At 45.6% G+C, this 53,916-nt stretch carries 42 protein-coding genes (1 of these 42 cut by a window edge); 26 read left to right on the top strand and 16 right to left on the bottom strand.

Annotation, left to right across the window (positions count from 1 at the left end):
* The first annotated feature begins 725 nt into the window (after window positions 1–725).
* Window positions 726–1,607 (top strand): MBL fold metallo-hydrolase, encoded by an 882-nt coding sequence (locus K0O23_RS15310; RefSeq protein ID WP_219878315.1) that lies wholly within the window; start codon window positions 726–728, stop codon window positions 1,605–1,607.
* Between the two features lie 79 nt (window positions 1,608–1,686).
* Here the strand turns inward: K0O23_RS15310 and K0O23_RS15305 are convergent, their stop codons facing one another.
* Window positions 1,687–2,727 (bottom strand): SDR family oxidoreductase, encoded by a 1,041-nt coding sequence (locus K0O23_RS15305; RefSeq protein ID WP_219878314.1) that lies wholly within the window; start codon window positions 2,725–2,727, stop codon window positions 1,687–1,689.
* Window positions 2,728–2,935: 208 nt separating this feature from the next.
* Complete coding sequence (gene hemH / locus K0O23_RS15300) at window positions 2,936–3,991, bottom strand: ferrochelatase (RefSeq protein ID WP_219878313.1); 1,056 nt, start codon at window positions 3,989–3,991, stop codon at window positions 2,936–2,938.
* A 164-nt stretch (window positions 3,992–4,155) separates the two neighbouring features.
* Here hemH and hemN point away from each other — a divergent pair, with 164 nt between their 5' ends.
* The 10 genes from hemN (at window position 4,156) to K0O23_RS15250 (ending at window position 16,995) form a co-directional block, all read left to right on the top strand.
* Complete coding sequence (gene hemN / locus K0O23_RS15295; RefSeq protein ID WP_317195701.1) at window positions 4,156–5,535, top strand: oxygen-independent coproporphyrinogen III oxidase; 1,380 nt, start codon at window positions 4,156–4,158, stop codon at window positions 5,533–5,535.
* Between the two features lie 440 nt (window positions 5,536–5,975).
* On the top strand, window positions 5,976–8,381 hold the full coding sequence (locus K0O23_RS15290) for a heavy metal translocating P-type ATPase (RefSeq protein WP_219878312.1): 2,406 nt from the start codon (window positions 5,976–5,978) through the stop codon (window positions 8,379–8,381).
* A 42-nt stretch (window positions 8,382–8,423) separates the two neighbouring features.
* Complete coding sequence (gene ccoS / locus K0O23_RS15285; RefSeq protein ID WP_219878311.1) at window positions 8,424–8,612, top strand: cbb3-type cytochrome oxidase assembly protein CcoS; 189 nt, start codon at window positions 8,424–8,426, stop codon at window positions 8,610–8,612.
* Between the two features lie 772 nt (window positions 8,613–9,384).
* Window positions 9,385–11,514 (top strand): cytochrome-c oxidase, cbb3-type subunit I, encoded by a 2,130-nt coding sequence (gene ccoN, locus K0O23_RS15280; RefSeq protein ID WP_219878321.1) that lies wholly within the window; start codon window positions 9,385–9,387, stop codon window positions 11,512–11,514.
* A 107-nt stretch (window positions 11,515–11,621) separates the two neighbouring features.
* Entirely contained in the window at window positions 11,622–11,816 is a 195-nt protein-coding gene (locus tag K0O23_RS15275) for a hypothetical protein (RefSeq protein ID WP_219878310.1), read from the top strand.
* Window positions 11,813–13,018 carry a c-type cytochrome gene (locus K0O23_RS15270; protein WP_219878309.1) on the top strand — a complete coding sequence of 402 codons (1,206 nt, stop codon included), beginning with the start codon at window positions 11,813–11,815 and terminating at the stop codon, window positions 13,016–13,018. The genes K0O23_RS15275 and K0O23_RS15270 overlap by 4 nt, the downstream gene beginning before the upstream one ends.
* Window positions 13,019–13,313: 295 nt before the next feature.
* On the top strand, window positions 13,314–14,720 hold the full coding sequence (ccoG, locus tag K0O23_RS15265) for a cytochrome c oxidase accessory protein CcoG (RefSeq protein ID WP_219878308.1): 1,407 nt from the start codon (window positions 13,314–13,316) through the stop codon (window positions 14,718–14,720).
* Between the two features lie 97 nt (window positions 14,721–14,817).
* A complete protein-coding gene (locus tag K0O23_RS15260; RefSeq protein WP_219878307.1) occupies window positions 14,818–15,288 on the top strand; it encodes a FixH family protein in 471 nt (156 codons plus the stop codon).
* A gap of 2 nt (window positions 15,289–15,290) precedes the next feature.
* The gene (locus K0O23_RS15255; RefSeq protein WP_219878306.1) at window positions 15,291–16,022 is read left to right on the top strand and encodes a sulfite exporter TauE/SafE family protein; all 732 of its coding nucleotides are present in this window, start codon (window positions 15,291–15,293) and stop codon (window positions 16,020–16,022) included.
* A 52-nt stretch (window positions 16,023–16,074) separates the two neighbouring features.
* Window positions 16,075–16,995: a universal stress protein gene (locus tag K0O23_RS15250; protein ID WP_219878305.1), complete on the top strand. Its 921-nt coding sequence runs from the start codon at window positions 16,075–16,077 to the stop codon at window positions 16,993–16,995.
* Window positions 16,996–17,232: 237 nt separating this feature from the next.
* Here the strand turns inward: K0O23_RS15250 and K0O23_RS15245 are convergent, their stop codons facing one another.
* Window positions 17,233–17,712: a universal stress protein gene (locus K0O23_RS15245; RefSeq protein ID WP_219878304.1), complete on the bottom strand. Its 480-nt coding sequence runs from the start codon at window positions 17,710–17,712 to the stop codon at window positions 17,233–17,235.
* A gap of 224 nt (window positions 17,713–17,936) precedes the next feature.
* On the opposite strand from K0O23_RS15245, the gene K0O23_RS15240 reads away from it, so the two are divergent.
* The 5 genes from K0O23_RS15240 (at window position 17,937) to hemA (ending at window position 24,129) form a co-directional block, all read left to right on the top strand.
* A complete protein-coding gene (locus tag K0O23_RS15240) occupies window positions 17,937–19,481 on the top strand; it encodes a PAS domain-containing sensor histidine kinase (RefSeq protein ID WP_219878303.1) in 1,545 nt (514 codons plus the stop codon).
* A 10-nt stretch (window positions 19,482–19,491) separates the two neighbouring features.
* Window positions 19,492–19,941 carry a response regulator gene (locus tag K0O23_RS15235; protein ID WP_219878302.1) on the top strand — a complete coding sequence of 150 codons (450 nt, stop codon included), beginning with the start codon at window positions 19,492–19,494 and terminating at the stop codon, window positions 19,939–19,941.
* 13 nt (window positions 19,942–19,954) lie between these two features.
* A complete protein-coding gene (locus tag K0O23_RS15230; protein WP_219878301.1) occupies window positions 19,955–21,184 on the top strand; it encodes a hybrid sensor histidine kinase/response regulator in 1,230 nt (409 codons plus the stop codon).
* Window positions 21,185–21,262: 78 nt separating this feature from the next.
* The gene (locus tag K0O23_RS15225; RefSeq protein ID WP_219878300.1) at window positions 21,263–22,327 is read left to right on the top strand and encodes a response regulator; all 1,065 of its coding nucleotides are present in this window, start codon (window positions 21,263–21,265) and stop codon (window positions 22,325–22,327) included.
* A gap of 509 nt (window positions 22,328–22,836) precedes the next feature.
* A complete protein-coding gene (gene hemA / locus K0O23_RS15220; protein ID WP_246597143.1) occupies window positions 22,837–24,129 on the top strand; it encodes a glutamyl-tRNA reductase in 1,293 nt (430 codons plus the stop codon).
* Between the two features lie 606 nt (window positions 24,130–24,735).
* Here hemA and K0O23_RS15215 read toward each other — a convergent pair.
* The 4 genes from K0O23_RS15215 to K0O23_RS15200 form a co-directional block, all read right to left on the bottom strand.
* Window positions 24,736–25,266 (bottom strand): GreA/GreB family elongation factor, encoded by a 531-nt coding sequence (locus K0O23_RS15215; RefSeq protein ID WP_219878299.1) that lies wholly within the window; start codon window positions 25,264–25,266, stop codon window positions 24,736–24,738.
* A 76-nt stretch (window positions 25,267–25,342) separates the two neighbouring features.
* Window positions 25,343–26,491: a putative sensor domain DACNV-containing protein gene (locus K0O23_RS15210; protein WP_219878298.1), complete on the bottom strand. Its 1,149-nt coding sequence runs from the start codon at window positions 26,489–26,491 to the stop codon at window positions 25,343–25,345.
* 161 nt (window positions 26,492–26,652) lie between these two features.
* Window positions 26,653–29,376, bottom strand: a complete 2,724-nt coding sequence (locus tag K0O23_RS15205) for a T9SS type A sorting domain-containing protein (RefSeq protein WP_219878297.1) — start codon at window positions 29,374–29,376, stop codon at window positions 26,653–26,655.
* 284 nt (window positions 29,377–29,660) lie between these two features.
* On the bottom strand, window positions 29,661–30,170 hold the full coding sequence (locus K0O23_RS15200) for a DUF2721 domain-containing protein (RefSeq protein WP_219878296.1): 510 nt from the start codon (window positions 30,168–30,170) through the stop codon (window positions 29,661–29,663).
* 288 nt (window positions 30,171–30,458) lie between these two features.
* Here K0O23_RS15200 and K0O23_RS15195 point away from each other — a divergent pair, with 288 nt between their 5' ends.
* The 5 genes from K0O23_RS15195 (at window position 30,459) to K0O23_RS15175 (ending at window position 34,179) form a co-directional block, all read left to right on the top strand.
* Window positions 30,459–30,794 (top strand): hypothetical protein, encoded by a 336-nt coding sequence (locus tag K0O23_RS15195; RefSeq protein WP_219878295.1) that lies wholly within the window; start codon window positions 30,459–30,461, stop codon window positions 30,792–30,794.
* Between the two features lie 311 nt (window positions 30,795–31,105).
* Complete coding sequence (locus K0O23_RS15190) at window positions 31,106–32,239, top strand: DmpA family aminopeptidase (RefSeq protein ID WP_219878294.1); 1,134 nt, start codon at window positions 31,106–31,108, stop codon at window positions 32,237–32,239.
* 569 nt (window positions 32,240–32,808) lie between these two features.
* The gene (locus tag K0O23_RS15185) at window positions 32,809–33,000 is read left to right on the top strand and encodes a hypothetical protein (protein WP_219878293.1); all 192 of its coding nucleotides are present in this window, start codon (window positions 32,809–32,811) and stop codon (window positions 32,998–33,000) included.
* A gap of 168 nt (window positions 33,001–33,168) precedes the next feature.
* Complete coding sequence (locus tag K0O23_RS15180; RefSeq protein WP_219878292.1) at window positions 33,169–33,525, top strand: hypothetical protein; 357 nt, start codon at window positions 33,169–33,171, stop codon at window positions 33,523–33,525.
* A 132-nt stretch (window positions 33,526–33,657) separates the two neighbouring features.
* The gene (locus K0O23_RS15175) at window positions 33,658–34,179 is read left to right on the top strand and encodes a hypothetical protein (RefSeq protein WP_219878291.1); all 522 of its coding nucleotides are present in this window, start codon (window positions 33,658–33,660) and stop codon (window positions 34,177–34,179) included.
* A 426-nt stretch (window positions 34,180–34,605) separates the two neighbouring features.
* Here K0O23_RS15175 and K0O23_RS15170 read toward each other — a convergent pair whose 3' ends face one another.
* Window positions 34,606–38,076 (bottom strand): class I SAM-dependent DNA methyltransferase, encoded by a 3,471-nt coding sequence (locus K0O23_RS15170; RefSeq protein ID WP_219878290.1) that lies wholly within the window; start codon window positions 38,074–38,076, stop codon window positions 34,606–34,608.
* A gap of 485 nt (window positions 38,077–38,561) precedes the next feature.
* On the opposite strand from K0O23_RS15170, the gene K0O23_RS15165 reads away from it, so the two are divergent.
* Window positions 38,562–40,910 (top strand): T9SS type A sorting domain-containing protein, encoded by a 2,349-nt coding sequence (locus tag K0O23_RS15165; protein ID WP_219878289.1) that lies wholly within the window; start codon window positions 38,562–38,564, stop codon window positions 40,908–40,910.
* A 641-nt stretch (window positions 40,911–41,551) separates the two neighbouring features.
* Here the strand turns inward: K0O23_RS15165 and K0O23_RS15160 are convergent.
* Window positions 41,552–41,734, bottom strand: coding sequence for a hypothetical protein (locus K0O23_RS15160; RefSeq protein ID WP_246597142.1), 183 nt, complete (start codon window positions 41,732–41,734; stop codon window positions 41,552–41,554).
* 20 nt (window positions 41,735–41,754) lie between these two features.
* Complete coding sequence (locus tag K0O23_RS15155; RefSeq protein WP_219878288.1) at window positions 41,755–42,081, bottom strand: hypothetical protein; 327 nt, start codon at window positions 42,079–42,081, stop codon at window positions 41,755–41,757.
* Window positions 42,082–42,550: 469 nt separating this feature from the next.
* On the opposite strand from K0O23_RS15155, the gene K0O23_RS15150 reads away from it, so the two are divergent.
* Both K0O23_RS15150 and K0O23_RS15145 read left to right on the top strand, forming a co-directional pair.
* Complete coding sequence (locus K0O23_RS15150; RefSeq protein WP_219878287.1) at window positions 42,551–42,979, top strand: hypothetical protein; 429 nt, start codon at window positions 42,551–42,553, stop codon at window positions 42,977–42,979.
* 10 nt (window positions 42,980–42,989) lie between these two features.
* Window positions 42,990–43,346, top strand: coding sequence for a hypothetical protein (locus K0O23_RS15145; protein ID WP_219878286.1), 357 nt, complete (start codon window positions 42,990–42,992; stop codon window positions 43,344–43,346).
* Between the two features lie 161 nt (window positions 43,347–43,507).
* Here the strand turns inward: K0O23_RS15145 and K0O23_RS15140 are convergent, their stop codons facing one another.
* Together K0O23_RS15140 and K0O23_RS15135 are read right to left on the bottom strand one after the other, a co-directional pair.
* Window positions 43,508–43,732, bottom strand: a complete 225-nt coding sequence (locus K0O23_RS15140) for a hypothetical protein (RefSeq protein WP_219878285.1) — start codon at window positions 43,730–43,732, stop codon at window positions 43,508–43,510.
* A 268-nt stretch (window positions 43,733–44,000) separates the two neighbouring features.
* Window positions 44,001–46,112, bottom strand: coding sequence for a sensor histidine kinase (locus tag K0O23_RS15135; protein WP_246597141.1), 2,112 nt, complete (start codon window positions 46,110–46,112; stop codon window positions 44,001–44,003).
* Window positions 46,113–46,543: 431 nt separating this feature from the next.
* Here K0O23_RS15135 and K0O23_RS15130 point away from each other — a divergent pair, with 431 nt between their 5' ends.
* A complete protein-coding gene (locus tag K0O23_RS15130; RefSeq protein ID WP_219878284.1) occupies window positions 46,544–47,947 on the top strand; it encodes a S8 family peptidase in 1,404 nt (467 codons plus the stop codon).
* Window positions 47,948–48,375: 428 nt separating this feature from the next.
* Here the strand turns inward: K0O23_RS15130 and K0O23_RS15125 are convergent, their stop codons facing one another.
* The 4 genes from K0O23_RS15125 to K0O23_RS15110 form a co-directional block, all read right to left on the bottom strand.
* On the bottom strand, window positions 48,376–49,692 hold the full coding sequence (locus K0O23_RS15125; RefSeq protein WP_219878283.1) for a sensor histidine kinase: 1,317 nt from the start codon (window positions 49,690–49,692) through the stop codon (window positions 48,376–48,378).
* Between the two features lies 1 nt (window position 49,693).
* Window positions 49,694–50,368 carry a response regulator transcription factor gene (locus tag K0O23_RS15120; RefSeq protein WP_219878282.1) on the bottom strand — a complete coding sequence of 225 codons (675 nt, stop codon included), beginning with the start codon at window positions 50,366–50,368 and terminating at the stop codon, window positions 49,694–49,696.
* Between the two features lie 35 nt (window positions 50,369–50,403).
* The gene (locus K0O23_RS15115) at window positions 50,404–51,336 is read right to left on the bottom strand and encodes a hypothetical protein (protein ID WP_219878281.1); all 933 of its coding nucleotides are present in this window, start codon (window positions 51,334–51,336) and stop codon (window positions 50,404–50,406) included.
* A gap of 73 nt (window positions 51,337–51,409) precedes the next feature.
* Window positions 51,410–52,498 carry a hypothetical protein gene (locus K0O23_RS15110; RefSeq protein ID WP_219878280.1) on the bottom strand — a complete coding sequence of 363 codons (1,089 nt, stop codon included), beginning with the start codon at window positions 52,496–52,498 and terminating at the stop codon, window positions 51,410–51,412.
* Window positions 52,499–53,012: 514 nt separating this feature from the next.
* Here K0O23_RS15110 and K0O23_RS15105 point away from each other — a divergent pair.
* Window positions 53,013–53,916 carry the 5' portion of a GAF domain-containing protein gene (locus K0O23_RS15105; RefSeq protein ID WP_219878279.1) on the top strand. Its footprint extends 647 nt past the window's final position, so only the first 904 of its 1,551 coding nucleotides appear in the window; it begins with the start codon at window positions 53,013–53,015; its stop codon lies beyond the right edge, outside the window.

Below are 53,916 nucleotides of genomic sequence, written 5' to 3'. Positions count from 1 at the left end.
CTCTTGCTGAGCTCAACGGCCATCAGCTTGAACTCCTTGTCAAATCTTCTTCTCTCTTGTGACATAGCGTTAAGGTATTAAATTTTCGCTTAACTTAATGTCCGGATAAAGGTAGCAACTCCATCCCGATCCTTTCAAAGGAGGACTTTTTAGCAACTACCAATTCATTTGTCATCCTGAAAGGATCTTGGTTAAAGGGAGGTTAAGCAGTAGCTACCAAGTATAAACTTAAGTTAGCGTAGCGGCGAAATGACCCCTTGAGGCAGGCCGTATCATTTCTTCTTTTTTTCCTTTCCTTGACTCAAGCATTCACGTCCCGAAGTAAGTCCTGGACCTTTGACTCGTGACCGGTTATTGCCTGGTCCTCCGGGCCAGTTGAGTCATAGACTTAACATTACTGCTTAATCACGAATCTGAAGATTCACGCCAGAAATTTTAGAATGAAACGACACTACCTTCTAACGGTAACGAAGTTTTATTTTGAATTGCTTTGACTCTCAATGTTTTAATTGCAAATCCCTTAACCAGTCCATAGTTTCTTCAACTCTTCAGGAATCAAAAGCGACTATAGCCTGTTCAAAATCGGGGTTTATACTTTTAATTATACCACAGCCCGGCGCAAAGTATAATTTTAGGAAATTTTTTCTGATAAAGTATAAATTTAGCCCTCCAGAACAGGTTTTTAAGCTTGATGAATAGCTTGGAATCAGCTTACTTTGTACTACATGCACTTACATATAACATCCCTTAACTCTGGCAGCAACGGCAACTGCTATTATATTGGTAACGAGCACGAAGCTGTACTGGTGGATGCCGGAATATCATGCCGCGAAACAGAAAGACGTATGGCACGATTGGGGCTTTCTATGAGCAAAGTGAAAGCCATCTTTGTGTCGCACGAGCACTCAGACCATATAAAAGGCATACCAGTGCTGGCCAAAAAGTATAAGCTGCCGGTTTACATCACACCCCATACGTTGCGCAGGGCCAGGTTTGAAGAAGTGGCTTTCCCGGTGCACACGTTTAATGCCCAGGAGCCGGTTAAAATAGGGAATCTGGAAATCATTGGCTTCCCAAAGCTGCACGATGCTATTGACCCATACAGTTTTATCATCTCTTACCAGGGCACCAAGGTAGGTGTGTTTACGGATATTGGGGCACCCTGTGAGCAATTGATCCATTACTTCAGCCAATGCCATGCGGCTATTTTGGAGGCAAATTATGATGAGGTGATGCTGGCTGAGGGCTATTACCCATATCATCTTAAGAGAAGAATAAGCGGCGGCAAAGGGCATTTGTCTAACCGGCAGGCGCTAAACCTGTTTACGGCTTACAAGCCAGCATACATGAGCCACCTGTTGCTGGGGCACCTCTCCAAAAATAACAACTGTCCCAAATTGGTGGATGATTTGTTTAACGAGCATGCGGCAGGAACTAACATAATGGTAGCCTCACGCTACGAAGAAACGCCGGTGTTCAGGATTTCCAGCAGCGACGATGTTGGCGTAGACCCGGCTGTTCCGTTTATAGCGAAGCCAGTTGTTAGAGCCAGAAGTAAACCAATGAAAGGCAAAGCAGTTCCGGATAACCAGTTACAGTTATTTTAAAAAGTAATGCCTTAAAAAACAAGAGGCGCCATACTTCAAAGTATGGCGCCTCTTGTTTTTTTAAGCTTTCTATAGTTTATTATTTCTTTTTATTTACAAGATCCCGGTCTAACTTCTTCAGGCTGTTTTTACCTAACAAGGCAAGCGCAGCAGCACTGGCTGTGGCAATGGCAACGCCTGTAATCACCGGATTTATCTTCGCCCTGGTGTACACGCTCTTTTGCACATGGCCATCGTAGTTGCCGTAAATTTCGCCGTCCTGGCCAGGATGGTGCAATGAGCCTTCATGATGGTGGGCTGGCTCATTCTTTTTCTGCTGTTTGATCATCATGTTCTCGCCTACCCAGTCCATTACCCCTGGAGCATACTTGTTCATGCTGCTCATTATTTTACCACCGCTACCTATAAACAAATCACGTTGCGGATGTGTAGCAGCGTAAAGTATGGCATCGGCCACTTCTTCGGGCTGGTAAACTGGAGGCGGTAGCGTAGGCTCCTCGTCCATGTAGTTGCGGGCATGTTCGGTATAAGGCGTGTTAATGGCAGCCGGTTTTATAAGTGTAACTGATATCGGTGCATTATCATCTTCCAGTTCCATGCGCAGGGCATCTGTAAAGCCTTTTACGGCATGCTTGCTGGCACTGTACATGCCCTGTATAGGAATGGCTACATCAGAAAGCACACTGCCTAAGTTAATAATAGCGCCGCCGTTGCGTGATTTCAGGTGTTGTGCGGCTGCAAGCGAGCCGTAAACCAGCCCCCAGAAATTGGTGTCGAAAAGGCGGCGGTTGTCTTCATCGCTTACCTCTTCCAGCCGTCCATAAATAGACACTCCTGCATCGTTTACCCAAGTGTCGAAACCCCCGAAACGACCAATAGCGGCATCTGCTATCTTATGTATATCTTCCTGGCGTCCGACATCTGCCACAACGTAAATTGCTTGTCCGCCTTCGTTTTTAATTTGCTGTTCTATTTTAGCCAGCGCATCGCCGTTGCGTGAAGCCAGCACTACTTTGGCTCCTTTCTTAGCTGCTTTGAGAGCCGTTGAAAGTCCGATGCCGCTGGATGCTCCTGTGATCACGATCACCTGATCGTGCAATGGTTTAAGTGATAAAGCCATAGGTATTAAGTTTATTTTAGGTTATAAAATGTTTAAGGGTTAACCCTGGAGTCAACCCTGTAAGTTATGAGTGCATACGCAGTTTGGACCTATTACAGCTAATACGCTCCTAATTAATACCTTGCTTTGGCTAATTTATAGAAATTGGTTTGGTGCAATTATACACTTGAGTAAATGGCAAGTATAGATACTTATTCAGCAAGTATAACTAAGCTACTTTAAGTGCCTGGCTATGCTTTACTGCTGTTTCAGTTACCAGTTCGTGCAGGCAATCTATCCATAGTGGAATGGTATTCAGGCTTTCTGCCAGTTGCCAATGCGCGCCGCCATGCGCTTCGAAAAGCTCTTTATACTCTCTGCCAACTTCTACTGTGGTTTCCAAGCAGTCAGCGATAAAAGAGGGTGCGAAAGCGAGTACTTTCTTTATTCCTGTGTTTGCCAGTTGCTTTATTACATCGTCGGTATAAGGCTGTATCCAGGGAGAGTTGCCCAAACGCGATTGAAAGGCCACCGTGTAGTTGTCCGGTGAAATGCCCAGCTCCTGCGCCATTAAGCGCGTGGTTTCGTAGCATTGTGCCCGGTAGCAGTATTTGTTTCCTGCATGGTAGTGCGTGGCACATCTTCCTTCTTCACAGCTGCTGTAGGTATCATCTTTATGTAGCTGTCGTTCAGGCAAGCCATGGTACGTAAATACATAATGCTCATACTTTTCGGCTTCCATGTACTTTCTGCCAACTGCGGCAAACGCTTCTATGAATTTTGGGTGATCTGTAAAGTTGTTGATAAACTTAAGCTCCGGCATTATTTGCCAGCCCTGCATCAGCTCCATCACTTTTTGATACACTGAGCCTGTTGTGGCAGAGGCATACTGCGGATAAAGCGGCAGCACGATCAGCTTTGAAACACCAGCTTGTTTAAACGATTTAAGTGCCTCCTGAATAGACGGGTTCTGATACCGCATGCCCAATTTTACAAGGTAATTTTCTCGTAAAGACTGCTGTAAAAGATCTACCACCTGGTTGCCGTATACTTTAAGCGGAGATCCCTCTGGTGTCCAGAGTTCCTGGTATACTTTAGCAGACTTTGGTGTACGGGTAGGGGCAATGATCAGGTTTACAAGCGGCCAGCGCTGCAGATATGGAATATCGATCACCCGTTCATCCATCAGGAATTCGCGCAGGTACTTACGCACATCTGCTACCTCAAAAGAGTCGGGGGTGCCTTGGTTTACCAATAATACGCCTGTTATATCCGAATTAATCATGGTCTTTTTATTAGATTATTCCTGCAAAATTAAGCTTGGGTTACTTTTGCAGGTATGAGCCTTATCAATGCAAAAGATGACAAATATCACCATCTGGCCTGTTTACAGTCATTTATGTGCTGGCTGCTTTCTGAGAAATTTGCAGTAGTAAATAATCGCTTTTGATGATGAACGTAAACGAACAGCAGGAATACCTGATACAGAAGTATAATGTACCGGCACCACGTTACACCAGTTACCCCACGGTACCTTACTGGGACAAGGAGATACCGGCTGCGGCACAGTGGATGGATGTAGTAAAGTATACTTTTGCGGAGTCTAATGCTGCCAAAGGAATCAGCCTTTATATACACCTGCCATTTTGCGAAGTGCTTTGTACCTACTGTGGCTGCAACACGCGCATCACCAAAAATCATAGCGTAGAGGAGGGTTACATACAGGCCATACTTGCTGAGTGGGGTTTATACTTGCAGCAGTTTTCAGAGAAACCGATTATCCGGGAGTTGCACTTGGGTGGAGGCACGCCAACATTTTTTAAACCGGAAAACCTGCGCAAGCTGCTGGAGGGAATTTACGAGGGAGCCATACTTCATCCTGAGAAAGAATTCAGCTTTGAAGGACATCCGAACAATACGACTACAGCGCACCTGGAAACGCTTTATGACTTAGGCTTTAGAAGAGTAAGTTTTGGCATTCAGGACTTTGATCCGAAAGTGCAAATTACCATTAACCGCATTCAGCCTTACGAAAACGTAAAACACGTAACCGATGAGGCTCGCAGGATTGGTTATGACTCAGTGAATTTTGATTTGATCTACGGCCTGCCTTACCAAACGCTTCAAAGCGTAAGCGAAACAATAGACAAGGTGGCTGAACTGATGCCGGACCGTATTGCTTTTTACTCTTATGCGCACGTGCCGTGGGTAAAGCCGGGCCAGCGCAGCTACTCTGATAAAGACCTTCCTGATAATGCAGAGAAACGCGCGCTTTATGAACTGGGGCTAGAGAAATTTAAAGCCTTAGGTTACACTGATATCGGCATGGATCATTTTGCCTTGCCACAGGATGCCCTTTATAAAGCCTGGGAGCAGAAAGAGTTGCATCGGAATTTTATGGGCTATACTACCTTTCAAACTGATCTGTTAATTGGCCTGGGTACCTCATCGATCAGCGATGCAAAGTATGGCTATATGCAAAACCTGAAGAAAGTAGAAACCTACAAAGAAGCTGTGCTTAACGGTGAGCTGGCAATACTTAAAGGCCACTTTTTAACACAAGAAGACCTAAGGCTGAAAGAGGCTATACTTGAAATTGCCTGTAGGAGTGAGCTTTATCTGGATTTAGGTCTGTTAAGTATGCTCAATGATGAGGCCATTGACCAGCTGAAAGAGATGCAGAAAGAAGGCATTATTGAACTGGAAAACCACAGGTTAACTGTAACTCCTGTTGGTAAGGCTTTTACCCGTAACATATGCATGGTTTTCGATCTGAGGCTAAGGCAAGCAGCGCCGTACGAACAACAGGTGTTCAGCAAGGCCATTTAAGACAACAAAGTTAGACATAGTGTTTTGATAGGAATGCCCCGGTGCTTTATGTGCTGGGGTGTTTTGTTTTGCTAAGTATGTAATCTGCAGCACCTAGTCCAACCACCCCTGCCCCTCCTTATCCAAAAACACTTAAAATGGAAAAGCAGGCCACAAAGTAGCCTGCTTTTAAAACGGCCAGGGAGGCCGAATGTATACCATATACTAAACTAAACTCTATATAAAATGCTGCTTTATACTTTCAGGCCAACCAGCGCTAGGGCAGGTTTATACTTTCAAGTCTCAAGTAAAGCTCCCGTAAATCTTTTAATACAACACTACAAAAGTATACGATTGTCAGGTAGGTGCCATTGACATAAATCAACACCATAACTGACACTTATCATCATTTAAGGAAGTGCGCCTAAGTACTTTTGTATCAGACTAAAAAGACAATTGAGATGGAAGCCGCACTCCAAACCAATATTCAGACTTGCTACCATTGCGGGGATGCTTGCGTGGATGAAGTGATCGTAGCACACGACAAAGCTTTTTGCTGCGCCGGGTGCAAAACCGTTTACGAATTACTCGAGGAAAATAACCTCTGCACTTACTATAACCTGGAGCAGAATCCGGGCATATCAGGTAAAGCGCAGGCATCTGATGCCCGTTTTGCTTACCTTGACGATGCCGGGGTAGAAGCACAGCTTGTCAATTTCAAGAACGACGACATCTGCAAGCTAACGTTCTATGTTCCGCAGATGCATTGCAGCTCCTGTATCTGGCTGCTGGAGAACCTGTTCAAACTAAATTCGGGTATCTCGGAGTCTACGGTAAACTTCCTCCGCAAAGAGATCTCGCTAACATACTTCCATCAGAAAACCACCCTGCGCGAAGTGGTAACTTTACTGGCCCGATTAGGCTACGAACCGGAGATTACCCTGGCCGATACCGATGGCAAAAAAGTTAAGAAGCAGAGCCACACTATAATCTATAAATTGGGTATTGCAGGCTTTTGCTTTGGTAACGTTATGTTGATGGCATTCCCGGATTACCTGGCGGTTGCCGATGATCTGCAGCGCACCTTCGGCTCTTTCTTTGGCTACCTGAGCCTTATACTTTCTATTCCTGTGCTGTTCTATAGTGCCCGTGGCTTTTATACCTCGGCTTGGGAGGGTCTGAAGCAGCGTTTCGTGAACATAGACTTCCCGATCGCACTTGGCCTGACGGCGCTTTTCTTTGTGAGCTTGTATGAGATCACAACAGGGACTGGCCCGGGTTATTACGATTCGTTTACGGGCCTTGTGTTTTTTATGCTGATCGGTAAATATTTCCAGCAGAGAACTTACGATTCCCTTTCTTTCGACAGAGATTATACTTCTTACTTTCCGGTGTCGGTTACGGTGCTGAAAGACGGGGAGGAAACTTCTATGGCAGTCAGAAACTTAAAGATCGGGGATAGAATACGGATCCGTAACCAGGAGCTAGTGCCAGCCGATGCCATACTTCTGAGAGGTACTGCCATGATTGACTACAGCTTTGTGACCGGTGAGTCTGAACCAGAGGAAAAAGTAGCCGGTGAGATCATTTATGCCGGTGGCCGACAGGTAGGAGAGAGCATTGAGGTAGAGGTGGTAAAAGAAGTATCGCAGGGCTACCTGACACAGCTCTGGAACGATAGCGCCTTCTCTAAAGAGGAGAAGCACTCTTCTGTTGCAACTTACGCAAATAAAGCCGGTCAATGGTTTGTGATCGTCACCGTGATTGTCGCCATCGGAACCCTCTGGTATTGGGTACCGCGCGATACGGATATGGCCATGCGTGCCTTTACGTCTGTGCTGATCATTGCCTGCCCATGCGCCTTATCGCTGGCTACGCCTTTTGTGCACGGCCATACTATGTGTGTGTTCGGCAGGAATAAATTCTACCTTAAAAACACCTCTGTAGTAGAGAGTCTTGCTAAAATAGACACTGTAGTGTTCGACAAAACCGGTACGCTTACCGAGCCAAGTGCAGCCGAGGTAACCTACACAGGCAAAGCTTTAACAGCAGAGCAGGAGCGAAGTATACTTTCGGTACTGCGCCACTCTACGCACCCGCTAAGCCAGCGCATCAGTGAGAATCTAAAAGAGGCTCCTTTGAATGTGGAGCATTTTCAGGAGTTTGCCGGTAAGGGTTTGAGAGGTGAAGTAAACGGCCATTTGATAAGAGTTGGTTCTGCAGCCTATTTAGGTGTGCCTTCAGATAAAACCACAGATACGCTTAAGACTACTGTTTATGTGTCGTGGAATGGCATGTTGCTGGGTTATTATACTTTTTACAACGTGTACCGCGATGGATTGAAAAGTATATTACATGACCTAGGTGACAAAAAAATAGCCGTACTATCCGGCGATAATAACCACGAAGAGGCAAGGCTGCGCGAACTGCTAGGGCCAGAGGCAGAGCTGGTATTTAACCAGTCACCGGTACAGAAGCTGGAAAGTATACAGGCGTTTCAGGCCATGCATCATAAAGTGCTGATGGTGGGCGATGGACTGAATGATGCCGGAGCCCTAAAGCAAAGCGATGCAGGTATTGCGCTGACCAACAGCGTTACCAACTTTTCACCGTCCTGCGATGCCATTTTGGACGCAACAGCCTTTGATAAGCTAAGCAAGTTTCTGGCCTTCTCTAAAAAGACCATGAGCCTTATACTTGCCACTTTTGCTGTGTCGCTGGTTTATAACGTGATAGGTCTAACGCTGGCCGTACAGGGGCTTTTCTCCCCAATCGCCTCTGCCATACTTATGCCGATCAGTTCGCTTAGTGTGATTGTTTTTGCAACGCTTTCTGTGAAGTTTGCCGCTAAGAGAGCAGGGCTTTGATCTAATTACTAATTCATAATTATTAATTAATAATTAAATAAAATGTACATCATCTTTTTAATGATAGCCATAAGCGTAACAGTAGCGGCAGCTTTTCTGGGAGCTTTCCTATGGGCAGTTCGCTCCGGCCAGTACGACGACGATTACACGCCATCCGTGCGCATGCTGTTCGATAATGAGGTAGCTCCAACTGGTAAAGGTAAGGATGCCAATAAACCGCAGGGAGCTTAAGTTTATACATTAGAAGTACTGGTTTACCCCACCCTGGCCTCCCCTAGAAATAGGGAAGGGTAGTTTGAATGGATTCCATTTTTCCTGTCATCCTGAAAGGATCTTGGTAGAAGGGAGGTTAAGCCTTTGCTATAACACACCCCTGCCCCTCTCAAGAGGGGAATTGTGCTATTGATTTAGCCAAAGTATAAGCTTCTTAGTTGTGGCCATTCCTCGGACAGGTCGCGACCTGTCCCTACGAATCAGAATTTATACTTTCTTTCCTTCTCATTAGCCGCTTGCAAAGAAGTGTCAATCTCAGTCCTTGGGTTGAGCGCCTTCTAGGTTTCCGGTGACGAGCGCAAGTGAGGCATTGCGACGTAGGAGCAAAGGAAAGATAGACAGCGCGATGCCCGAGGACGAGGCCTCCCGGCTTGAGGGCACCAAAGCCAAAGGTGAAACCATGAGCTAGTAAGACTGAGGAGCAGCAGGAGCTCGATAGAAAGGCGGAAAGCCACTCACCAAGGCTTAATAACCAACGCTATAAACCTTATTCCAATACCCTACTCCCCCTGCTGATATCAATCAATCCCTATACTGACATTCATCATCTTTTCCGAACTCATACTTACCGAATTTTGAACCGTCGATAATTGCTTTTTTTCATCGACCTCCTTCACAGGAAAAACATCAAAACAAATACAACACTTAAACAAAACGGAGGACACCGCACATGTCAACTAATGTAGCTGAAGTCTTAGAGAATGCGCCCGATCGGGTTGTGCCGAAGGGTATGGACCGGGGCGTGACCGACACGTTCTTTTATGATAATAAAATCGTTCGGGATTTTGGTATAGCCACCGTGTTCTGGGGCATTGCCGGTATGCTGATAGGCGTGATCATCGCCTTCCAGCTGGCAAACCCGGACGTGAACATGGGTAACCAGTACACCACGTTTGGCCGTGTAAGGCCGCTGCACACCAATGCAGTGATTTTTGCCTTTGTGGGTAACGCCATCTTTATGGGTGTTTACTACTCGTTGCAGCGCCTTTGCAAAACCCGCATGTATTCAGACCTCCTCAGCAAGATAAATTTCTGGGGCTGGCAGCTGATCATTGTTTCTGCGGTTATCACGCTTCCGTTAGGTATCACAACATCAAAAGAATACGCTGAACTGGAGTGGCCAATCGATATTGCCATTACCCTGATCTGGGTGGTATTTGGCTGGAACATGTTCGGTACGATTGCAAAGCGCCGTGAGAAGCACATGTATGTTGCTATTTGGTTCTACATCGCCACGTTCTTAACGGTAGCAGTACTGCACATTGTAAACTCTTACGAGATGCCGGTTAACTTCTTAAAGAGCTACTCTGGTTATGCAGGTGTGCAGGATGCGCTGGTGCAGTGGTGGTATGGCCACAATGCGGTTGCGTTCTTCTTAACAACGCCGTTCCTGGGCCTGATGTACTATTTCCTGCCTAAGGCTGCAAATCGTCCGGTTTACTCCTACAGATTGTCTATCATACACTTCTGGTCGCTGATCTTCATATACATTTGGGCTGGTCCGCACCACTTACTTTATACTTCATTGCCAGACTGGGCACAGTCGCTGGGTGTAGTATTCTCTATCATGCTGATTGCTCCAAGCTGGGGTGGTATGATCAACGGCTTGCTAACACTGCGTGGTGCCTGGGATAAGGTGCGCGAAGAGCCAGTACTTAAGTTCATGGTGGTTGCTATTACGGCTTACGGTATGGCTACGTTCGAAGGTCCGATGCTGTCGCTTAAGAATGTGAATGCCATCGCGCACTTCACCGACTGGATCGTAGCGCACGTGCACGTGGGTGCCCTTGGTTGGAACGGCTTCCTGACTTTTGCCATGCTATACTGGTTGTTCCCACGCCTTTATAAAACTGAGCTATTCTCTAAGAAGCTTGCTAATACACACTTCTGGTTAGGTACGCTGGGTATACTTTTCTATGCCATTCCAATGTACTGGGCTGGTTTTACACAAGGTTTAATGTGGAAACAGTTTACAGCAGAAGGTACTCTGCAGTATTCTAACTTCCTGGAGACTGTGTTGCAGATCGTGCCGATGTATTACCTGCGTGGTATCGGTGGTATATTATACTTAGGCGGTGTGTTCCTGATGGTATACAACCTGTATAAAACTGCCAAGTCTGGTAGCTTGGTTGCTAACGAGAAAACTGAAGCTCCGGTAATTGTACCTACAGTATCTAACAATGCCGGTCACTGGCACAGATGGATTGAGAAACGCCCTACGCAAATGGCTATCTGGGCAACTGTTGCGATTCTGATAGGTGGTCTGGTAGAGTTTATACCTGCCTTCGTGATCAAATCTAACGTGCCGACCATTGCCAGCGTGAAGCCTTATACTTCGCTGGAGCTGCATGGCCGCGACCTGTACATTAAAGAGGGTTGCGTTAACTGCCATACGCAAATGGTTCGTCCGTTCAGATCAGAAACAGAACGCTACGGCGAGTACTCTAAAGCAGGTGAGTTTGTGTACGACCACAACTTCCTGTGGGGCTCTAAGCGTACCGGTCCGGATCTTCACAGAGTGGGAGGTAAGTATCCGCACAGCTGGCACTACCACCACATGATGGACCCAACCTCTATGTCGCCGGGCTCTATTATGCCGGCTTACCCATGGTTGTTTGAACAGGAAGTAGACCTGAGCACGACACAGGATAAATTGAAAGTGCTGAAAAAGCTGGGTGTGCCTTACGAGGAGGAATACATCGCCAATGCCAATGAAGAGCTGATGAAACAGGCAAACGGCATCGCGGCTGATCTGAAAAAAGAAGGCATCGAGGTAAAGGCTGAGTCTGAGATTGTGGCCATGATTGCCTACCTGCAGCGCCTGGGTACAGATATCAAAGTGAAGGAAACGCAGGAGTAATTAAATCAACACAAGTATCACGTATCACTACACACGACTTACCCAAAGTATAAAGTCGTGATACATGGTTCGATATACGTGATACGAGTGTCCAAATTCAAGAAGCTATGTATAAAAATGTTTTGCAAGCCATAGACGGCATCGAAATATATCCGCTGATCTCATTCACCATCTTCTTTGTGTTCTTTCTGGGGTTGATCGTGTATGTGATACTGATGGATAAAAAGTATGTGAAGGCAATGAGTGCCATCGCATGCGAAAATGAAACCGAAGACACCACTTTTGAAGGTTTAAGACAATGATCTCTCTAAAGAAAGTATTAGGTAAAAGCAGCCTGGCCCTGGTAGCTGGTCTGCTATTGGCAGGCACGCCAGCAGTACAGGCGCAGGATGCCGTTGCCGGGAAGGCCGTATTTGAAGGTAACTGTACTGTATGCCACAGCATGGATGCAGATATTGTTGGGCCTGCTTTAAAAGACGTGCACAAGCGCCGCGGTGATGAGTGGCTGGCCAAGTTCATTAAAAACTCCCAGCAGCTGGTTCAGTCTGGTGATAAAGATGCCGTTGCAGTATTCGAGAAGTTTAACAAAGTGCCAATGCCGGCCTTCAGCAGTTCACTTTCTGAAGACGATGTGGCGAACGTAATTGCCTATATTAAAGCAGAAAGCGAGAAGCCTGCCGAGGTGGCAGTGGTTCCGGAAACAACAACTGCCGACCCAAATGCAACAGTAGAGGCAGAGCCAGCCGAGGTAGCTTTCATGGATCTTCCGCCGGTGCTGCTGTTCACGTTTGCCCTGGCTGCAGTTATTATCCTGCTAACGGTCATGGTGCTGGTAATGCTGTTCCGCCTGTTCGTGCCCATGCTCGGCGACTCTATTTACGATGAGGATTTCAAAAGCTCACTGGCTGGTCGTGTGCTGTTTTTAATGCATGGTGATTCTACACTGGTTACAGGCGAGGCAAAAGACCACATTCACTCCGATCACGATTTCGATGGTATTCAGGAATATGATAACGACCTGCCACCATGGTGGAAAGCTATGTTCTATGTTACCATCGTGTTTGGTATCGGCTATATGTTGCACTACCACGTGTTCAGAACAGGTACCTTGCAGGGTGAAGAATACGCCATGGAGATGGAGCAGGCTGCAATACTTGCCGCTAAAAATGCCGATGATCCGAATGCGGTAACTAACTACGAAGTATTGACGGATGCTGCTGCCATTGAGTCTGGCAAGGCGCTTTACAACACAAACTGTGCTGCCTGCCACGGTACCGAAGGACAGGGTACAGTTGGCCCTAACCTGACGGATGAGTACTGGCTGCACGGTGGTGATGTGAACGATATCTTCAAGACCATTAAGTATGGCGTACCGGCTAATGGCATGGTGCCTTGGCAGGGTAAACTTACCAAAGACCAGATTCTGGAAGTATCCAGCTACATCATAAGCATACAAGGTTCTAACCCAGCCAATGCAAAAGAGCCGCAAGGCGAAAAAATGTAACTACCTTTTTATAAAGTGTTTTTGAAAAGCTGCAGGTGCTGATGAGTGCCTGCAGCTTTTTTGCTTTTTACTTTTATGTGATGTGTGAGGCGCATTCTAAAGCCGCTGATGACTACAATCACCACAGATGGTGACATTGGTCATCTTTTAAAAGGTTGTGTTTACTGAATTTTGTAACAGAAATTTTGAGAAATGAAGATGAGCAGGTGAAGCTACTCGCTCTACTCACTCATTCAAAATTCAGTCATTCATAACTATAACAGGCAGGATTAATATCCGCACAAATTAAACTGCCATGGCAAGCAAAGTACAAACGGCTCCAGATGAGTTCCGTGACCACATCTCTACAGTAGATGAAGAGGGTAAACGCGTCTGGGTGTACCCTAAAAAGCCGAAAGGCAAACTGTACAATTACCGCAAATATGTAAGCTACTTACTGCTGGTTTTACTCTTTGCCGGACCCTTCACCAAGATAAACGGCTTACCGTTGCTCATGCTTAATGTGGTGGAGCGTAAGTTCGTGATCTTTGGCGTGCTGTTCTGGCCGCAGGATTTCTTTATAATGGTAGTGGCATTCCTGACGATGGTAGTTTTCATCATCCTTTTTACGGTGGTTTACGGGCGTATCTTCTGTGGGTGGGTCTGTCCCCAGACGATCTTTATGGAGATGGTTTTCCGCCGCATAGAGTATGCCATTGAAGGTGATTATACTAAGCAGCGCGCTTTGGATAAAATGCCTTGGAACGCTGAAAAGATAGGGAAGAAGAGCGCTAAGATCACTATTTTCCTGCTGATCTCCTTCCTGATCTCTAACCTGTTTCTGGCTTACATCATCGGGATAGACGAACTACAGAAGATAATTACAGATGGGCCGCTGGAGCATAAAGCTGGTTTTGGTGCGCTGCTGCTTTTCACAGGTGCTTTCTTCTGGGTTTTTGCCTGGTTTCGTGAGCAGGTTTGCACCATTGTGTGCCCTTATGGCCGCTTACAAGGTGTAATGCAGGATAAGAAAACAGTAGTCGTTGCTTACGACTACGGCCGTGGTGAACCGCGCGGCAAACTGCGCAAAAACCAGGAACGCACCGAAGGCGACTGCATCGACTGCCACCAGTGCGTACAGGTTTGCCCGACTGGTATCGATATACGCAATGGAGCACAGCAGCTGGAGTGTATTAACTGCACTGCCTGTGTCGACGCCTGCAACGACATTATGCGCATAATCGAAAAGCCGGAAGGCCTGATTCGTTACGAATCTGAGCAAGCACTTGAAACTGGTAAAAAGTGGACTTTCTTTACGCCGCGTGTAATGGGTTATACTGCTGTGCTAGCCATACTTTTAACGGCGCTCACCACACTGCTTCTAACCCGCGACGATGCTGAGGCAACTATACTTCGCACACCGGGCCAGCTGTACCAGAAAACAGAGCAGGGGCACATCAAGAACCTTTACAACATCTCTGTGATCAACAAAACAAACCACGAGATGCCGCTCACCCTGAAGCTGATCGATAAGGAAGGTACTATAAAAGTGATTGGTAACGAGCTTATACTTCCGGCACAGGGCATCGCAGAAGGTGTGTTCTTTACCGAGATAGCCAAAGCAGACCTGACCGGCATGAACTCCGAAATTGAGATAGGAGTGTACCACGGCGATGAACTGATCACTACTACTGACACAAAGTTCTTAGGCCCGGCAAATTAGATCTTAGACATAGGACAAAAAGACAAAAGACTTATTGTAAGCCAAGTCATCTCAATAGTTCGATCAACGAACAACGATTGACGAAAAACGAAACAACATGAAAACCGCACAAAATAATAAAAGCTTTACCCTCTGGCCTTACGCCATTGTAGTTTGTATGGTCTTGTTTATGGCCTACATCGCCATGTTCGTTTACAAAGCCATGAAGCTGGATGTAGACCTGGTAAGCAAAGACTACTACCAGCAGGAGATTCAGTATCAGGACCGCATTGAAAGTGTAAAACGTACACAGGCTTTGGGTGATGTGATGCTGGACTACACTGCAGAGAATAAGTCTATACTGCTACAAATGCCTGCTACTTACAAGGATAAAAACCTGAGTGGCACTATCACGTTTTTCCGCCCATCCGATGATAAAATGGACAAGGAGATTCCTTTACAGCTGGGCCGCGACCATAGTCAGCTGGTAGAGACAAGTGATCTGGGAAGTGGCCTTTGGAAAGTGCGTGTGAATTTCACGGACGGTGAGGATACATATTACACAGAGAAAACGATACAGGTAAAATAGCTATGATCTGGGCTGGTTTTATTTTCGGATTAGTAGGTAGCTTTCATTGTGTCGGGATGTGCGGCCCTATCGCAATGTCACTACCCTTTGTCGGGAGTACCGGCTGGCGCTACTATGCCGGCCGGCTCCTGTACAATAGCGGCAGAATTGTAACCTACGCCTCATTGGGTGCATTGGCAGGTGCCTTCGGCGAGTCGCTGCAGATGGCTGGCTTACAGCAAACAGTGTCTATACTTTCCGGTATACTTATATTGCTGCTATTGGTGCTTCCGGCCATGCTTAAGGGCAAGTCGGCGGGTATACCTGGTACAGATATGATAATGACCTGGGTGAGGAAAAAGCTGGGATACTACTTTCAGAAAAACTCACTTGGATCGCTGTTCATGGTGGGCCTGCTAAACGGACTGTTGCCTTGCGGCTTTGTATACATTGCCCTGGCAGGTGCCATAAGTGCACCTAGTATAACCGGAGCCATGCTCTATATGACGCTGTTTGGCCTGGGTACATTTCCGCTGATGTTCCTGGTGTCGCTGTCTGGCAAACTGATAAGCCTGAGAATGCGCAGCATGTTTAACAGAACGGTACCTTATGTGGGCATGACGCTGGCTATACTTTTTATAGTGCGCGGCCTTGGTTTAGGCATACCTTACCTGAGCCCGAAAGTGGAGGAAACAACTGCCCATAAAACAGAGATGAGCTGCTGCACAAAACCAGAGGTTGCAAAAGCAGAATAAAGTATAAAACCTGATACGAGACCTATAACCTATACTTCATCATTACTAAACCATGTGTAAGAATAAGAATTTTAAACGTGTGCTGGTGCCTGTGCAGTTAGACAAAGCAAGCAAGAAGCTGCTGCGTTATGCCTGGCACCTTGCCGACAAACTGGGCGCAGAGTTGTTGCTGTTGCATACCAGCCAGACCAAAGACCTTACCTTTACCCAGCAGAGCCGCAACATCCACCAGTTAAGAACTTTTAGCGAGCGCATTCTCAGCGAGGAGCAGAAGCCAAGTGCAAAGCAAGTGCCATACGAGTGTGTGGTGCGCCCTGGCTACCTGCGCGATTGCATCGCCAGCATTGTGTTTGACTATAAAGTAGATATGGTGCTGATGGAAACCTGTGTGCTGCACCAGGAAGAAGAGCAGAACGACCCAAACAACGCAGCCGCCATGATGGAGCTTGTAAACTGCCCGGTTATGGTAATGCCCTGCTCTGTTACCTATAAAAAGCTGGAGAACCTCGTGTTTGCCACCGACTTTACCGACCAGGAAGACCATGTACTGAAACAGATCGTTGACTTTGCAGAACAGACGGATGCAAAATTAACGCTGGTACAAATCTATTCTAAAGCAGAACGCAATCAGTTAAGCACTTACAAAACTGCCATGCAGGCGTTGCAAGTTAAACTACAGGGGAAAAATGTAAGCTTTAATTTCCTGGAAGAAGAGGATGTGCTGGAAGGGATAAGCGACTATGCCGAGATTTCTGCCGCCAGTATGCTTATACTTGCAACCCAGGATAGCTATTTACTTAAGCGCCTGTTCAGCAGCAACTATATTAAAACGATGGCTTATCACACACGCTTCCCTATACTTACTTTCAGGCAGCTAAAGAAAAAACCATGCTCAGGACAGTGCGCCAATTGCCAGATCAAGAAAGCTGAGCAGCGAAGTATAGCCGGATCATCGTTAACAATTGTAAGCTAATACCAGTAGAGCAGGGCTGCTTCATTCTGATAAAATTGAAAAAACATTTGTCATCCTGAAAGGATCTTTGTTGCTGGAAGGTTAAGCTATCCTCCCAGCAACAAAGATCCTTTCAGGATGACAGAAAAAAAGAGAATGAAACGGCCCTGCTCTTGGGAGGGCTTAGGGGTGGGTTAATCGCAAGTTGAGTTATACTTTTATATTAAGGCACAGCCGGTACCAGGTACTCTTTGTGATTTAAATTGCTTCCAGTAAAGGAGCAGGGGAGCATCCAAGGGAGTTTAACTGCGCAGAAAGGTGTTGCTTAAAGTTATCCGAATCCAGCGTGAAAGCTGTAGCAGCTGTAATTACAGGCAGGTTGTGATAGTTATAAATTAGAATGTCCTTGCTTTGCAGAGAGTGGTCGCATACTACGGCAATGTCAGCTTTTACAAGTTTAGCAATTTCCATGGCTTCATTAGCCACAGTAGCCGGTTTCATAAGTCGGGTAATGGAAACACCGGTTTTACTGTGTAGCTGGCGGGCCAGCTTGTCTAATTGCGCCTGTACAAAACGCTCGCTGGTGGTATCTGTTTCTCCTTCGGTTTCTGCTGCCTCAGCCTGGTATACATGAAAAAGTATAAGCCTTGCCCCGGCAGCCTGTGCCAGCTCTGCTGTGCATAGCGCAACCATCCGGGCACACGATGAGAAGTCTATCGAAACAAGTATGTTTTTCATGCTTTATTCCTTTTTTTGCCAATTTCCATCACCACAGAACCGATTGAGAGGCAAATGTATTAGTATAGCAGTGTAATTAATGATGTAAAATTAGCATAGCCAACAGTCGAACGTTATGACGATGAGCAGCTATACAGGTGATATTTGTCATGAAGCAACATTATATACCCGTTCTGTAGTAATTTTTTGCCGAAGTAGCTATTTTTAGAAAAATAACCCGATCCTTGGAAGAACCAACAGATAAATACGACCAGAGCCTCGACAACAGCACCAGGTTAAAGGCCATCATCGACACAGCCATCGACGGCATTATTACCATCGATAGCAAAGGTATCATCGAAACCGTAAACCCTGCAGCCGCACGCATTTTTGGTTATGTACCCGAGGAGGTCATCGGTAACAACATAAAGATGCTGATGCCGGAGCCTGACCACAGCCTGCATGACCAGTACATTGAGAACTACCACCGCACTGGTGTAGGAAAAATAATCGGAATAGGCCGCGAAGTGTTAGGCAAGAAAAAGGACGGTACTGTATTTCCGTTTCTGCTTAGTATAAGCGAGGTAAACCTGAAGGATAAACAGATCTTCACGGGCATTGTGCACGATATTACAGAGCTTAAAAAAGCTGAAGCTGCCCTGCGCGAGAGCGAGAACAAGATAAATTCTATTATTCAGGGTGCCGTAGACGGAATTATCACGATCAACAAGCGGGGTATCATCGAAATGGTAAACCCTGCGGCCGCAAAGCAATTTGGATATGAAGCGGAAGAGTTGCTGGGTCAAAGTATAAATATACTGATGCCAGAGCCGGACCAAAGCTTGCACGACAGCTATATGCACCACTACCACGTTACCGGCGAAAAACGCATTATAGGTATTGGCAGAGAGGTAACAGGCATGCGAAAGGACGGTACCATTTTTCCGTTTTACTTAAGCATAAGCGAAGTGCAGCTGGCCGACCGTAAAGTATACACCGGCTTTGTGCACGACATTACGAGGCAAAAACTGACAGAAGAACGCCTGCGCCGCTATACCGCCGAACTGGAACGAAGTAACCGTGAACTGCAGGATTTTGCATACGTTTCTTCCCACGATTTGCAGGAGCCGCTGCGCAAGATTCAGGCTTTCGGCGACAGGCTTTTAATCAAGGAGTACGATAACCTGAGTGAGCAGGGCAAAGATTACGTTGACCGCATGCTGAACGCAGCGTCGCGTATGCAGAACCTGATAAACGACCTGCTGGGCTTCTCAAGGGTTACTACCAAATCAAAGCCGTTTGTAAAGGTGAAGTTGGATGATATTCTGACTGAGGTAATCTCAGACCTGGAGGTTACAATAGAGCAGACCAACACACAGATTATACGTTCTCCGTTGCCCGAAATAGAAGCCGAGCCTACGCAAATACGACAGGTGTTTCAGAACCTGCTGAGCAATGCCATTAAGTTTAGGAAAGACAACGAAAGCCCGATCATCAATATCTACGCAAAAAACCTGCAGCGTAAGGCGCATCTTACTGCCACTCCCGGCGACGAGGTAACAGAGATCTATGTAGAGGATAACGGCATCGGCTTTGATGAAAAATACCTGGACCGTATCTTCAATATATTTCAGCGCCTAGAGGGGCAGAAGTACGAAGGATCAGGCATTGGCCTGGCCGTTTGCCGCAAAATAGCCATACGCCACGGCGGCGACATAACCGCGCAAAGCCAGCCGGGTATTGGTACCCGCTTTATCATTACACTTGCATTAACACATCCGGAGGAATAACCTTAAGATTATGTCAACTAAAAAAAACTCGATTGTGATTCTTATTGCCGACGATGATGCAGAAGACCGGATGCTGGTGAAGGACGCGCTGGAAGAAAGCCGCCTGAAAAACAGCATCAACTTTGTAGAAAACGGGGAAGAACTGATGGATTATCTGCACCATCGTGGCAAGTACGCTGATACAAACGAGTATCCGACGCCGGGTCTTATACTCCTGGACCTGAACATGCCGAAGAAGGACGGACGTGAGGCTTTGAAGGAAATTAAAGCTGATGAGCGCCTTAAGCTGATTCCGGTGGTGGTGCTAACAACTTCTAAGGCAGAGGAAGACATTTTAAGAACATACGACCTGGGCGTAAGCTCCTTTATTACCAAGCCTGTGACGTTTACATCGTTGGTAGATGTGATGAAAACCCTGAGCAAGTACTGGTTTGAGATTGTTGAACTGCCCAAACTATAGCAAAGTATAAAGCATGCCTGATAGAACCCGCATACTGCTGGTAGACGACGATGAGGATGATTTTATCATCACCAGGGATATAATTGACGATATACCCGGCCGTAATTATGTGTTGGACTGGACCGGCTCTTTTAACGAGGCGTTAGATATTATTGCAGAACGGAAGCATGATATTTACCTGGTAGACTACCGCCTTGGAGCACATGATGGCCTGGAGCTGATAAAGGAAGCGTTAAAGCATAGTTATGCGGCACCGTTTATACTTTTAACCGGCCAAAGCGACCGCGAAACCGACGAAAAAGCAATGCGTGCTGGGGCCATGGACTATCTGGTAAAGGGCACCATCAGTCCGAATGAGCTGGAACGATCCATACGCTATAGTATAGAGCATGCGAAAAGCCTTGCCGTTATTCAGCGCCTGAATTCTGAGTTGGAGCAGCGCGTGAAAGAGCGCACCCAGGAGCTGGGAACAGCCATTAAAAAGCTGGAGCAAACCAACCGCAGCCTCTACGAGGCAGAGCAGGAAGTGCGTAAGGCTTTGCAGAAAGAGAAAGAACTGCACGAACTAAAATCCAGGTTTGTGACGATTGCCTCCCATGAGTTTCGCACGCCACTAAGTACGGTGCTGTCGTCGGTATCGCTTATAGCAAAGTATAAAACCACCGAAGACGACGACAAGCGCATGAAGCACGTGGACAGGATAAAGTCGGCGGTAAGCAATCTGACCGGCATTTTAAACGACTTCCTTTCTATCAGCCGCATTGAAGAGGGGAAGATATACAACGTACCGACTACGTTTGATCTGAAAGCTTTTGCAGAACAGGTAGCAGACGAAGCACAGGGTGTTTTAAAGCTGGGCCAGAAAATTAACTACCGGCACCAAAGTAGCGATACAACGGCTGTGCTGGATAAGCAGTTGCTAAAGAATATCCTTTTTAACTTGCTATCAAATGCCAGTAAATATTCCGGTGAGCACAAAGAGGTTAATTTTACAACCGAAATTAAAGACGGTACCATTAAAATCAAGGTGCAGGACCAGGGCATTGGTATTCCCGAAGCTGATAAAACGCACCTGTTTACTCCGTTTTTCAGGGCACAGAATGTAACCAACATACAAGGTACTGGTCTTGGGCTAAATATTGTGAAGCGATACGTAGACATAATGGGAGGCGAAATGGATTACCAGAGTGAATTAGATGAGGGCACTACCTTTTTTGTATCGTTACCCCAGGCACAGGAATAAAGCTAAATTCATACTTTACAAAGTATACTAAGACGGAGAAGCATAACCTGCCGTCTTCCGAAACCAAATCATACTTAGATGAAAAAGATTCTGCTGATCGAGGATAACAATGAAATCCGAGAAAACATCGCCGAAATTTTAACGCTGGCAAACTACGAAATACTGGAGGCCGAAAATGGTAAAGGAGGTGTAGAACTTGCCAAGCATAAGCTTCCCGACCTGATCATCTGTGATATCATGATGCCCCAGCTTGATGGCTACGGCGTACTGCGCATGCTTAGTGGCAACACCTCTACGGCAAGTATCCCATTCATCTTCCTGACAGCAAAATCAGAGAAAGAGGATTTTAGAAAAGGCATGAACCTGGGCGCTGACGACTACCTGATCAAACCATTCGACGACCTGGAACTGCTGGATGCTGTGGAAATGCGCCTGAAAAAGAACGAGAATCTTAAGTCGGGTTTCCAGAAGAATGCCGAAGGACTAAACGATTTTTTACAGGAGGCAAAAGGGCAGGAGAACCTGGAAAAACTAACCTCTGATAAACAGAAACTGCAGCACTTTAAAAAGAAGCAGATACTGTTTTTAGAAGGTAATTACCCGAACGCATTATATTTTTTGAACAAAGGCAAATTAAAAACTTACAAGTCCAACGAAGAGGGCCGCGAGTACATCACCAACCTCTACAAAGCCGGTGACTTTATTGGTTACCTCGACCTGATCGAGGACAAAACGTACCGTGAGTCGGCGGTAGTGATGGAAGATTCTGAGGTCTACGTCATCTCTAAAGAAGACTTTTTCCTGTTGCTGCACAACAACCGTTTGGTGGCTAATCAGTTCATTAAGATCTTATCTGATAACCTGGCTGATAGGGAGGAACGCTTACTTAAACTGGCGTATAACTCCGTCAGAAAAAGAGTGGCCGAGGCTTTGTTGTTTGTAGAGAAGCAATATGCCAACAACCCAGACCATAAAGAAACGCAGGTAACTATCTCGCGCGAAGATTTAGCAAGTATCGTAGGCGCCTCTAAAGAAACCGTTATCCGTACGTTAGCTGATTTCAAAGACGAAAACCTGATCAAAAGCCAGGGCAGCAAGATCACGATCATCAATAATGAAAAGCTAAGAAGAATGCGCAACTAGGACCACAGATTAATGTGGATTAGGTTGATTTGATTGTTTTTTTCTGAAGATTTTAAATGGCAGCTGGTTCTTATGGGCCGGCTGTTGTTGTTTTATAGTTACTGCTGTCTAACCACCCCTGCCCCTCCTTGTCCAAGGAGGGGAGCTTTTACTTACTTCTTCAACTGCCATCTCATTAGTACAAGCCATTTCTCTTTGTCATCCTGTAGGATCTTGGTGGAAGGGAGGTTAAACCTTAAATACAAAGTATGGATTGCGAATTGCTAGCCCGATAACCGCTGCAATGAAACTTATACTTAAGCTAAAGTAACAGCAGAATTCCCCTCCTTGGACAAGGAGGGGCAGGGGTGGTTTGACCCAGTACTGCTAAAACAAAGAAGTCTGGGTCTTAACTCTCTAACTCCCAGACCCTCTAACTTCCAAACTCCAATCCTTCTCCTGCTTAAGATCACCCTGTTATGTGATAAAAGTCATCAATTTAGTCTGTGATTTTGCTGAAATTTGTCCTGTTGAAAACGAGAAACATGATGCAAGGCAAGTTTAAAGTACTTACGCTATCCTATAAAAACGCACCCATAGCAGTTCGTGAGGCGGTATCGCTGAACGAGATCGGCTGCCGTAACCTGCTGGATAAGGTGAAAGAGTTTACTAACTGTACGGAGGCAATGGTATTATCTACCTGCAACCGCACTGAAGTATACTATACCGCGGATGAGGGGTATGCTAACGAACTTGTAAAGCTGATCGCGCTGGAGAAAGGCTTTATCGCTACCAAGAAGATTCAGCCATACTTTGAAAGTATAACCGACCATGAAGCTGCCATGACACACCTTTTCCGGGTGGCATTGGGGTTGGAGTCGCAGGTGGTAGGCGATATGCAGATCATGAACCAGGTGAAAAATGCTTACCAATGGGCTATTGAGGCTGATGCGGTTGGCCCGTTCATGCACCGTTTGCTGCACACCGTTTTCAACGCAAACAAACTTGCCGTTAACAATACCAACTTCCGCGATGGCGCTGCTTCTGTGTCGTATGCCACAGTGGAGATGGTGGAGGAACTGACAGCTAACCTTGTGGAGCCACGTGTGCTGCTGATCGGGGTGGGAGATATAGGCCGTGACGTTTGCCTTAACTTTCAGAAGTCGTGCATCAACCACCTGACCATTTTAAACAGAACTCACCATAAAGCAGTTGAGCTTGCCCAAAGAGTAGGTGCCACCACAGCTTACTGGGAAAACGTTTGGGTCGAGATTGAAAAGGCAGATGTAGTGATCAGCAGCGTTCCCGGCGACTGCTTCTTTATCTCTGAAGACAAGCTTGGCCAATTCCCTAACGTTGGTAAACCTAAGCTGTTCCTCGACCTGTCGATGCCAAGAAGTATAGACGTAGCACTGGAGAATATTCCGGGTGTTTCTGTTTACAACATCGATGCTATCAAAAACCGCACGACAGAGGCACTGGAACTTCGCCTGGCTTCCATTCCGGCTGTGGAGCAAATTATTGCAGATTCTGTATCGGAGTTTCAGGTTTGGGCTAACGAGAATGCCTTTACACCGGTTATACAACAGTTTAAGAGCCACCTGGAGCAGATCAGGCAGCAGGAAATTGCCCGTTACCTTAAAAAGCTGAGTGCAGAAGAGGCCCAGTTGGTGGAGGCGATCACGCAAAGTATGCTGAACAAAATTGTAAAGTTGCCAGCCATTGAACTGAAAGCGGCCTGCCAGCGCGGTAACGTGTCGGAGCTAAGCGAAAGCCTGAGTGCACTTTTTAACCTGGAAAAGGAAACCTGCCCGAACAGGTAAGCAAAGACCGAATATGCCGCAAGTTTAACGAAGTGCAACTTGTGGCTATACATGGTGCCAGTTTGCAACTGGCTTTCTGCGCGAGCAGAAAAGTATACTTTATGAGATTCCCCTCTTGAGAGGGGCAGGGGTGTGTTAATCGGCAATTGAGAAGTGTTAAGTATATCATCGGCCATCGTCCGGACAGGTCGCGACCCAATGCCGTCAACTTAAGAAAAAGCTGTCATCTCGACATGCCTGAGACGAGAGTCGAAAGGGACCAGCGTAGCTGTGAGAGATCTTTATAAAATTCCTTCTGCACTAATTCTGGATAGATTTCTCACGCTGTTCGAAATGACAACATACATACTTAAATGCTTAAGTTGACGGCATTGGGTCGCGACCTGTCCCTACAAATCCGCACCGGCCTTAACAGATATTATACTTTAGCTGGTTTATACTTTATAGCTATTTGCCAAAGTATAAAGTATAGCAAGTCCTTTGCTATACTTGCTTTTTCAAAGCGCAGCAGTTGCAAACTGCTGCCATACTCAGCCACAAGTTATGCTCCGCTAAACTTGCGGTATGGATTAATTGTGAAAATGGTTTTCTTTAACGTAACCATAGCTATTCCTTTCCGTGATCATAAGAAACTTCCTCTACTTCAATTACTTCTTCGCCGCGGCCCATGGGCAGGTTTGTTTGCTCTCCTTTTTTCAAACCTTGTATAGCCTTAACAATGGGAGCCACAAAAGCGATCAGGCCTTTTTCTACAGAGGCTTCATCAACACCAACTATGGTAAACTTGCGCTTAAAACCTTTCTTGCCGCCGCTAATAGTGCGTAGGGTAACAGTAGCGCCAAACCGTACTTCATCTGCAGGCTGCTCTTTGGGCTCTATTACTTTGGCGCTGGATATTCTGCTGGTAAGGGCGCTGATGCGACCGTTAAGTATAACCAGCTGTCGGCTGCGCTCTGCTTCATCTTCGCGATTTGCTTCGGTTTTGGCTCTTTCTGCTTCCAGATCGCTAAGCTCGGTGCGTAGCTGCTCCAGCCCTGGCGGTGTAACGTAATTGGCTACTCCAGACGGTAAGGCGGCCCGTGGCGGTATAATTGGGGCCTGACCCGCATCATCTTCTTTTACAAATGCTCTGCTCATACTGCCAGAAACGTGGTATAAACTTACGAGGTTATATGCCGCTGCATTTGCCCCGTTCAACAGTTGGTCCTTTCCCCTACAATAGCAAGATATCAATACTGTGCGCCTGCACTACCTCTTCGCATACAGACCACGAAAAAATGGTGAAGCGTCCATCCTGTGAGGCTACCAAGGCAATGGCATCCCGCTGGTCGTGCACAAACTGCGCAGCAGCCAGGTGGCGGGTGCCACCATTAAGTGATGGATGTACAGTTTTAGCCACGCCACCAACTACAGGTTCTGTCAACACTATCTCATGCACAGACTCATTACCTTGCAAACGGCCAATTTTAGCTCCGAAAGCCAGTAATTCATACTTGTCATTGATGATAGTAGCGCCATCTATAGCAGTAAGTCCGGCAATTAAATCAACCTCTCTCCGGATCGCATCCTGTACATTTAATCTGTTTTCCTCTTTTTCGGCTTTGCGCACTAATTCTGCCAGTACAGAAAATGCAGGTTGCACAGCATAGGCCAATGGCTGAACCATAGAGTACGTCCAGGTATCAGAGTCAGAAGGGGTTACCAAAAGAATACCACCTCGCTTATGTGCCCGCATCGAAACCGCCAGCTGCACCAGTATATTATAGCTGTTGTCCCAGTTGTAAGCACCGTTAAACTTTAACAGCGATGTAACAACAGAAGGACAGTCGGGGATATGCGCCGCCTGCTCATCCACTATCTTTACTTCATCGCCTTTTAGTATGGCAACGTTCGCAAACTTTCCAAATCCATCTGTGCGCCGGTGTTTAACCACCAGCAAACCCGGCTCCGAGACATCTACTACCATGCACAGGCTGGGAATGGTGCTGGTAGTTCCCCAGATATAAAGCTCATTATTCTCATGCCATACCCCAAGGTGGATGCCCGGACGCTCGACACCGGGCGATATTTTAGTAAGCAAGGCCGAACTAAGAGGCATCCGCTTTTCGAAGAGCAATGGGTGTGGCACATGTTCGGGAGAGATATAGGCTAACGATATTCTAGGCGACAAACCTTCTTCATGGCGTAAACTTACCCAGAAAGCAGTATCAAGTATAAGCTCAATATGGTCTGCAACGGGTTCCGGGGCCAGGTCTGTTGCCTGCTTTTCCATCTCCAACTGAAGCATGCTGGCAAAATGAGCCTCTATAGTGCCTGCTATTGCTTGTGCTGCCTGGTATGTGGTTGTAAAAAGCGATTGCATATGGTGCTGTGTTTAGCCTTTGGGTTAAACAGGCCTCTCCCTTGTTAATTAATATCCTTACGAATTCTTTTTAGGACGGGCTAAGGCAGCATTTTCTACGTTGCGCGAAACAGGCGCAGCAGTAGCACAAAATATACTGCTGCTGCGCATCTGGTTTATACTTATTGTAGCACGATACGGCGCTGAATCACTCCTTCAGATGTGGTTATTTGTAACAAGTAAACACCTCTTGGCTGTTTGTCTAATTGCAGTGTCTCTTCTAGTTTAAGCTGTTGCTGATAAGCTTTGCTGTAGATAACGCGTCCGCTTACATCAGTTATCCGCACCTCTACTGCCGACTTCGACGGCATTTCCATCTGGATGTATACTTTGCCGGTTGTCGGGTTAGGGTAAACGCTTACCGGCTGCTTTAGCTCATCTTCGTCAATACTTGTAACCGAGCAACTGGCTACTACAACAGTCTGTGTCGTGCTTGCCTGGCAACCTTCCGGTGAAGTATACGTGTAGGTGACAGTATGTGTGCCTGCGCCGGCAACAGATGGGTTAAACATGCCATTGCTTATTCCTTTTCCGCTATAGCTGCCTCCTGCAGGCGAGCCACCAGTTAGTGCGAAAGGTGTAGCTGTCTGGCAGGTTTCGGCAAAGGCATTGAGCGTTACGGTTGGTAAGGGGTTAACCGTTATCTTCACAGGCTGGCTTATGGATGTACAAGCTCCGGTTACTACAACTCTCCTGAACCATGTAGTTGACTGCAGTGCACCCGGTTCAAAATTCTTACTGGTTGCACCAGCTGCATTACTGAAATCGGTACCGTTGGTACTGCGCTGCCACTGGTACGTATACGTGCCGTTGCCGCCCGTTGGTGTTTCTCCAACAAGAGCCTGTGCGTTTGTGCCTGTGCAAATAGACTGGTTTTGTAAGATGATATTATTGGTAATAGCAGGCGTTACAGTAACCTCAGTAGGAGCGGAGACCTGACTACAGTTGCCATTGGAAGTCCGCACGGTATAAGCGCCGGATGCACTTGCCGTATAGTTGTTTCCGGTAGCCCCATTTATTTCTGTACCGTTTCGGAACCATTGGTAACCTGTTATGCCACCTTCTGTATTTGCTTTCAGCACTAAACTACTACCTTGGCAAATGGTAGTACCACCTTCAGTGGTTATACTTGCAGCAGGTAATGGGTTTACAGTAACTGTAACCTGTGTGGTGGCAGTACAGCCATCGGCGTTGGTTGTAGTAAGCGTGTAGGTAGTTGTTTGGGCAGGAGAGGCTATTGGGTTGGCTACGGTTGTGCTCGATAATCCTGTTGCCGGCGACCAGGAATACGTAGCCGCTGCTGTTGCCTCCAGCCTTACCTCACCGCCCTGGCATATTGTTTTGTCCTGGCCGGCACTCACTGTAAAGTCACCGCAACTGTTATACTTTGCCGCTACCAGTTCACTGTTCTCAACGAGCCTGCCTGCCAGGTAAAAGCTGCTGGCCGATATAAAGTCCAGAGCCAGGCCGTTTGATCGTGCATCTGTATCATCGCCACTTGTCTCTTTCCAGGTTTCTTCTCCAATTGTATTGTAAACGATTATTGTTTCGCGTGGAGGTTCGATAAAAGTCGGGTTCATGTACCATGCTGGCGGTTTTTCAATATAATCTCTTGAGCCAATCAGGGCTACATTTCCGTTAGCAGACAAGCCAATGCTTTCTGGTACAACCCGTCTGATATTTCTTGTATCTGGGATGTAATCATTATATGTGTGGTAATACTGCCGCTGGCCCTGGGTATTGAAGGCTGTTAAAAAGTAATCCCATACATCCCTGTACTTTAGCTCTTTGCTCAGCAACGTAACCTGTTCATCCGCACTTAGTACTGACTTCATGTATGTGGATTCTTCGGTGTTGCCAACTGTTTTAAGCCAGTTTAAGGCACCGGCTTCAGATATTTTGTAAAGTATAACCTGATACACATACAAACCGCTTTGCTGGGATACCAGGTACACATTTCCGGAAGGGGCAACAAGTACCTGTTCCATTGTTTCATAATCCATCCGGTTTTGAAGACCTGTTGCCTGATATTGGCCTGTAAACGTTTTTGCCCCTGATTGCGTGCTATACTTTACAAGGCGTGCATAGTATACAGGCATCGATCCTGGTTCTCTTTCTTCAATCGTTCCTCCAACCAATAAGCTACCCTTTCCATCCAGTTCCAGGGCAGATGGAATGCCTCCTTTACCATCGGTACCAATAAAGTTAGCTGTCCAGGCGGTATTGCCGTTCGTATCTAATTTTCTAATCTGCGAAGCACTTCCTACAGACTGCTGCACGGTTTCGATCACGTATACTTCACCGCTTTGAGATACCGTAAAAGCGTGTTTATCAATTCTTTGTATTCCTGCAGACTGTGCCCATAGTTTTTGGCCTGCAGCGGAGTATTTGGCAACAAAAGCTTTGCCTGTTTCGTCTTCGTTGCTTAGCTGGCTCCAGCCTAGCAGGTAAATGTTGCCTGCGCCGTCCAGCTTAATGTCGGTAGGAGTGTCCCAGATCGAAGCATCGTCGCTGTAAACGCTGCTCCAGAGTTTTTGTCCGTTGGGGTTATGCTTTAAAATGGCGATGCGGGTATCAGTGCGGAAGGTACCGTTATAGGTAGCTGTGATCAGGTTTTGCTGCTTGTCTACAGCCTGGGTGCTAAACTCTTCGTAAGGATCGGAGCCGCTTAAAATTGGAGGCGTTACCCACTGCTGACTATACTGCGCAACCCCTGTAGTGGATACAAGAGTAAGGAAAACAAGTATAAGAAGAGCTTTAAGGTTTGAGTGACCAAAATAGTCTGTTTTTCTAAAAACTTTAAAGTATAGGCATAGATTGGAATGAGCGTGTAAAGTTTGTGCCATAGCGTGCAGGTTAGGGTAATGGATCGCATAAATATCACTTGAAAAAAACTTTTGGTTTAGCGGCGTTACCCACATTTTTATTAAACCAAAAGCCCAAAATAGCAGAAGTTTTTACTTCTGATTATACTTCTCTAACTATCAATTAGTTGCATTAAATCAACCTGTACTATGATTATATTTATTGCAATGATTTTTACTTAACTAAAGTAGAGAACTGTATACTTAGGAAATCTTTACCAGACTTAGAACTAAAATGTTGCAGGCATTTAGTTTATGAAGAAAAGCTAGGATGCACTTTGTTCTTTAGTGTTAGACTCTTTTGGGAGGTCGTTTGCATAATTTTTGATCAGGTAGTCCATCTCTTTGTCGATGGCGCTAAGAGCCAGCCGGGTTTCTGCGATCAGCAGAATAGTGGCATAAAACAGCAGACCTGCACCAATCAGACCCAAACCAACCGGAACCCAGAACACAAGTAAATCAAGCGCCTCGAGAATACCGATAGATACGCTGGTGCCCACAAACACAGATAACGACACATATAGCAGGCTCATGGCGCGTTGCAGTTTTCTGGATCTGTGGGCCGCTTTATGCAATAGCAGGTAAAGCAACTCTTTTTTCTCGGTGTTTTTAACGCTGGTTTCCTGTTGCACCAGGTGCTCAAACTGCTCAGATAGCTTTCGGGCCCGCTCCACGCTTCGGGCCAGGCGCTGCGAGGTAGTGAGTATAAGCTGGCCGGTGGCAAGTATGAGCACCACTGGCGTGATCATGGCAGATAGTACAGTTAGTGTTACCATAGTATGATTTAGACTTGATCCTAAAATGAAACGGTTTATGTGCCGGTACTTTCTAAAGGTATAAACCCTTTCGGTAAAGCCGGTTTTATTTACCGTATGCTTTGGTTTAGCATGCACATGCAATTAACCAACTCTACTACCAACTAGAAAGCATAAAGTTGCAAAGTATAAAATCTCTGTTATTTTTTAGAGTGCAGTTATACCATGCAGGGCTGATTCGAATATGATAAGTCTCGACACTTTTGTACCTGTGCCGTATACAGTTTAATCAAGATAAAATATTACACCATGCAGGATAAAGAAGAACTGACTTCAATGGTCAAGGTGCTGACCAACCTACGGAAAGAGGGCTATACGGAAGACTATAAAATTACTGACGATGGGATGATGTGCACAATCAACGGTAAAGAAAGCTTTGGCCCGGAGCAGGTTAACATCGTGAATTTTTACCGGTTTGAGGGCGAGAGTAATCCAGATGATATGGCCATACTTTATGTGATTGAAACAGACTCGGGGCATAAAGGCACAATTACGGATGCCTACGGTACTTACGCTGACGAACTGGTAGAGAACTTTATGAAACAGGCAAAGGACTTCGGTAAAAATATAGACAAACGTAATTAGGCTATTCATCTCAAGCTTTCTGTTTATTACAATACACCAGGCGCTGCTTCTGTGCAAAAGAAGCAGCGCTTCTCATTTCTAACCTGCCGTAAGGGGCTGTGTTTTCATAAATTCTGTTAATTTAGAGGCTGTTTTGATTTTATTGTTGGAAGTGAAAAGGAGATTTTAAGGGTTCTGGCGAGACTCCTTTTGAGTGGCATAGCAGCGCTATGGCGCGAAAAAGAGACGAAGCCAGGTTTCGTAAAATCAACTTTGCAGCCCAACGAATAAATTCAAAACAGCCTCTTAACTGCAGCAAAAAATCATACTTTATGAGACTGACTATACTACTTATACTGATGGTAGCATTAGCAACACAAGCCTGGGCGCAAAACAAGAAACGAGCAAGAGAGCACGGGGTAAAGATTGGTGTACTGCCCACAGGTAAGTATAATGCCATAACAGATGTAAAAGGCGTAAAAGTAGGACATACTACGCTTGTGCAGCAAAACGATATCAGAACAGGTGTAACGGCTATTTTACCGCACGATGGTAATATTTTTCAGAGTAAAGTGCCTGCTGCGGTTTATGTAGGCAACGGTTTTGGCAAACTGGCAGGCAGCACTCAGGTGCAGGAACTGGGCAACCTCGAAACGCCAATTATACTTACCAACACGCTTGGCGTTAGCACGGCCATGAACGCAGTGGTAGGGTATACGTTGCAACAGGCAGGCAACGAGAATGTACAATCGGTAAATGCGCTGGTAGGAGAGACAAACGATGGTTTTCTGAACGACATAAGAGGCAGGCATGTGAAGGAAGAACATGTTGTGGAAGCGATAAAACAGGCCAAAGACGGTGCCGTTGCCGAAGGCAATGTTGGTGCGGGCACTGGTACGGTTTGCTTTGGTTTTAAAGGCGGAGTTGGTACTTCGTCGCGACAATTGCCGGCGAGTCTGGGTGGGTATACTGTGGGTGTACTTGTGCAGACAAACTATGGCGGGGTGCTGCAGGTAAACGGCGTGCCCGTAGGGGAGGAGCTAAGCCAGTTTTCCTTCAGGCAGCAGATAACCGAAAAAGCGGATGGTTCGTGTATGATTGTGGTAGCTACAGATGCACCCGTTGATGCCCGCAACCTGGAACGCATGGCAAAGCGCGCCATGATGGGACTGGCAAAAACAGGCGGCATAGCCTCCAACGGAAGCGGCGATTATGTCATCGCTTTCTCAACTGATCCTGGATTGCGCGTGCCTTATACTTCAGACAATAAAACACAAACCGTAACCCTACTGCGCAACGACGAAATGTCGCCGCTGTTTATGGCCGTGATAGAGGCTGCCGAAGAGGCGATCATCAACTCTCTGTTTACAGCGGAAACCATGCAAGGTAAAGACAATCGCACAGTAGAAGCCCTGCCACTTGATAAGGTGCTAAAACTAATGAAAAAGCATCATGCGTTGAAGTAGGTTTAGATGTCTGTAATTCTTGATAGGATCATCATGGCGCGAGCGTCCGCGTCTTACCCTGTCCCATAACTTTTCTGGAACAGGCTCTAATAATGGGGAATTGTCCCCTTGAGGGCAGGGCCGTTTCATTCTTTACATCTGGCGCAAATCTCCAGATTTGTGACTTGGTGTGAATGTTGAGTCTCTGACTCAACTGGCCCGGAGGGCCAGAAATAGCCAATCACGAGCGACGACGCTCGCGCCATAAGTATGGAGTTTAGTAGAATGAAACGGCCCTGCCCTTGAGGGAACTACAGGGGTGTAAAGCTACGGAGCGGGCTGTTTGTGTGCTCAAAAATTGGTGAACCAGCAGGTGTAAACACCCCTATAATCCCCTCAAGGGGATAGTTGTAGACTACTGCTTGTACTGTATATCCTAAAACACCCGAATTTTAAAATGTTATGGAATAGGATAAGGTCTGGAGACTCGCGCCAGCAAATAGTAAGAATACAATTCCCCTCTTGAGAGGGGTAGGGGTGTGTTTACTTTTTGCTTTATATCGTATCAAAGTATAAAAACTGGCTTAACCATGCAGCAAAAACTTCTTAGTCCACAGCAGTTTTTCAGAAAGTCTTTTAGGGAAGTTGCCCTCGGGCTGGTGCCTTTGTATAAGTTAAGCAAGAGTAGAAAAGCAGCAACAACCCGACAGCAGGAGTATAGCAGTCCGGTTTGCTATGCCCATCTCAAAGATATGCGGGAAGGGTTCGGGAATCAGGAATAACGTGGATCTGTTTACGCTGGTGTACCTGTTTATACTTCCAGGCTAATTATGAATAGTCTATCAAGTATAACTCTTTAAAGATCAGTGTTTAAAAATAATATTTACCATCTTGTGCAAAGTATGTCAGCAAGTTAGTAAGTTTGTAAGATGGGTAAGTTCACAAAATACATGTTACTTCTGTTTGCCATTATACTCACGTATAGTGGCACAAGCAATGGTAGCAGCCGTGAATTACTTACTACACTGCCTCAGCACGTACAGCAGGGCCATGTAACGGATAATTTATCAGAAAATAAGCTGTTTAAATTTCCGGATTTACAGCGCTCAGAGCAACGCGTAAACGCAGCAAACAATCTTCCGGGGGCTCCATTTAAAAAGGAGAACTCCAATGACCTTTCCGGTAGTTTAGTTGCCTCTGAGTTGGTTTTGCAAAACAGCACCGCTGCGTACATTGCACGCTCGAAAGTGCTTAACTGCGGCTTAAGAACCAGCGACATCATTTTTCCTTTCCACTATTTCTGGTAACCATCTTTTGCTTTTGTGGTGCAGTTGCGTCTGCTAAGATCAACTGAAAAAAATTAGTACAGGCCGGCCAACTAAGCTTAAGGGCTACAGGCGTGCTTGTATAGCATGTATTGCATTTTAACAAAAACAGAGATGGATTTAGAAACATTAATCATAGGGGCAATATCCCTGGCAGTATTCATTGTGCCAATTATCCTTATACAAAGCAAACAGAAAGCGAAAAAGAATAAATTGCTGAGTGAATTTCTTGCCAGCGGCGAACAGCAGCAGCTAAGGATCACACAGTATGATTTCTGGAATCAATGCTACGGCATAGGGCTTGACGAAGTACAGCAGAAGCTTTTCTATGCAAACAAGTGTGCCGGTAAGGAGCAGCAACTAGTAATTAATCTGGCTGAAGTAAGCAAATGCAGATTGGTTAGCGAGAAGCGGGAGGTAAATGGAAATGTTGTTTTTGACCTGATAGGGCTGCATATTTCATTCCGCAACCCAAAGCTGCCTGACCAGCATCTGGAGTTCTATAATAAGGAAATAAGCCTGTCGCTGATGGATGAGTTGCAGTTGGCCGAAAAATGGAATGCGCTTAGCAATAAGTTAATTTCAGGCGCAAAGGCAAGTGAAAAACAGCCTGGCTCACTAGCAGTGCCAGCATAACAGCATGAGCTGTAAATGCGCGGATAGCCTGCAGTCGGTTGCCATACTTTACGCAGCTATACTTTTGCATTTCAACCGCTGATCCCGTTATCAACACAGCCAAATAAAAAGGAGCCTTCCACCATGGAAAGGCTCCTTTTTATTTTAGCTCAAGTTGGTGATAGTAACTTTACTACAGCAAAGTATAAGTTACAAAGTATAAGCTTAAAAGCAGCTACCCGTACTTACAAAGTAAAGTATAAATTTACCCTAAGCCCCTCCAAGGAGAGCAATTTCAGTACAAATAGCAACAAACCTGCCGCTAAACAAGGTTGTTGAGCTACGATAACTTAACACAACAACAGCCGGCCCTATAGAACCGGCTGCCATTCAAAACCCTCAAAAAGAAATCAATCCAATCTATAAAATCCCGATTAATCACCGGTCCTACTTCACATACTGCTCCTGCTCGGTTTTGCGCAGCAAGCCTAACCCATGAAGCGTTTGCAGCAGGCTGTCGATTTGCTGGAGGCGCAGGCCTTGCTGCGGCTTGGCTACAGGCTTAAACTGGTGCAAAAGCTCCTGTGCAGTGGCCGGGCGCTCATGCAGCTGCAAGGCGCGTTGCACGGCCTGTGCCTGCTCCGAAAGCGTTTTTGGCCAGGCCAGCACTTCTTTGGCGGTTGCTTTGGCGGCTTTAGTTTTGGTGCTGAGGCCGATCTCGGTTTGCTGGGTGCCTTGCGGGTTCTGGTACGCTGGGCGCAGCCAGCGGATAAGGCCGCGTGCTTCTTCTGCGGAACGTTCTTTGTTCAGGGCAACCAGGCGTTCGAGTATCTCTTCTTCGGGCAGGTTGGCGGGCCAGCCATAGGCAGCGGCCACGGCGGCATCGAGTTCGGTGTGCAGCTGCAAAAGTATACTTACCAGCCCCTGTTCGTGGGTTTTCTGTTCTTTAGCATTCAGCGCCTCGCCCGACCGCAGTTTCTCCAGCACGTTATACATGTCGGTGATAGTGAGCGTGGGGTGCTGCGCCTGCCGCTGCTTGCGGTGCGCGTCCAGCTGCTCGGCTATACTTCGGATCTGCTCCTGCTGCGCTTCTGTGGCGGCAGGGAAGGGGAAGGTTTCGAAGCAACGGCTTTTGTTATACCTTGGTGTATTTCCACCTAAATCGCTCCCTGTCGCAAGCGCCCATATAACATGAATTTTACTTGATAATATACCTAAATGATAATCATCTTCTAAAGCAATTACCACAAGCATATTATCAGGCTTTATACTTTTATCAAGCTTAGTAAAAGCCCTGTGCTTTGCAGTTTCGACAGTTACAATATAGCTGTCAAGACCTTTAAGCATTTTCCTTAATTTAGGATTGGGCTCACCAAATATCCACCAATTGTCTTTTCTTGAGGCACGTTTATTTTGATCACGTTCTGGCTTGATATTTTCAAGCACATGTTGATAAACCTGCGGGAATTTAGATCTGACTTCATTTGCAGTATAGCCAAACAAATCAATAACCATAACTCCACGAGAACTAGCAGTTAAGTCTCTTCCGTTTCTATAGTTTGAGATAATCTTATCAGTATCTTCTATAGTTCCTAAACCGAGTTCAATAGCTTTTTCAGGTGTAACTATAAATCCAGCCCCAAATAGACAGAAACCCCGGTTACTCAAATCTTCATTTGCTTTTAATCCCTTAACTGAAGATACTTCAGCGCCTATACTTAAGTCAGCATGAATTTCACCCTGTTTCTCTGTAAAATTAACCTGCACTTCAAGTCCATCAGTTTTAGTTTCTGAAACCATAGTTAAAAGTCTACCTATAGTTTCTCCCTTCTCAGCAACACTCATCGCAATTTCTACAGCTGCACCATCTGCACTATCCACCCAAGGATGATCAGGTACAGCAAGTGTGATGGAAAGCGGTGGATTTGCCTGCATCTGTGCTTCAATCACACGGCGGTTAAAGGTCTGTTTTATACTATTGGTGGTGATAAAGCCGAAGCGTTCAGCCTTATCAGCACGCACAATTTCAGCGGCTTTGTGCCACCAGAACATCACGAAATCTGCACTCTCCGGCATAGCACCTTTGTATACTTTACGGAGCGCTTCAGTATAGCCATCTCCCAAGGCTTCGCGCATACGGGCAGGGCCAATAAATGGAGGGTTGCCTACTATAAAATCGGCTTCGGGCCAGGTGGCGGGTTTGGGGTCGAGGTAATCGTAAACAATCGTTCGGGCGGTTTCGTCGGGTACTTCCTGTCCGGTAACCGGGTGCGGCTTGGTGCTGTGGCCGTCCCAGCGGGTAACGGGCTGTCCGTTGGCATCGAGGCGCGGTTTGCGGTCGGAGTAGCTCAGCACCGCGTCCTGCTGTTTTATGTTGCCGTACTCGCGGAGTATTGGGTTGCTCAGGCGGGTGGCCGAGCCATGCGCCCGGAAGTGCCACTGCAAATATCCGATCCAGAGCACCACGTCAGCGATGGCCGCTGCACGAGGGTTTACCTCCAGGCCCAGCAACTGCGCTGGCGTTACGGTATAGCCGCCTGTCATGTCAAGGGTTCGCTGCCCCGGGAAATGCTCCAAGTGCTCCAGTACCTCGCCCTCCAGCCTTTTGAGGTGCTCCAGGGTAACGTACAAAAAGTTGCCGCTTCCGCAGGCCGGGTCCAGCACGCGCACCGAGCACAAACGCCGGTGGAAGCTCTCGATCTCTTTGCGGGCTCCGGCTTCGTCGTTGTTATCCTCCAATATGGCCGAGGCGGTACGGGCTGCTTCCCACTCTTCGCGCAGCGGCTCAATTACGGTTGGCATTACCAGGCGCTCCACGTAGGCGCGGGGCGTGTAGTGGGCACCCAGTTTGTGGCGCTCACGCGGTTGCAAAGCACGCTCCAGCAACGTGCCGAAAATGGCAGGCTCCACATCAGCCCAGTCGGCCTCGGCGGCAAGTATAAGCAGGTCTAACTGCGCTTCGGTAATGGGCAGCGCCTCGGGGTCTTTAAACAAATAGCCGTTAAACTGCGGGATAACCGTACGCAGGGCCGGCTCAAATCCGCCACGGTCCATACTTTGCCACAGCGCCTTCAGGGCATCGGGGAAGTAATTTATACTTTGGCGATAATCCTGCAGCAGTTTGGTAAACGAGTTTTCGGGCAGCAGCTTCACATCTTCTGCAAACATGGTAAACAAACAGCGCATCAAAAAGCCCGACACCTGCTCAGGTGTATAGCCGGTCTGTTCCAGCGAGGCCGCCAGTTTTGCCAGTCGTTCAGCCAGCGCACGCGTTACACGGGCAGCACGTCGGCTCGGGTCCAGCTCCAGCGGCTCGGTAAAGAGCAAACGGAGGCGCTCGCGCACGTCCTCCTTTTCAAGCTCCTCTAAAGTAATTCTATAGTTCTGCGGGTCCGGAAACGGCACATAGGTTTTTCCCTGTCGCGCAAAGTCGGCATACAGGTCTATGCAGTAACCCACATCCACCACGGCCAGGAACGGCGGCCAGCCTTCGGTGGTCGGCAAAGAGCGGGCATAGCGCAGGGCCTGCTCCTTAGCCTTTTTCATCTCACGGTCCCAGGTGCGGGTATCGCGGGTGGCGGTGCCGGATTTGGTTTTTGCCCGTTCCGCGCCCAGCATTTCGGCCTCTGTTATACTTGCCTTGTCAGCGCCCTGCTTGGCTTCCAGCACAAAGCAGTCTTTTTTGTAGAGGTCAATAAAGTTGGTGCTGGTCTTCCCTTCGCCGTCATCAAACACCACAGGCCGCTCAAAAGTATAGGTGGCTTCGTGTACCTTGTCGGTGGCCGGCATCGGTTTCTCTACGCCCAGCAGCTCGCACAGCTCCGTTAAAAACAGCTGGTAATTGGCACGTTCCGAAGCGCCGGAAGCTTTCCAGCGGGTGATGAAGGATTCTATGGTTGGTGTAGAGGTATGGGGCATGGTTTGTTTCCGGGGTAATGTATGGTTTTGCTGTTGCAGTTTAGCAAAATTTGGGGAGAAAGTATAGGGGAAAGGCTATTTATACGGTAAATTTATGTTATATGCTTTAGCTAATTAAGATTTGTCCTTTACGAATTTATAAAATGTTTTTACTAGTAAAATGCTTTATATAGTAAAAAATATTATTACTTAAGTTATGTAAAATCGTAAACTCTAGTATGCTTCAGCATGCTGACTGCAGCTAATTTATACCCTCCTTTCTGTATCACCCAAATATTTTATTGGATTCAAGTAGCAAGGCTTATAAGGTCTTGAGGGGGATTGGTTTGGTATTATTTATTGTACAGCTAAACAATTAATTTTTTTGAATTAATTGAAATATAGGGAAGCCCGGTTATCGTAGCATTTTATTTTCAAATATCCTTACTTATGTAAATGTGGCTTATTATAAACAGTATAAATTTCAAAAATTAAAATATATTAAAATGAAATATAGATTACTATTAATTGCTGTACTTATAGTTGTTGCGCCTAAGATATGGGCAGCAAATATATTAATTTATGGGCCAATGTTAGCTTCTGCCCCAAATGAGAAGACTCTTGCTGAAGCAGCTGGGCATGTTGTAACAGTGGTAACCGGATCTCAGTGGCTGTCTATGACTACAGCTGATTTTCAATCTTTTGATGCTATAATTATTCCTGATAATGCTTGTAGCTCAACTGGAGGAAATAGCGACCCTAACTTAACTCTGATTAATTCAAACAAATCTGTTTGGGCACCAGCTGTTACAGGAAACTTGTACATGATTAATGCTGACCCTCTATTCCATCGACAGGGCCAGTATCAAGCATTACTAACAAATGCTATCAACTTTGTGACAAGTGGAAGTGGTACTGGTTTTTATGTTTGCTTAAGCTGTATTTTTCATTTTTCTCAAGGTGTGCAGGTTCAGTTCTTATCATTTTTTGGTGACTTTGTAATAAAAGAAGGAGGAATGGATAATATTGACATAGTTGAAACTACACACCCTACTATGGTAGGATTAACAGATTTGGGGCTTTCTCATTGGGGTTACACAGCTCATGGTCCATATTTATCATATTCATCATCAAGGGTAATAACAATTGCAACAGCTAATAGCTTATATCCAGTGATAGTAGCTAGTCCTGGAGTCACTAATAATATTGCTACTTCTGCTTTAGAAAGCTCATCTTTGTGTGCTGGAGTAAATATAAGTATCCCTTATAGTATAAGCGGTTCCTACAATACTGGAAATGTTTTTACAGCTCAACTTAGTAATGCATCAGGTAGCTTTGCTTCTCCAACAAGTATAGGAACAGTAGCAGGAACTACTTCAGGCACAATCAATGCTACTGTTCCTGCTAATACTCCGACAGGCACAGGCTACAGAATAAGAGTCGTCAGTTCTGATCCTGCTGTAACAGGCTCGGATAACGGTAGTGATATTATTGTTAACAATATTCCAACGCTCACAGTATCTAATCCCAACCCTGTTTGCTCTCCTACCACAGTTAATTTGGCAACAACTATCACTAGCTCTATTGCAGGTTTGGATCTAACATACTGGGACGGTGACCCGGATGAAGTTGCCAGTCAGGAACTACAAAGCTCATCGGTTAGCTCAACAGGAACATATTGGATACAAGCTGAAAATTTGTCTGGGTGTACAGCAAAAGCTTCGGTTTCTGTTACAGTAAATTCCCTTGGCGCTCTCGTAATCGGTAGCCCAATCACAATATCTAACCCAAGTGGCTCACCAATTACAACAGTAGCCTTGGGTACAGCGAGCACAACTTACCAGGTTGTAAATCCTGAATCTGGTGTTAGCTATAGTTGGAGCGTCACTTATAATTCCGGTGGTAGTGAGGTGCTGGTATCTTCAGGCACAGGTACATCAGTAGCGGCAAACTGGCTCACAGATATAGCTAGGGTATATAAGGTGAAAGTTAACTCCAGTATTGCAGGCTGTGATGATAAACAAGAGGAGATATATGTAGCAGTGTACGATCCAACTGCCGGATTTGTAACCGGTGGTGGCTGGATTACTTCGCCGGAAGGTGCTTATAAGCCTCTTGAGGCAAGCGGAGAATACATAAGCGATTATATTTCTCCTGAAGGCAAAGCCAATTTCGGGTTTGTGTCTAAGTATAAAAAGGGTTCAACAACTGTAGAAGGTAATACAGAATTCCACTTCCAGGATGGTAATCTCAAGTTTAAATCCTTATCCCATACTGCAGCAACGTTGGTGGTGTCTACCTGTAGGGCAACTTATAAAGGAGAGGGTACTATAGAGGGCTCAGAATTAACTTATAAGTTTATGGTTTCGGTGATAGATGGACAAATCAATGGAGGTGGCAATATTGACAAGTTCAGGATTAAAATTTTAGAGAAAACTTCTGGTAAAATTGTATATGATAACTTAATTGATGCAGATGAGAATTACGATCTTAATGTTGCCCCAACTACTATACTTGGCGGAGGTTCCATTGTGATACACATTCCAATGAAAGCATCTTCAGGTAAAAGTACTGTAGCCATTGACGAATCTCAGAATGGAACTTTCTATACCTATCCTACAGCCTTCTCCAACAGGACAACCATAGCCTTCACCTTGAATAAGACAGAAGATTATGTACTGGAGGTATTCGATATGAAAGGAGCCCTGGTTAAGAAGATCGCTTCTGGAACTGCTGAAGCAAACAAATTATATGAGTTTGAGCTTAGAAGTGATGGAATGGCTGAGGGTGTTTATGTCACGCGCCTTAGCACCTCCACAACTGTACAAAGCTTAAAGGCAGTGTTAAAAAGGTAATTAAAAGTATAATGTCTTTTATAAAGGACTGCCTGTTGCAATCAGGCAGTCCTTGCATTTATACTATTTGGATAAACTATTAGAGCCATTGTTGGTGATATCACCAACAATCCATACTGCATTGCTTTAAACTGGCTGCTATAACCAACCACCAATTACCGCTATGCTCAAATTAGCGGTACTTTTAGTTTCCAATTTCCCATAACCTATCCACACAATATATCCCTGTAAAGACAGGGCGCGACCTGTCCGGATCGTGCATGGGTAATCGTTTCAAAAAAGAACTGTCTGAATCAGGATTTGTAATCCGGCTTTTAACTATTAGCCACAGTTTAGCAATCGGCAAAGTATAAAATCGGATTGCAAATCCTGGTAATATTATACTTTCAGATTGCAAATACGAAAGAGCCGAGGGCAGTTTGATAATCTCCAACTATAAAACACCTCCCTTCCCACCTCCAGCAGGGAATTTTCCTGAAATTACGGAGCTCCCTCCCCTGTTTTTAGGGGAGGGTTGGGGTGGGGTAATCACATTCCACTATATAAACAAGCAGCATAATGCTATTGCCGCATACACTGCAAACGAAAAACCCGCTTAATTTGGTAAATAAGCGGGTTATTCGTTTCTATACTTTCCTGTACTAAGTAACTGTATTCGTATTGCCCTGTAACTCCCGCTCATAATATACTTTATCCTTTTCCTGCGGTTTAGCAGGATCTGTACAATAGTAGATGCGTTTAGCATAGCGTCTCACAGTTAAACTATGGTTAGGATCAGTTTTGAGAAAGACCGTTGATCCTTCGGGATATCTATTTTCCATCATCAGAAGGGGTAAAGTATAAATTAATTGTTTTGGGACTTTTCGGTTGCCTTGGCTGCTTTTTTAGCTTGTTTGTCTGCGTCGGCCCGGTTGCGCTGTGCTTTGGCTTCCATTTTGGCAGAACGTTTTGCGTGCTTTGCCGCATAGGCTGCTTCTTTGTCTATTCTTTTAGCTTCTTTTGCATTGGCCGCTGCTATTCTGGCATCTGATTTTGTGTCTTTTCTAAGGTCTTTGGCATCGCTTAAGCGTTGTGCATCAGCTTTTTGATTATCTTTGGCTAATTGCTGCGCTTTTTGTTGTTCTTGTTTTGTAGGGGTGTTCTGTGCAAAAGTTTGCGTTGCTGCTAACATTAAAATTGCTGTTAACACCGGTAGAAAAATGGTCTTGTAAGTCATAAATTTCAGGAAAAGGTATATTCTATTATCCTGTTTAAGTATACGGCTGTTAAAGTATAACAACTGTAAATATCTGAATATAAATACGTTGTAATTTATTTAACTGCATTCTAACCCGATAGAGGCACGTAATGGCCTATTAATAATTTGCTGCTTGCCGAGCATGATTCTTAGCCTTGATGAAGCTTTTCGCCAACAGGTTATACTTCAGCAACTGATTGCCTGCAGGGGATCACTCCGGCAAAAGCAGATAAGGCAAACATTCGAGCAGGGGCTTTGTAAGAATAAACATCCTGATTTCTAAACTATTAAGGTGAGCTACTATGTTGGGAAGTATAATAACACTCACCCGGCCCGATGGCCAGAACCGACCAGCCTTTTTGCTGCATCCGCTTTTATTCGTCCCGCTGTTTAAACTTAATACATGAAAACAAGTAATGTTAATTACAGCAACTACGCAGCCTATATGCACCAGTTTCTGGGGCGCGAACCAAGCCATTCGGAACTGGACGTTTTTAAGCAGAACCAGGAACTGATGCAGATAACAAGGCGATCATCTCGTAATGATGTGTTCCAGATTACCTTCGTCAACGGCACTGTTATACAGTTATTAACCGGCGGTATACTTCTGGGCGGCGCCATACAGTTGCACAGTCAGGAGGGAGGGCATCGGTTTTACTCTGTCATGTTCAGTGGACAGGATACCCTGGAAGATGCATACCTGATGCTTGATGTATCTATGGATAGTGTTCTGGTAAACGGGTTAAGAACTGACCTTGTTCAGGGAGTAAGGCTGATCACAATTGAGGATCTGGTTACTTTATATAGCCCTGTCATGTTTAACCTATCGTAACGCACAACTTATGACACAGGAACAATTTTACTATTGCCTGAAATGGATTCTGGAGTTGAGAGAAAAAATCTTGGAAACGTACGCTTCGCGCAGAAACGCCCAGGCTAAAGAAGCTACCCAGGCTAACGAACAACAGGTGGATTTTGATTCTCTGAGGCGTTTTGCTGCTAATAAGGCCGGTGAAGACAAAAATACAGCCGAGGCGCAGGCCCGGATCAAAGAACTGGCAGCACAGGAAGCAAAGATTAGAGAGTTTGTGCCTGTGTCGCTTTACGGCACCAGGATAGAGGCCAAACATACAGGATTGCAGTCGCTTTTTGTGGTGTTAGAAGCCGATAGGATAGATATCATAAAATCCGTCGAATAATGTACTTTTCTTATGATGAAGTATAAATTTTTGTAAGAACAGGTTCGGTTAGGATGGCAAGCAATTTATAGTAGTAACTATACCAACACAGATTTAAACAGAAGGAGGCGACTATTAGCTGGTCGCCTCCTTCTGTTTAAATCTGTTTATCAGGTAACTATTTAGTTATTGTCTCTGTCACTATCACGATCAACATCAACAGATTTGGTTCTGGTGGTGGTGTCGTATTCTACTACAGTTTCTGTTACCTCATACTCAGTGGCTACAGAGTCACGGTCTACTACTACACCCTCGTCTTCTGTTACAACTGCTTCGCCATTATTATCGCAGGCAATCATTGCCATGGAGCCAAATGCTACCATACCTGCAAATAGTATCTTTTTCATAGTTTTATTCTTTAGTTAAACATTGTTCAATACAATATCAGGTTTTTGAAACGCAGATGCTGTATCTTGTTTTACTACGTTTTTAATTTAATAAAGGGTTTTAAATCAGCAATTTTCTTGTAATAGTTGCATTGGAAAAGTACTAAATTGGTTTCACTGCAGTTGTAAGTTCACCAGTTTTGATGTTAAAGATACGCGCTCAGAAGTATAGTAACAGGAAGGTCCACCCTTAGGGTAAGACATCAATGCTGGATTAGAGTTTTTATACTTATTTTTTAAGGCTTATCCGGAAGGTTGTGCCCTTATTAAGCTCGCTTTCTACCTCTATTTTGCCTCCTGCGTTCTCAACTATTCTCTTTACAATGTAAAGGCCAATACCTGATCCTTCTACATGATCGTGTAGGCGCTTGAACATCGAAAACATTTTATCAACATCTGTCTCTTTTATACCCAGGCCATTGTCTGTTACTGAAAGTAAAATGAAATCAGCTGTGTTTTCGGTAGTGATGGTAATATGGGGCTTTCTGTCCGGGGCTTTATACTTAAGTGCGTTGCTTATAAGGTTATACACGATGCTCCGAATGTTCTTTGCCGAAAAGTTGATTGAAGCATCAGGGGCCAGATGCGTTTCGATGGTTGCTCCTGATAAAGCAATTTCAGGTTCAAAGTCAAAGCAAACCGCAGTAATTACCTCTTCCAGGTTAATTTTGCTTACATCTTCGCCGGCTTCCCGCTGTATTTTAGCAACCTTAGTCAGGTCTAAAACTACTTTTTTAAACCGGTTTATAGAGTTTCGAATGTGAGAAGTAAGTTCTTGCACCTCGCCGGAAGATGACATAGTGCCAGGAATGTATTCGAGTAATGCATTCACAAGTCCCTCGATGTTATGAATCGGGGCTTTAAGATCGTGTGAGGCAGAGTAAACAAAGTTATCCAGATCGGAATTGGTAGCTAAAAGCTCTTTGTTGATGGATTCGATCTCCTGCCTTGCTCTAACCTGTTCGCTTATATCGATAGCTACTGCAATTATACCTGTTACAAAACCCTGCTCATCGCGTAACGGATGATAAACAAAGTTGAGGTATAATGTCTCGTTTATTTTGTTGCGCTCCAGCACCAGGGGAACCTCGTTAGCCACATAAGGCACGCCGGTAGCCATTACCTGGTCAAGCAGTTCTTTAAAACCCTGTTCAACAGCTTCCGGTATCACTTTAAGTATGGGCTTCCCCATAACATCCTCCTGTTTAACCCGCCATATCTCACAAACACCCGGGTTGGCAATATCAACAATATAATCGGAGCCTCTTAACAATGTAATGCCCACAGGAGCCTGCTGGAAAATTTCTTTGAGGTACTCCTGGCGTTGCAAGATCTCCTGCCTGGACTGCACACTTATAATAGAGGTGGCAATTTGGCTGGTAAGCAGGCTGTAAAACCCCTGATAAGCTCTATTATACTCCTGTTTGTCGCTTATTCCCGAGATAAAAAAACCGATTATCTGGCTTTCTCCGGGTTTAAATATCGGATGTACGGCAGCACGGCTAACACTGCTGACAGATGTACCATCTGCAGTCAGGTTAGGTAGGTCTACAACCATACTTTCATGTGATTGCAATATTTTTGCAAAGGGCCATGCTGCCTGTGGTTGTTTAAGATTAACCCTTGCCGGTGTCAAATCGCTTGCTAAGTAACCTGCTTGTCCTGCAAGTGCAACTTCTGAACCTACGCTATTGCAAAGGTAGATCATGTTAAAAGGAATGTCGTTGGAGTTTTCATTTAAGATACTACTGGCACTTGTCCCCAATTGATCCAGGGTTTGCACCTGCGCCAGCGCATCCGATATATCCTTGAGTGTCTTAAGCCTGCGTTGACCAAGTACAGAACTGGTTTCTTCGTAACAGGCGCAAAAAATACCGGCTATGTTACCAGTGTCGTCGAATATAGGACTGTACGAAAAGGTCCAGTATGTTTCTTCGGCAAAACCCTTCCGATCCAGGAACAATTGTAAGTTTTCAGCATTAAATGATTCTCCGTGCTTTAGTATGTTCTCAGTTATATTTCCAATCTGATCCCATATCTCAGCCCACATTTCTCGCGCCGACGCTCCTAACGCTTTAGGGTGTTTTTTTCCTAAAGCCGGTAGATAGGCGTCGTTATGAAACATGTATAAGTCCTGTGACCACCAGATAAACATCGGGAAACCGGAACTAAGTATAAGCCGGATGTTCGTTTTAAGGCTCTCCGGCCATAACTGCGGATGGCCAAGCGGATGAGAGTCCCAACTATAAGCCCGCATCAAAACAGCCATTTCGCTATCTCCTCTGAAGATATGAACAAGTTCGCTGTTTTGATTTAGAGTAGTGGAGGTTGATGAAGACATGAGTCTGGAGGTTAATGTTGCAATGGCTTTCTAAGTTACCACACATTTACGGGAAAAACTAAATGAAGGGAAAGAGCAGTACTTAATACTATTGCCAAAAGTATAAATTGTTTGTGCGTTACAGCATGTGCCTCATGTTAAGTAAAACCCTATAATCAGTTATGATCTGTAGCTTTTATTTAAACTCTATGTGTACAGTTGAAGGGGAATATATATTGTATTTTATATGTGTACGCCTAATGTTACCTGGCATGTGTGTTTAAGGGTGAATTTGTGTATGTATATTGTGAAATAGCGTGTTATGGCTAGGTGTGAGCTTTTAATACCATGATTATATAATGTTACTTTATAGGGTAAACCTTCCTTGATATAAGTAAATAATATTCGTCACTTTAGTTTCTAACTTATATTTCACCTAAAATTTAAAGTACATGAAAAAAAACTATTTCAGAGCGGGGAAGTCTGCTTTAGCGTTGGCCGTAATGTCAGCTGCGTTTTTGACCAGCTGCGAAAAAGAAACTCTTTTAGAAGACGAAGCATTCGCGATGTCGGAGGAAGCGCAGGCTATGGGCTCTAAGGGCCAGCAGTTTGTGGCTAACGAAGTACTTGTTAAGTTTAAAGCCGGCGTATCTGCAGATGCGAGAGCGGCAGCCCTTTCACGCATTAATGGTAGTGTTAAAGAGCACATTTTAACTAAGACCATGGAGCGCTTTGGAGATAAAGAAGGTCTAACATTAGTACATACACCAATGGCTGCGCTTGAAGCTATTGGTAAAATGAAAGGTGCAGCAGAAATAGAGTACGCTGAGCCAAACTATATCTATACGCACAGTGCTTCTTCTGATCCGTATTATACAAATGGTTCGCTTTGGGGTATGTATGGCGATGCCTCATCTCCGGCCAACCAATACGGTAGCCAGGCTGGCGAGGCATGGGCAGCTGGCAATACCGGCTCCGCTTCTGTTGTAGTAGGTGTCATAGATGAAGGTATTCAGGTTGATCATGCTGACCTTGCCGGTAATATCTGGACCAACCCTTACGACCCGGTTGATGGTGTAGATAATGATGGCAACGGCTATGTTGATGACGTGAACGGCTGGGACTTCGACGGCAATGATAACCAGGTTTATGACGGTGGCTCAAGAGGCAGCCTCGACGACCACGGCACCCACGTAGCAGGAACAATAGGTGCAGAGAACAATGGTAAAGGTGTAGTAGGAGTTAACTGGAAGGTGACCATGATCTCCTGCAAGTTCTTGGGCCGCAGAGGTGGTACAACTGCTAACGCTATCAAGGCAGTTGATTACCTGACTGATCTGAAAAACCGCCATGGTATGAACATTGTAGCCAGCAACAACTCGTGGGGTGGCGGTGGCTATTCTCAGGCGCTATACGATGCTATACAGCGTGCGCAGGCAAAAGACATTCTGTTTGTAGCTGCAGCTGGCAATGGTGGCAGCGACGGCGTAGGCGATGACAATGATGTGGTTGCAAGTTATCCATCTAACTACACTTTAGATAACATCATTGCTGTGGCTGCGATCACCTCTTCCGGTGCCAGATCGTCTTTCTCCAACTATGGTGCTACTACTGTGGATATAGGGGCTCCTGGCTCAGGAATATGGTCTACTACAGCTTACAACACTTTATCATCTTATAATGGTACTTCCATGGCTACTCCACATGTAACAGGAGGCGTTGCACTATATGCTGCTTCCCATCCGGGTGCGTCTGCTGCTACCATTAAGAGTGCTATCATGAGCAGCGCGTTGCCTACAAGCTCTTTGGCAGGTAAGTGCGTTACAGGTGGCCGTTTAAATGTAAGCGGATTTTAATTAGAAGAATCACCTTGCCGCTTAAGAGGCATAATAAAGAAATGCCGCCCCGAATAGGGGCGGCATCTTGTTTTTTTAAGGTGCCGGTTTTAAGCCAGATTTAGACAGTGTACTGATTACAGGACAGCATATGCCGGCAAGTATAAACCGAAATGCGTATTTCTCACTAAAGATTGTTGTAGTTGATGTTACCTTTTGAGCTTTTGAATGTAAAGTTTAAACACAGAATATTTGGTTAAAATAAAGCAGGTATACTTGTGCTTCGGATTCTACTTGTTTTGCAGCGTTACCCTGCGTGATAATCCTTCTTTTAACTTAACATACTTTTTAACTCTCTTTGGCTATTGCTTACATCTCACATTAGCACCTGTAATTATAGCAAACGGAGCAACTCCCTGTTCTCCGTTTGCTATAGTTTTGCACCAGCCTCAGTCTTTAAGAAACAGAAAGCTGAACGTAGTCCCTTCGCCGGGCACCGAGGCGACATCCAGTTTTATCTTATGGAACTTTGCGACTGTATTTACAATTGCCAGCCCCAGGCCATAACTTTCGCCATCTGCTGCGTGCGTTCTTTTAAACCGCCGGAATATTTTAGGCAATTGATCCTCGGCTATACCCGTGCCAGTATCGGCAACTGTTAACTCATACTTTTTGCCGTTCATACTGCCGTTTATACGTATACTTCCGCCTTGCTTGTTATACTTAATGGCATTATTTACCACGTTAAACAGCATCGTGAACAGCAACGAGTAATTCGCATTTTGCAGCACCAGGTTTTCTGCCAGCGTAGTGCTTATCATTACCTCTTTCATCTCGGCTCTGTCGCTTATTTCGTCTACTACATCCTGCACAAGTGTCTTCAAATCTACTGTTTCATTTTTAAGATACTGCTCGTTCTCTATCCGTGATATAAGCAGTAGCGCCTGGATTATACTTTTGAGGCGGTGCAGCGTTTTCTGGCTTTCAACAAGTTTTAACAGCACATCATCCGGGAGGTCTGGGCTAGCCAACAGGTTCTCCAGCCTGTTCTGAAGTATAGATACAGGCGTAAGCAGCTCATGCGACACATTGCCAATAAACTCTTTCTCTTTGCGGAAAGCGTCCTGCACCTGCAGCATCATGCCATTGATAGTATCGTTCAGGTACAAAAAGTCGCTGGTGGAGGTAGGCAGGGGAGTAGGCTTAAAGGTTTCGGGATGGCCGATGCGTTGCAGCTTTCGAAGAATCAAACGCATAGGGCGTAGCAATACCTTTAAAAAAACAAGGTCTATAAAGACAGTAAACAGTACCACACCCACCAGAAAGTATAAAGCATAGCGCTGCAGTGTATCGCTGGTTTCGCGGATGGTGTCCAGGCTGCGACCTATCTCCAACTGGTAAGTCTGGCCGTGCAGCTCAAAGCCCAGGCTAAGCACACGATACTCCATTACTTCGCCTTCTACCTTTCGCAGTGTATTCTCAATCCGGTTGTCTATCAGCGATGGGTCTATAGGCTCCATCGAAATAAACTCTTCTTTCAGGATATTGTAACTGCCAAAAGCACTGTCTTCGCTGTTAGCCAGAAACGAGTCTATGCCCCGTATCTCTATAATATCAAACACCTGCTCCTTTTTCTGGAGCAGGCGCTGATCTGTACTGTGCAAAGCTACCCGGTTTATCAGTGGCGGAAGCACTATTACCAGGAGCAGAAGTATAACTATTTTAGATGCTGCACTAAACAGCGTAAGTTTTGATTGTAGCTTCATACTATGCTACCAACCTGTAGCCTACGCCCCGAACGGTTTCCAGCCAGTCACTTGATATGTAGCCGGCCAATTTTTTGCGCAGGTTTTTGATGTGCACATCTATGTAGTTGGAGTCGTAGTTATCTTCTAAAATATTCCCCCAGATATGTTCTGTTAGCTGCAGCCTGGTAAGTATGCGCTTGCGGTGCAGCAGCATGTAATGCAGCAGGTCAAACTCTTTTTTTGTGAGCGAAATTTCCTCGCCTTTATAGGTTACGACGCGGGCAGAATTATCGAGCTCAATACCACGAAACTCCAATACTGTAGACTTAACCTGAAACTTTCGACGAAGTATGGCCTGCATGCGTGCCTGTAACTCCAGTAATGAGAAAGGCTTGGGCAGGTAATCGTCAGCACCAAGTCCAAGGCCCTCAATGCGGTCTTCCAGTGCGCCGCGCGCTGTAAGTATGATTATAGCCGGTTCGTGCTCTAGTTCTCTTGTTTCGCGCAGGAGGTCCAGGCCCTCGTAATCAGGCAAGCCCAGGTCCAGAAGTATAAAGTCGTAGCGGTTTACAGCAATTTTCTCTGAGGCCTCACGTCCTGTAAAGGCCCAGTCGCAGATGTAGTGTTCCTGGGTAAGAAAATGTTTTAATTCGTTTGCCAGGCTAACCTCATCTTCTACAATGAGTACGTGCATGTTAGGGTGTGTTAAGGTGAGATTTATGTAGTATGCTAAAACGTGTACTTCACGCTTAAAGTATAAAAGGATTGAGCCTTAGACTCATCTCCTTCAAGTTTGTTTACTGGTATGGAATAGCGCCACGATGGCTCAAACTCAAAATTGCCATAGTATACCACCACCGGGATTTTAAGGTCATAGTTCAGTACCCTGAACCTGCTCACGTTTGTGGTTGTGGTGGTAGTAGTGGTTTCTTCGGTTGTGCCGCCATCTGAAGGGCCTTTGCTGCCACCCGGGTTCAGTGGGTCCAGTATGCCGCCAATAGGGCCGCTGCCGGTAGAGCCACCTCCTGATCCCTTTTTTTTCTGCGTAGTAGTGGTAGTATGTGTTTCTGAAAAGTGCTGCGTACCTGCTGTCACGCTTATTTTAGGGTCCAGTCCTACGGGCAGGTTTCCTTGCCAAAGCGGGTTCAGGGGCACATATCTCGAATTCTCAAGCACTGTGAACACATCATTTCCGCTGCCGATAATGTAACTGTTTGTAAGAGCAGTGTACAGGTATTTCCAATCGTAGGCTGTTCTGGCAGAGAGGGCATCAGTTGTGCTGGCGTTAACCAAAGGTGTGTTCTTGCCAAAGATAAAATGCGTATAGCTCAGGTCAACTTCCAGGCGCTTGCGCACTTTAAAGCTATACCCAACCGACAGATCTGCCTGGTCTATAAAGTCTTCGGTACCGAAGAGCTGGTAGGCAGAAGCTGATGCCCATATGCCGGTATGATGAATGTACGTTAGGTTAGGAGCAGCATAAGGGTAACGTTTAGCAGTATTCCTGCCAAAGAAAGATGAGTTATTAGATGCCTCCATACCAACTACCCACCAACCGGTTTTAACAGTATCTGTTTCAGCTGCCGGTTCTGCCGTCTGTCCTGCAAATGCAAGAGCAGGCATCAGCAAAAACAGCCAGATACATATCCAAAGTGTCTTCATCTGATTCATCTTTATAGCCCTATGGCCCCTGCTCTTTGCAGGGGCCATAGGGCTGATGGATACCTCAAAGGTACTAGTTTCCTACTTTTATTTTAGAGCCTACGCCCACATTCACAGCGCCTCCAACCTGCACAGGGCGGTTAGATTTGCCTGGCGTAACCACTTTGGTCGTGTTGTTTACAGCGCCGCCTACAGTTGTGTTAACTCCTGCACCGGCACCTGCTCTGCCTGCACCTGCGGCTCTCGAAACACCGGCAGCACGGCTTGCACCACCTCTTACTTTAGCATTTCCAGCTGCAGCGCCCTGGGCTTTTACCTGAGCCGGTTTTTCTTTCGCTTTTGCCGTTGCAACTTCTTTTACTTGCTGGCCTTTTTCCTGGCCGGTAGCCTTAGTATCCTGAGCTGTTTCAGCTACAGCTTTGCCGTGGCCTTGTGCGTTTTCAGACTGTGTGCCGGCAGTTGCTTTACCTTTTTGGCTGGCTTCTACGGCTACATGGCCCGCCTTGTTTGCTGTCTCTGCAGCGTCAGCCTCCACAGATGCCTGTGTGCTTTGTGCCGCCTTTACATTGGCTCTTCCTGTGTTCTCAGCCTTATTGCCCTGAACTTTTAGGGCTGCCTCAGATTGCTGTGAAACCTCAGCGGCTACCTGCAGGCCTCCTTCTGCGTTTTGCCTGCCTTTGGTGGCTGCTGCCGTTGCATTGCTTTTTGCTACTTCGGCAATCGCCTGGCCGCGTCCTCCTGCATTTTCACCTTCTGCTGTAACTGTTGTTTTTAAGCCTTGTGCAGTTTCAGAAACAACCTGTCCATGGTTTTCTTTCGGAGCTTTTTCCTCACCTTTCTCTGGTGTTCTTCCTTTTTCAGTTTTTGGCTCTTCCTGAACAGGCTCTGTTTCGGTTGGCTTATCTTTAGCTCTTTTTGCCTTAGCAGATGCTTTTGCGTTCAGGGCTGCTTGTCCGTTTGCTTTGCCTTTAGCCGGTGTGGCTTCAACATCCGACGTAGTTGTGGTGGAAGATGAGTTGGAAGCGCTTACCTGCTTGCCGTTCTCGTTTGCAGATACCTGTGCAGTTGTGTTAGTGTTAGCCTTTACAGAAGCTTTGTTTGACTGAGCAAATACTGTTGTCGTGCTTAGCAGGACCGCAGCCAGAAATGTTATCTTTTTCATTTTCGTTTTCGGTTTAATTAGTTTATGCATCAAAACTATAATGTCAAGATGAAGACAACATGAAGAAAAATATTTTTTTAATTTTTTTTCAAATATTTTTTCAGGCTTTGCATGAATAGGCAAAAACCTGGTTAAGCGGATGCATAGAAAAGAATAATAATAAAGCGGCTTGTTTAGTTTCTTATTTGTAGAAAAGTTAAGCGCCAACACTAAGCCAATGGTTACGGAAAAGTAATAACAGTGAATAAGTACTTACACTCCTGCAAAATCGTTTATGTTTTAATATACAGCAGGGGTTTATAAAAACATATAAATTATAAGTAGAATTTCATAACTTGTCTCAAGTGTGCGATTGTTGCGTAATATCCTACAGTATAAACAATTTGACAGGAGTATAATACGTAACTAACAGCCTTATTTAGCAGGTTTTTACAGACACAAAGCGGGCGGAATAAACACTCCATTCCAATTTCGGTTATAAGTGCTTCTGATCGAGTACAACTCAAAATAATCTATGAATAGCAAAGCAGCACCGGTAAACTTAACAATAGATAAAGATTATGATTCAGAAATTTGCGGAACTATACCACTGCATTTAGTCAACCTGATACAGCCACATGGGGCGCTGCTTGTGCTGGATAAACAGATGCAGATCGTCCAGGCCAGCGAAAATATCAATTCTTTTTTACCTCTTACTGCCGATGAACTGCTTTCAAAGCCGCTCTCAGAATTAATTCCGGCCAATCAATACGAAGATATAGTTGGTAAGATAAATGCCCGGTCAATTGTCGACAAAATTCCATTTACACTCAATTCTATATTCCAGGAGAAAGAAACTTCCTTCACGGCGCTTATACTGCCTCAGGATGAATATCTGCTAATAGAACTGGAAGAAAACAACTCTTCTCCGCAGGAGACTTTTGTGCGCCTGTACCAGCACATAAAATACATTACTTCACTTCTGAAACAGGCTGGTACATGCCAGGAAATTGCCCAGCGAACTGCTGAAGAATTAAAGTTATTCACAGGCTTTGACAGGGTGCTGGTATACCAATTCGACCCTAAGTGGAACGGGATGGTAGTGGGGCAGGCAAAGGAAGATGATATGGACGATTACATGGGCCTGCGCTTTCCTGCTTCTGATGTGCCCAGACAGGCACGCGACTTATACCTTAGGAATCCTTACCGCCTCATTCCCACCCGCGACTATACCCCGGTTCGATTAATACCGGTTATTAATCCAATTACACAACGCTTCACTGATCTGGCTGATAGCAACCTGCGCAGCGTGGCCAAAGTGCATCTGGAATACCTGGCTAACCTGAAAGTCATGGCGTCCATGTCGCTGCCTATCATTATAGACAATAAGCTTTGGGGCCTGATTTCTTGCCATCATAAGACTCCTAAATATCCTGGTT

It is taken from the genome of Pontibacter aydingkolensis (genome assembly GCF_019443125.1).
GTDB lineage: Bacteria > Bacteroidota > Bacteroidia > Cytophagales > Hymenobacteraceae > Pontibacter > Pontibacter aydingkolensis.
This window is presented reverse-complemented; position numbering and strand designations above follow the sequence as displayed.

What these genes read in the sequence shown, in the direction of transcription:
- K0O23_RS15125 (WP_219878283.1), bottom strand. Translation starts at nt 49,692, where the DNA reads ATGAAGCTACAATCAAAACTTACGCTGTTTAGTGCAGCATCTAAAATA.
- K0O23_RS15130 (WP_219878284.1), top strand. Translation starts at nt 46,544, where the DNA reads ATGAAAAAAAACTATTTCAGAGCGGGGAAGTCTGCTTTAGCGTTGGCC.
- K0O23_RS15260 (WP_219878307.1), top strand. Translation starts at nt 14,818, where the DNA reads ATGAAAACCGCACAAAATAATAAAAGCTTTACCCTCTGGCCTTACGCC.
- K0O23_RS15275 (WP_219878310.1), top strand. Translation starts at nt 11,622, where the DNA reads ATGTATAAAAATGTTTTGCAAGCCATAGACGGCATCGAAATATATCCG.
- K0O23_RS15150 (WP_219878287.1), top strand. Translation starts at nt 42,551, where the DNA reads ATGAAAACAAGTAATGTTAATTACAGCAACTACGCAGCCTATATGCAC.
- K0O23_RS15255 (WP_219878306.1), top strand. Translation starts at nt 15,291, where the DNA reads ATGATCTGGGCTGGTTTTATTTTCGGATTAGTAGGTAGCTTTCATTGT.
- K0O23_RS15290 (WP_219878312.1), top strand. Translation starts at nt 5,976, where the DNA reads ATGGAAGCCGCACTCCAAACCAATATTCAGACTTGCTACCATTGCGGG.
- K0O23_RS15190 (WP_219878294.1), top strand. Translation starts at nt 31,106, where the DNA reads ATGAGACTGACTATACTACTTATACTGATGGTAGCATTAGCAACACAA.
- K0O23_RS15250 (WP_219878305.1), top strand. Translation starts at nt 16,075, where the DNA reads ATGTGTAAGAATAAGAATTTTAAACGTGTGCTGGTGCCTGTGCAGTTA.
- K0O23_RS15165 (WP_219878289.1), top strand. Translation starts at nt 38,562, where the DNA reads ATGAAATATAGATTACTATTAATTGCTGTACTTATAGTTGTTGCGCCT.
- K0O23_RS15110 (WP_219878280.1), bottom strand. Translation starts at nt 52,498, where the DNA reads ATGAAAAAGATAACATTTCTGGCTGCGGTCCTGCTAAGCACGACAACA.
- K0O23_RS15270 (WP_219878309.1), top strand. Translation starts at nt 11,813, where the DNA reads ATGATCTCTCTAAAGAAAGTATTAGGTAAAAGCAGCCTGGCCCTGGTA.
- K0O23_RS15170 (WP_219878290.1), bottom strand. Translation starts at nt 38,076, where the DNA reads ATGCCCCATACCTCTACACCAACCATAGAATCCTTCATCACCCGCTGG.
- ccoG (WP_219878308.1), top strand. Translation starts at nt 13,314, where the DNA reads ATGGCAAGCAAAGTACAAACGGCTCCAGATGAGTTCCGTGACCACATC.
- K0O23_RS15155 (WP_219878288.1), bottom strand. Translation starts at nt 42,081, where the DNA reads ATGTTAGCAGCAACGCAAACTTTTGCACAGAACACCCCTACAAAACAA.
- K0O23_RS15305 (WP_219878314.1), bottom strand. Translation starts at nt 2,727, where the DNA reads ATGGCTTTATCACTTAAACCATTGCACGATCAGGTGATCGTGATCACA.
- K0O23_RS15200 (WP_219878296.1), bottom strand. Translation starts at nt 30,170, where the DNA reads ATGGTAACACTAACTGTACTATCTGCCATGATCACGCCAGTGGTGCTC.
- K0O23_RS15215 (WP_219878299.1), bottom strand. Translation starts at nt 25,266, where the DNA reads ATGAGCAGAGCATTTGTAAAAGAAGATGATGCGGGTCAGGCCCCAATT.
- K0O23_RS15120 (WP_219878282.1), bottom strand. Translation starts at nt 50,368, where the DNA reads ATGCACGTACTCATTGTAGAAGATGAGGTTAGCCTGGCAAACGAATTA.
- ccoS (WP_219878311.1), top strand. Translation starts at nt 8,424, where the DNA reads ATGTACATCATCTTTTTAATGATAGCCATAAGCGTAACAGTAGCGGCA.
- K0O23_RS15310 (WP_219878315.1), top strand. Translation starts at nt 726, where the DNA reads ATGCACTTACATATAACATCCCTTAACTCTGGCAGCAACGGCAACTGC.
- K0O23_RS15210 (WP_219878298.1), bottom strand. Translation starts at nt 26,491, where the DNA reads ATGCAATCGCTTTTTACAACCACATACCAGGCAGCACAAGCAATAGCA.
- K0O23_RS15225 (WP_219878300.1), top strand. Translation starts at nt 21,263, where the DNA reads ATGAAAAAGATTCTGCTGATCGAGGATAACAATGAAATCCGAGAAAAC.
- K0O23_RS15195 (WP_219878295.1), top strand. Translation starts at nt 30,459, where the DNA reads ATGCAGGATAAAGAAGAACTGACTTCAATGGTCAAGGTGCTGACCAAC.
- K0O23_RS15115 (WP_219878281.1), bottom strand. Translation starts at nt 51,336, where the DNA reads ATGAAGACACTTTGGATATGTATCTGGCTGTTTTTGCTGATGCCTGCT.
- K0O23_RS15230 (WP_219878301.1), top strand. Translation starts at nt 19,955, where the DNA reads ATGCCTGATAGAACCCGCATACTGCTGGTAGACGACGATGAGGATGAT.
- K0O23_RS15140 (WP_219878285.1), bottom strand. Translation starts at nt 43,732, where the DNA reads ATGAAAAAGATACTATTTGCAGGTATGGTAGCATTTGGCTCCATGGCA.
- K0O23_RS15175 (WP_219878291.1), top strand. Translation starts at nt 33,658, where the DNA reads ATGGATTTAGAAACATTAATCATAGGGGCAATATCCCTGGCAGTATTC.
- K0O23_RS15135 (WP_246597141.1), bottom strand. Translation starts at nt 46,112, where the DNA reads ATGTCTTCATCAACCTCCACTACTCTAAATCAAAACAGCGAACTTGTT.
- K0O23_RS15180 (WP_219878292.1), top strand. Translation starts at nt 33,169, where the DNA reads ATGTTACTTCTGTTTGCCATTATACTCACGTATAGTGGCACAAGCAAT.
- hemN (WP_317195701.1), top strand. Translation starts at nt 4,156, where the DNA reads ATGATGAACGTAAACGAACAGCAGGAATACCTGATACAGAAGTATAAT.
- K0O23_RS15185 (WP_219878293.1), top strand. Translation starts at nt 32,809, where the DNA reads ATGCAGCAAAAACTTCTTAGTCCACAGCAGTTTTTCAGAAAGTCTTTT.
- K0O23_RS15245 (WP_219878304.1), bottom strand. Translation starts at nt 17,712, where the DNA reads ATGAAAAACATACTTGTTTCGATAGACTTCTCATCGTGTGCCCGGATG.
- K0O23_RS15160 (WP_246597142.1), bottom strand. Translation starts at nt 41,734, where the DNA reads ATGATGGAAAATAGATATCCCGAAGGATCAACGGTCTTTCTCAAAACT.
- K0O23_RS15205 (WP_219878297.1), bottom strand. Translation starts at nt 29,376, where the DNA reads ATGGCACAAACTTTACACGCTCATTCCAATCTATGCCTATACTTTAAA.
- K0O23_RS15235 (WP_219878302.1), top strand. Translation starts at nt 19,492, where the DNA reads ATGTCAACTAAAAAAAACTCGATTGTGATTCTTATTGCCGACGATGAT.
- hemH (WP_219878313.1), bottom strand. Translation starts at nt 3,991, where the DNA reads ATGATTAATTCGGATATAACAGGCGTATTATTGGTAAACCAAGGCACC.
- ccoN (WP_219878321.1), top strand. Translation starts at nt 9,385, where the DNA reads ATGGACCGGGGCGTGACCGACACGTTCTTTTATGATAATAAAATCGTT.
- K0O23_RS15145 (WP_219878286.1), top strand. Translation starts at nt 42,990, where the DNA reads ATGACACAGGAACAATTTTACTATTGCCTGAAATGGATTCTGGAGTTG.